At 53.2% G+C, this 57,671-nt stretch carries 37 protein-coding genes and 1 pseudogene (1 of these 38 only partly in view); 36 read left to right on the top strand and 2 right to left on the bottom strand.

Features of this window, described 5'->3' with window-relative positions:
- Positions 1-168: 168 nt before the first annotated feature.
- The 13 genes from KJB30_RS13195 (at position 169) to KJB30_RS13145 (ending at position 16,831) form a co-directional block, all read left to right on the top strand.
- Positions 169-351, top strand: a complete 183-nt coding sequence (locus KJB30_RS13195) for a hypothetical protein (protein WP_214300044.1) — start codon at positions 169-171, stop codon at positions 349-351.
- Between the two features lie 5 nt (positions 352-356).
- Complete coding sequence (locus tag KJB30_RS13190; protein WP_214300042.1) at positions 357-731, top strand: hypothetical protein; 375 nt, start codon at positions 357-359, stop codon at positions 729-731.
- Complete coding sequence (locus KJB30_RS13185) at positions 728-3,427, top strand: DUF2339 domain-containing protein (protein ID WP_214300040.1); 2,700 nt, start codon at positions 728-730, stop codon at positions 3,425-3,427. Before KJB30_RS13190 ends, KJB30_RS13185 begins: the two co-directional genes overlap by 4 nt.
- The gene (locus KJB30_RS18045; RefSeq protein WP_367618986.1) at positions 3,424-4,896 is read left to right on the top strand and encodes a DUF3999 domain-containing protein; all 1,473 of its coding nucleotides are present in this window, start codon (positions 3,424-3,426) and stop codon (positions 4,894-4,896) included. Before KJB30_RS13185 ends, KJB30_RS18045 begins: the two co-directional genes overlap by 4 nt.
- Before the next feature lie 166 nt (positions 4,897-5,062).
- Positions 5,063-5,224 carry a hypothetical protein gene (locus KJB30_RS18660; protein ID WP_496198534.1) on the top strand — a complete coding sequence of 54 codons (162 nt, stop codon included), beginning with the start codon at positions 5,063-5,065 and terminating at the stop codon, positions 5,222-5,224.
- Positions 5,225-5,586: 362 nt separating this feature from the next.
- Positions 5,587-6,207, top strand: coding sequence for a hypothetical protein (locus tag KJB30_RS13180; RefSeq protein WP_214300038.1), 621 nt, complete (start codon positions 5,587-5,589; stop codon positions 6,205-6,207).
- Between the two features lie 97 nt (positions 6,208-6,304).
- Positions 6,305-7,303, top strand: a complete 999-nt coding sequence (locus KJB30_RS13175) for a hypothetical protein (protein WP_214300036.1) — start codon at positions 6,305-6,307, stop codon at positions 7,301-7,303.
- A gap of 603 nt (positions 7,304-7,906) precedes the next feature.
- Positions 7,907-8,908, top strand: coding sequence for a hypothetical protein (locus KJB30_RS13170; protein ID WP_214300034.1), 1,002 nt, complete (start codon positions 7,907-7,909; stop codon positions 8,906-8,908).
- 72 nt (positions 8,909-8,980) lie between these two features.
- Positions 8,981-9,994 (top strand): homocysteine S-methyltransferase family protein, encoded by a 1,014-nt coding sequence (locus KJB30_RS13165; protein WP_214300032.1) that lies wholly within the window; start codon positions 8,981-8,983, stop codon positions 9,992-9,994.
- A 101-nt stretch (positions 9,995-10,095) separates the two neighbouring features.
- Positions 10,096-11,580, top strand: coding sequence for a phospholipase D-like domain-containing protein (locus tag KJB30_RS13160; RefSeq protein WP_214300030.1), 1,485 nt, complete (start codon positions 10,096-10,098; stop codon positions 11,578-11,580).
- Positions 11,581-11,704: 124 nt separating this feature from the next.
- On the top strand, positions 11,705-13,189 hold the full coding sequence (locus KJB30_RS13155) for a YiiX/YebB-like N1pC/P60 family cysteine hydrolase (RefSeq protein ID WP_214300028.1): 1,485 nt from the start codon (positions 11,705-11,707) through the stop codon (positions 13,187-13,189).
- A 279-nt stretch (positions 13,190-13,468) separates the two neighbouring features.
- Positions 13,469-14,830: a type II toxin-antitoxin system HipA family toxin YjjJ gene (gene yjjJ, locus KJB30_RS13150; RefSeq protein WP_214300026.1), complete on the top strand. Its 1,362-nt coding sequence runs from the start codon at positions 13,469-13,471 to the stop codon at positions 14,828-14,830.
- A 273-nt stretch (positions 14,831-15,103) separates the two neighbouring features.
- Positions 15,104-16,831, top strand: coding sequence for an ABC transporter ATP-binding protein (locus KJB30_RS13145; RefSeq protein ID WP_367618985.1), 1,728 nt, complete (start codon positions 15,104-15,106; stop codon positions 16,829-16,831).
- Between the two features lie 213 nt (positions 16,832-17,044).
- Here KJB30_RS13145 and KJB30_RS13140 read toward each other — a convergent pair whose 3' ends face one another.
- On the bottom strand, positions 17,045-18,493 hold the full coding sequence (locus KJB30_RS13140; protein ID WP_367618982.1) for a BamA/TamA family outer membrane protein: 1,449 nt from the start codon (positions 18,491-18,493) through the stop codon (positions 17,045-17,047).
- Between KJB30_RS13140 and KJB30_RS13135 the strand changes: the two genes are divergently transcribed.
- From KJB30_RS13135 to flaF, 23 genes and pseudogenes are all read left to right on the top strand, one after another.
- Positions 18,462-19,880 (top strand): sensor histidine kinase, encoded by a 1,419-nt coding sequence (locus KJB30_RS13135; protein ID WP_214300024.1) that lies wholly within the window; start codon positions 18,462-18,464, stop codon positions 19,878-19,880. The two genes, KJB30_RS13140 and KJB30_RS13135, sit on opposite strands and share 32 nt — an antisense overlap.
- A gap of 255 nt (positions 19,881-20,135) precedes the next feature.
- Positions 20,136-21,533, top strand: coding sequence for a sigma-54-dependent transcriptional regulator (locus KJB30_RS13130; RefSeq protein WP_214300022.1), 1,398 nt, complete (start codon positions 20,136-20,138; stop codon positions 21,531-21,533).
- Between the two features lie 12 nt (positions 21,534-21,545).
- Entirely contained in the window at positions 21,546-22,910 is a 1,365-nt protein-coding gene (locus KJB30_RS13125; RefSeq protein ID WP_214300020.1) for a tetratricopeptide repeat protein, read from the top strand.
- Between the two features lie 201 nt (positions 22,911-23,111).
- The gene (locus tag KJB30_RS13120) at positions 23,112-24,344 is read left to right on the top strand and encodes a tetratricopeptide repeat protein (protein ID WP_214300018.1); all 1,233 of its coding nucleotides are present in this window, start codon (positions 23,112-23,114) and stop codon (positions 24,342-24,344) included.
- 71 nt (positions 24,345-24,415) lie between these two features.
- The gene (locus tag KJB30_RS13115; RefSeq protein ID WP_214300016.1) at positions 24,416-25,558 is read left to right on the top strand and encodes a tetratricopeptide repeat protein; all 1,143 of its coding nucleotides are present in this window, start codon (positions 24,416-24,418) and stop codon (positions 25,556-25,558) included.
- A 2-nt stretch (positions 25,559-25,560) separates the two neighbouring features.
- On the top strand, positions 25,561-26,598 hold the full coding sequence (locus tag KJB30_RS13110; protein ID WP_214300014.1) for a glycosyltransferase family 4 protein: 1,038 nt from the start codon (positions 25,561-25,563) through the stop codon (positions 26,596-26,598).
- A 39-nt stretch (positions 26,599-26,637) separates the two neighbouring features.
- Positions 26,638-27,255, top strand: coding sequence for a class I SAM-dependent methyltransferase (locus KJB30_RS13105; protein ID WP_214300012.1), 618 nt, complete (start codon positions 26,638-26,640; stop codon positions 27,253-27,255).
- A 34-nt stretch (positions 27,256-27,289) separates the two neighbouring features.
- Positions 27,290-29,236, top strand: a complete 1,947-nt coding sequence (locus KJB30_RS13100) for a glycosyltransferase family protein (RefSeq protein WP_214300010.1) — start codon at positions 27,290-27,292, stop codon at positions 29,234-29,236.
- 27 nt (positions 29,237-29,263) lie between these two features.
- On the top strand, positions 29,264-30,397 hold the full coding sequence (locus tag KJB30_RS13095) for a class I SAM-dependent methyltransferase (RefSeq protein WP_214300008.1): 1,134 nt from the start codon (positions 29,264-29,266) through the stop codon (positions 30,395-30,397).
- 361 nt (positions 30,398-30,758) lie between these two features.
- Positions 30,759-30,839: pseudogene (locus KJB30_RS18655) on the top strand (WbqC family protein); the annotation flags it as partial.
- Between the two features lie 61 nt (positions 30,840-30,900).
- Entirely contained in the window at positions 30,901-34,215 is a 3,315-nt protein-coding gene (locus tag KJB30_RS13085; protein WP_214300006.1) for a methyltransferase domain-containing protein, read from the top strand.
- A gap of 16 nt (positions 34,216-34,231) precedes the next feature.
- The gene (locus tag KJB30_RS13080) at positions 34,232-35,917 is read left to right on the top strand and encodes an SPASM domain-containing protein (RefSeq protein WP_214300003.1); all 1,686 of its coding nucleotides are present in this window, start codon (positions 34,232-34,234) and stop codon (positions 35,915-35,917) included.
- A complete protein-coding gene (locus tag KJB30_RS13075; RefSeq protein WP_214300001.1) occupies positions 35,914-36,912 on the top strand; it encodes an NAD-dependent epimerase/dehydratase family protein in 999 nt (332 codons plus the stop codon). Before KJB30_RS13080 ends, KJB30_RS13075 begins: the two co-directional genes overlap by 4 nt.
- Positions 36,878-38,032 carry a DegT/DnrJ/EryC1/StrS family aminotransferase gene (locus KJB30_RS13070; RefSeq protein ID WP_246545676.1) on the top strand — a complete coding sequence of 385 codons (1,155 nt, stop codon included), beginning with the start codon at positions 36,878-36,880 and terminating at the stop codon, positions 38,030-38,032. The genes KJB30_RS13075 and KJB30_RS13070 overlap by 35 nt, the downstream gene beginning before the upstream one ends.
- Positions 38,029-42,486, top strand: coding sequence for a glycosyltransferase (locus tag KJB30_RS13065; protein ID WP_214299999.1), 4,458 nt, complete (start codon positions 38,029-38,031; stop codon positions 42,484-42,486). The genes KJB30_RS13070 and KJB30_RS13065 overlap by 4 nt, the downstream gene beginning before the upstream one ends.
- A 33-nt stretch (positions 42,487-42,519) precedes the next feature.
- A complete protein-coding gene (locus tag KJB30_RS13060) occupies positions 42,520-44,379 on the top strand; it encodes an O-linked N-acetylglucosamine transferase, SPINDLY family protein (protein ID WP_214299997.1) in 1,860 nt (619 codons plus the stop codon).
- Positions 44,380-44,437: 58 nt separating this feature from the next.
- Entirely contained in the window at positions 44,438-45,085 is a 648-nt protein-coding gene (locus KJB30_RS13055) for an FkbM family methyltransferase (protein ID WP_214299995.1), read from the top strand.
- Entirely contained in the window at positions 45,075-49,304 is a 4,230-nt protein-coding gene (locus KJB30_RS13050; RefSeq protein ID WP_214299993.1) for an FkbM family methyltransferase, read from the top strand. Before KJB30_RS13055 ends, KJB30_RS13050 begins: the two co-directional genes overlap by 11 nt.
- Positions 49,305-54,860 carry a tetratricopeptide repeat protein gene (locus KJB30_RS13045; protein WP_214299991.1) on the top strand — a complete coding sequence of 1,852 codons (5,556 nt, stop codon included), beginning with the start codon at positions 49,305-49,307 and terminating at the stop codon, positions 54,858-54,860. It abuts the gene before it with no gap.
- A 99-nt stretch (positions 54,861-54,959) separates the two neighbouring features.
- Positions 54,960-55,775: a flagellin N-terminal helical domain-containing protein gene (locus tag KJB30_RS13040; RefSeq protein ID WP_214299989.1), complete on the top strand. Its 816-nt coding sequence runs from the start codon at positions 54,960-54,962 to the stop codon at positions 55,773-55,775.
- A 76-nt stretch (positions 55,776-55,851) separates the two neighbouring features.
- On the top strand, positions 55,852-56,460 hold the full coding sequence (locus KJB30_RS13035) for a hypothetical protein (protein ID WP_214299987.1): 609 nt from the start codon (positions 55,852-55,854) through the stop codon (positions 56,458-56,460).
- A gap of 1 nt (position 56,461) precedes the next feature.
- Positions 56,462-56,860, top strand: a complete 399-nt coding sequence (locus KJB30_RS13030) for a flagellar biosynthesis repressor FlbT (protein WP_214299985.1) — start codon at positions 56,462-56,464, stop codon at positions 56,858-56,860.
- On the top strand, positions 56,841-57,218 hold the full coding sequence (flaF, locus tag KJB30_RS13025) for a flagellar biosynthesis regulator FlaF (protein WP_214299983.1): 378 nt from the start codon (positions 56,841-56,843) through the stop codon (positions 57,216-57,218). The genes KJB30_RS13030 and flaF overlap by 20 nt, the downstream gene beginning before the upstream one ends.
- Positions 57,219-57,304: 86 nt before the next feature.
- Here the strand turns inward: flaF and ilvA are convergent, their stop codons facing one another.
- Positions 57,305-57,671: the end of a threonine ammonia-lyase gene (gene ilvA / locus KJB30_RS13020; RefSeq protein ID WP_214299981.1), read on the bottom strand. 836 nt of this gene lie beyond the right edge of the window; 367 of the gene's 1,203 nt are visible here — the last part of the coding sequence; its start codon lies off the right edge, out of view; the stop codon is at positions 57,305-57,307.

Below are 57,671 nucleotides of genomic sequence, written 5' to 3'. Positions count from 1 at the left end.
TGCTAAGCATACATTTAATGTACATTTTTCCTAAATAAAACTTTCCTTCCAACGTTCTTTTCCTGAACTGACTCTTTTGAAAACAAACACTTACATTCCTCGCTAACCTCTGGCACGCTCCCTGTAATACGTTCAATGAAACATTAACGAACGCTTCAGGAGGCTGTCATGAAAATCTCATCCGTTAAACTGCCCACCGTTGTCATCTGCCTCGCCATGCTGGCCATGCTGGTCACCCTTTCCAACAACGTTGCCCACAAGAATCAGCACAACGCCCTTGTACAGTCAGACTCCGATCTCCCCGGCAGTTATTCCACTGCAGTAAACACTCTTTACACCAGCGGGAGGTGATCCTGATGCTCTGCACCAGCCTGCAGGCAAACTTCAAAACCATCGCCTTCACCGGACTCTGCTCGGCCGGGGCCGTATCGGTGACCCTGCTGGTCGCCCACCCGGTCGATATTTATGGGGGTCTCTCGGGCATATCGGCCGGGCTCCTGTCCTTTGCAGCACTACGTTTAATCAGCCAGGGCTCTCCGCTAAGCGGGATTGCCATGCTTGGCGGCATGCTCATCAAAGTCTGCTTGGAGCGCCACGGCCTGTCGCTGTCAGGGGTGGGGCCGGTCTGGCAGGCGCACTGCGCCGGGGCTGCCGCGGGGGCGATGGTTGTTGCAGTTTCGAGGGGACACTATTTGCTCATATTCGGAAAATCCGCCGGGAGGACACCATGACACTTCTATTTACAGCCATCGGCATCATTGTGGGCGGCATGTTGTTTCACTTCGCCGGCGCCCTCTCCGGCGGCATCATCGGGTTTTTGTCCGCATACCTGCACGACCTGCGGCAGCGGCAGGAGGCGGTGGAAAAAGAACTGGCCCGCCTGGCTAGGCGCCTGGGTGAGCTGACGAAGGAGGCAAAGCGGGAGAACTTTGCTCCTGCTTACAGTGAAAAAATGCCCGATGAGGTGGTCCGCGTCCAGGCTGATATGCCTGTTGACGACGAAACACTCTCATTTACCTTCATTGCCGCTGAGCCGGCGAAGGAAGAACGTATATGGAGGAGGCCGCAGGACATGCCGGTCAAACCGGAACAGCCCTCGCCCCTGGAAAAATGGCTCAGCAGCCTCTTCAATGGTGAAAACTTGCTGGTCAAAATGGGTGTAGTGATCCTCTTCTTCGGAGTTTCCTTCCTGCTGAAGTACGCGGCCCAGCACGGGCTCTTCCCCCTTGAACTGCGCCTGGCTGCGGCCGCTCTGGGGGGCTGTGCCCTGCTAGCCATCGGCTGGCAGTTGCGGGATGATCGCCCGGTCTACGCCCAGGTGCTTCAGGGGGGCGGCAGCGGCATCCTCTACCTGACCGTTTATGCGACCATGCATCTTTATCAACTGATTCCGGTCGGTTTCGGCTTTGCGCTGCTGGTGGCCATCTGCGCCCTGTCCGCAATTCTGGCGGTTGCGCAGGACTCCCGTTCTCTGGCTCTGATGGGTAGTGCCGGCGGCTTTCTGGCGCCGCAACTGGCCGGCATCGCCAGCAGCAGTCCGGCCATGCTGTTGGGCTATTATGCCATTTTGAATGGCGGCATCCTGGCCATTGCCCTTCGCCGGGCCTGGCGCGAGCTGAACCTGCTCGGTTTTGTCGGCACCTTCATCGTCAGTGCCCTGTGGGGCAGCCAATTTTACCGCCCTGAGCACTTTTTCAGTGTGGAACCGTTCCTGGTGCTATTCTTCCTGGTCTATGCCACTTTGCCGGTACTGTATGCCCGGCAAGAGCCGACGCTGCTGGATGGCTACATTGACTGCACGCTGGTTTTCGGCACACCGATCGTGGTCTTTGCCCTCCAGTCGGCTCTGATGCGGACCTTTGAGTATGGCATGGCCTGGAGCGCTCTGGGGGTCGCCGGCTTCTACATCACCCTGGCAGCCCGAATGTTCCGCAGCGAGCCGGGCCGCCTGCGCAGCCTTGTGGAGGCCTTCCTGGCACTGGGCACTGTTTTTGGAACCCTGACCATCCCGCTGGCGTTTGATGGCCGCTGGACCTCGGCCGCCTGGAGCATAGAAGGGGCGGCACTGGTCTGGGTCGGCCTGCGCCAGCAGCGTAATCTGGCACGCGCCTTCGGCTATCTGCTGCTGATCGGTTCGGGGGTGGTGTTCCTGGCCCATGGCGGGCTCACCAGCGGAGTCTGGCCGGTGTTGAACGGCTCCTACATCGGCAGCCTGCTGGTCAGTGGCGCGGCGCTCTTCAGTGCCTTCATGATCAGCCGCAATGAAGAGACTCTTTCGTCATACGAAGGCCTTGCGGAGCCGGCCCTTTTCGCCTGGGGAATCATGTGGTGGTACGTCAGCGGACTGTGCGAAGTGGGCGCGCACACCTCGAGCGACCTGACATTCGGCGCTTCCTTAAGCTTTGTAGTCATCTCCTGCCTTGCCTACAATTTTTTGCGCCCCCGCCTCGATTGGCACCTGCTGGAATGGCCGGCAATCGGCCTCCTGCCTGCAATGATCTGTTTCGCACTGCTGCAGGCATTCGCTGGAAGCCGTTACCCCTCCCTCCATGGCGGCTGGTTCGGTTGGCCTTTGGCCCTGGCTGCCTGGTACTTCATCCTGCACGGCAACCGGCAGCGTCAGCCGCAGCTTCCCATCCTGGTCCACATCACACCATGGTGGCTGATATCGGTGCTGGCTGCCTGGGAGCTCCATGGCCGGATCGCGGCCCATCTACCGGGGATGGAGACGTGGGCTCTCTGCGCCTGGGGCGCTGTTCCTGCTCTGATGGTACTGCTGATCTCCCGCCGCGGGGCAATACTCCCCTGGCCGATAAAAGACAACCTGAGCATCTACACGGGAGCCGGATCGGCACCACTGGCCATGGCAGCCTGGCTGTGGTTGCTGTTCGCCAACCTGACCCAGGCCGGCAACCCCTGGCCGCTCCCCTACCTGCCGCTGATAAACCCATTGGATGGCACCTCGCTGCTGGTACTGGTCAGCCTGATTGGCTGCTATCGCGCTATTCACAGGACCGTACCGGAGCTGTCCCAGTGGTTGCCGCAGCGGGAAAGCGGCATGGTTCTGGCCGGGACCGGCTTCATCTGGCTGAATACGATCCTGCTGCGCTCAGTCCATCATTGGTGTGGTGTCCCCTTCACCGCCCATGCCCTGTTCGCCTCCCTGACGGTCCAGGCCACCCTTTCCATCTGCTGGTGTCTGCTTGCCCTGACGGTCATGACCTTCGCGACCCGGCGGGGTTTACGCCCGGCCTGGCTGGCGGGAGCCGCACTTTTGGGCGCGGTACTGATCAAGCTCTTCCTGGTGGATCTGTCAGGACATGGCAGCGTGGCCCGTATCGTATCGTTCATCGTGGTCGGTATCGTCATGCTGCTGATCGGCTGGTTATCACCGGTGCCGCCCCGGGAGGCAGGAGGCGTGTCATGAAAGACATTACTCGCAAGCAGTCGAGGGAAGCTCTCTTAACGCTTTTGGGTTTTACCTTTGCGTACTTAGCGAACTTTGCGCGAGTCCGCTTTTCGGGGTTACGTCTCACTGAATGCCTGTTGATGCTCCTGCTTGCCACAGGCACCCCGGCTCTGGCTGACAATCCGCTTCAGTTGAATGATTTTGCCCGGATGATTCCGCTGACGCTCTCCGGCAGGGGGGCTCTGCACGAACTCCCGCTGCCGGCCGAGGTCTATGCCCGGAGCGAACGGAGTGACCTGGGCGACCTGGCCGTATTCAACGGCGCCGGGGAGATCGTGCCCTTCACGCTGCTGCGGCCGATTTCCGCCAAAGCGACCCTGGTCCAGCAGGAACTACCGCTCTTCCCGCTCAGTGGTGCGGCGCTCCGGCAGCCGGGCAGCGTCGCCCTGCTACTGCGGACAGACCAGCATGGCAGCGTTGTCAATCTCAACACGGCGGCAGGCACAGCGCAGGAGGCGACGATCACCGGCTATATCGTGGATGCCAGCGGGTTGGATCAGGCCATCGCCGGTTTTGACATCGCTCTCGCACCCGGATCAAAGAGCTACATGGGCACACTGCGGGTGGAGACCAGCGACGATCTGCAGCAGTGGCGACAGCAGGCCAGCGGGGCGCTGGCAGCCCTCTCGGCGGGAGAACGGCAGCTCAGCAGGGACCGGATCGAATTTCCGGCGGTGAAGTCCCGCTACTTCCGGCTCACCCTCGGCCCGGAGCCGGGAGCGCCGCGTCTCGCATCGGTAACTGCCCGGCTGGAAACGCCGCAGATGACAGCGCAACGTGAAAGTGTGAGTTACCGGATCGTGCCGGTCAAAGGCAAAAGCGGCGAGTACCTGGTCCGGAGCAGCGGTCACATGCCGGTTGACCGTCTACGCCTGGTCTTTCCGGATGAGAACAGTCTGGCCAGCGTCACCCTGCTGTCGAGGCCGGACGACAAGTGTCCCTGGATCGAGCGTGGCAGTGGCACATTCTACCGCCTGCGTCGCGACTCCGGTGTTGTGGAAAGCAGTGCGCTGGAGATCGCCCCGACCTCGGACCGACAATGGCTGATCCGGGTCCACCAGCCCAGCGGCGGCCTGGGTGGCAATCTGCCGCAGTTGGAAGTCGGCTGGCAGCCCCACCGGTTGATCTTCGCTGCCCGCGGAGAAGCACCCTTCCGTCTGGCCTACGGCAGCGCCCGCACCGGGCAGGTCAGCTTGGGGGACAGCACTATTGCGGCAGGCCTGGAAAGCTGGGAGAAACAACAGATTAAACCGCTGCCGGCCCAGGCCGGTGGTTCGCTGGAGTCGGGGGGCAGGCAGGCACTGCGGCCACGAATCGCGGACGCTACCTGGCGCAAGGTGCTGCTGTGCGGGACGCTGTTGCTGGGTGTACTTCTGCTGGCCAGGATGGCCTGGAGGTTATTGCAGGAAATGAGATCAGCTGGGTGACAGGAAAGGTTGAGGGAGGGTTTTTGATAATCGAGACGGAGAGGAGGAGGCTGTAGGATCAGGCTTTGAAGATTTGAAGATTGTCTGGAAGTTCAAGTCTTCAAGGCCCGCTCCCAACGACCCCAAGGCTGACCCTTACCAGCAATCGAGTACGACTCTGCTGATCATGTCCGTAAGGTTCAGGAAAAAAGGCGAAATCTTCTTTAAAGGGAAAATCTTCAACGTTCCAAAAGCCTTAAAAGGCCATCCTGTTGCACTGCGACCAACAATTAACGATGGCATTTACTCAGTTTATTTTTGCCATCAGAAACTAAAAGAATTGATCTAAAAAGTGCTACCCATGTCCCCGAACATCAGTAACCCTTGACTCCGGTCCATACAAAGGGAGGGCCGGGGTGGGGATGGGTTTCTTTCGGCTCCGCTCAGAAGAAGCGCGGGGTCAAGTCTTGAAAAGTAAGTTTTTGCAGGAAAGTGATTTTTCAAAACCTGACCCTCAGCCTGAGCTCTTCTGCCTACCATAGCATTTCTGGTTTTTACTTCATGAGTTTGTTATAAAAGGTTGTTGTTAGCGGTGATGGGCGGAATGCCTATAGGCAGCTTTTGCATTGCTGAATTGCACATTGAACACGGGATAAATGTTCCGGTTGGGTGTGAACTGCTCAAATGAGTTGAACAAAAAGGTAAAAGAAGATGATTGCTGACTCAATGACTACCTGCAAGTTTGCTGGAGAACGATTCTTTAGGCTTTATCACAGACATTGTGTTTCGCCGGATGACGACACCTTATTTAGCCTACTTGACGCTATTCATAGTCTGAATGACAAGCTTCAAAAGGCAACTTCTGACAACTTCTTTGAGTGCCACGAGTTCATTGCATTAAAAGCACTGCGAAATCTTTTCCACCACGGAGCTGAGCTAATCAATGAAGTTCGCCCCATCTCGGTAGCAAGCCTGCCGATCAGCACCGATCTCATGTTTTTGTGCTTGGTGCCGAGAAGCCTAGTTTTGCAATCAATCGAGCGTCTTGACAAGAAAAGGAGGGTTCAAGATGAAGCGATCATACGCTCGACACTCAAGTGGTACGGAAACGTAGTGAACATCAATCCTTGCCTATTCAATTTCGCTGTTCATGCGTTTGAAAAATTAAGAGCGATTGGTTTCAAATTTGAGGGTGACGAATATGCGGAGTTCGAGCACAGCTATCAGTTTGAAGAAGAAGGCGGGCATTCTCACTTTGTCACAGGCGACATCAGTTGCCTTGCAGGCAACGTAGAAGAGGTTCTCTCTGTAGCATTCGCGGATATCACCTAAACAGGATTTCAACGCGGATGACCGAAAGCAAAAAATCTCACAAAAAAACTATGCGTCTGAATGATACTATTCGGCCAGAATAAAGGAGAAATACACATTGAAAACTCCGGTCATTTTTCTTGTCATATTTTTTGGTCTGATGAGCATTCAATCGCGTGCGCAGAGCTTTGATACTAAAGACCCGCGTTGGAAGCAGCTGAGTCAGGCCTACGGGTTTGCGTTAGCTCAACAAGACTCATTGGAGAGAATAGAAAAGAAATTTCCGGATCTTGCAAGAGATGTGAAGGAAGCTTGGCTTTCATATTATTCGAGCGCCCTTGGAGAAAGCTCGAAGACTGTAGAAAAGGAACTAATAAAGGAAGCAGGCGAAAAATGGCCTGAAATCAACAAGCAAATGAAAAGCCAGTTGAATGATCTTAATACTCGACAGGAGATCACCCATCCCCAAGCCGTGGAGTTTCTTAATGAAGTTCGTGAACGATCAAAAGGCCAAATACCAAAAACATTGCTCAAAACTCTTTTGTCGTCAAACCCAAGGTATTTGAAGAACCCGTCGAGCGAATTAACAGAAGGGTGGAAGCAAACTTTTCGGACTAAGGGGCTTGCTGATGCTAAAGGGGTTGATTGTTCTATCTCATTGCCTGAGAGTTGGAGCAGAAAGGCCGGAAATAGACCAAACATGGTTCAAATGTTTCAAAGTGGAGCTGGCCATGGTCCTATTCTCAGCTCGTTGATGGTGATGTCTATTCCCCCACCCAAACTTTCAAAAAATGAGCAGAAGGACTTTTTCACACCGTCAGAACTGAAAAGCTCCATTCCTGATGGTGGAAAATTTATTATGTCAAAAAACATAACTCTTGATGGTGCACCAGGTGCAATGGTTGTTTACGACCTTACGCAACAAGGTTTAGAAACAACTACTAAGTCAAGAGTTACTCATTTCGTGACTATTCATAATGACAACAAGATGATCCTTCTTCAGTTTATGGCGATCAAGTTTTCCGACAATTTCAGCACACTCGATCAAATTCAAAAACTGTATCTTCCTACTTTCAAACTTATTGCAAGCAGTCTTGTGTTCAATGACCGATTGTAAATAGAAAATCAGCAGGAGTACAATGTCCAACTTGCGGCTAGATCAGGGTCAGCCTATGGCGTTAGGCAAATCGAGAAAACCCAATTTACCCCAAAAATCTGAAACTGCTCCTGAGTGAGCGGGAATTGCCCAAAAAGGAGATACAACATGTTTAGCGTTTCTAGTTGCCCCAGGTGTAATGGAGGAATGTTTAAACTCGTAACACAGGAACCACAAGGATCAAGATTTAAAATCAACTTTATACAGTGCTCATCCTGTAATACTCCGGTCGGAGTGACTGATTTTTTCGACACCAGCACCCAATTAGAAAAACAAGAAGAGTCAATTAAGAAACTTGATTCTCGCTTGTCGAACATTGCGCACACACTGTCTCAGATTGTTCATTTTCTGAATCAACGAAGATAGCAGTACGACAATCAAGAAGGATTGATTTTTCCACGGTTATCAAGTCTTTTGCCTCTTGAGTTATGGATTCGTTTATCATTTTGTTTTTCTCCTTCGGGGGTGGAGGAAAGGCGAATGCCTAACCCTTATAAGGCCCCCGTTGGGTGAAAAGATCGCAAAAACAGCTTTCTCTATAAGAATAGCAACGAGGAACATCTCATGAACATACAGGTTAAAAGCGATCTCCCTACAATCTATGCCGATATGAGCGTGTTTCGTTATCTGGCTTATGGCGAGATTGCAATAGAGCAGCCTGAGCGGTTTAGGTGGGTATATTCACATGTGCATCTCAATGAAATGGCACGAGGTGGAAATACGGACGCTCTTGATGGTATGCGACTCTTAAAAGCAGTAGAAATCTGTAATGTGTTAAATGGAAAGTTTGAGTCGGTGGGTAACATTGTATTGAAACAGTATCTTGATCCGAGCGAACGCTACCGGCAACATCTTGATGCCATTGCAGGACACGAAAACTCAGATGATTTCTTGGTAGAGCATCTGCTGCGGATATTTGGTGCAGATAACTTCGTGGAATTATCCATGACCCCAGAAATGCTTCGCAATCAGATCGACCATCTAGCGAGTAGACTGGACACAGCTACAAGAGGTGAATTAGTGGCACGTGCAGAAGTCGTGTCTGCCGATATGAAACAATGCATCGACCTACATTTACAGAAGAGGCGCCCCATAGATCAAACACGTCTGCAAATGGGGTTGACAAGTAGTGTTAGAAAAGAAACTGAAAGCTCAGATTCTCCGATCGATGCAATTTGGGAGATTATTGGTCCATCTATGGGAGGCATTCCAAAGGATCAGTTTTTTGGATTTGAGCGAAACCCGTGTATCGAGGGGTTAGAGCACACACAAGAAGGGGCTTTGGCTGGTGCACATATGGTGTTGAATCTGTTAGGATTTAGCCCAGACAAGGGGTTGTCTAAGCGCGACCGAATTAGAAATATTATATCAGATGGCCAACATGTAGGCATGGCATCGTATTGCAATGCATTGTTGTCAGGTGACAAACGATTTTGTGACAAAGCAAATGCCATATACACCCATGCTGGTTCGCAAACAGCCGCGCTTTGGTTTCCATACAACTCCAACGGATGCCTAATTCGCCTAGATGTCCCAAATCCCAACCAAGAAGAAGCACCGGCCTAAAACGCCGGTGTTCTCCTCTGGCGTTTTCGCAGGAAAAACTTGCTTGTGTCGTTGTAAGAGCAGGAGTTAAAAATGAACCATACTTCTTTTACTGAACTTCTTCAAAGTTCTCGGTGCATCCTCGGGGAGGGTGCGGTAATCGAGCGTCTTCGGCGTAACATCGACTTGGAGCTCGACCCTGCCTTAGTTAATTCAGCCTTTATCTACGAGGATGCGAAACGTGCGGCGCTTGAGATTATCTACCGGCAGTATCTGGACATAGGTTGCAGTTTCGACTTGCCGATTCTCATATCCACCCCAACCTGGCGGGCTAATCGGGAACGAATTGAAGCGGCCGGTTATGCCGGAATTGATGTTAATGGAGATAATGCGCGATTTTTCGCCGGGCTTCGGAGCAGCTATGGAGACTACGCTGAGAAGATTATTATCTGCGGATTGATGAGTTGCCGCGGGGATGCATATGACCCTGCTGCCGCGTTGGCTGTCGGCGAGGCGCGGGAGTTTCACGCCTGGCAGGCCGAAAGGTTGGCTGGTACAGATGTTGATTTTCTGCTCGCCGCCACTCTTCCGGCTCTCAGCGAGGCAACCGGTCTTGCATATGCCCTGGCCGCAACCGGCAGGCCGTACCTGCTCAGTTTTGTTGTGCGGCCTGAAGGAACACTGCTGGATGGCACTCCACTTAAAGACGCAATTGCTGCCATTGATGCCGCCGTAACTCCTGGGCCTTTGGCATACATGATCAACTGCACTCATGCCTCTTTTACCAGAGCAGCGCTGATGCACGAAGTCAACTCATCCCCCTTGGTTCGGCAGCGGATGATCGGCCTGCTGGCGAATACTGCGGCGTTAAGTCCCGAGGAGTTGAATGAGAGCGCCTGTCTTGTGGAGGAAGATCCGGCTGTCTTCGCCAAATCCGTTGCCGAACTACATTCGGAACTGGCCTTGAAAATTCTGGGCGGGTGCTGCGGAACCGACAACCGGCATATCCGGTCTCTGGCCGCTCTGCTTGCAGGAGGTCGCTCTGGCGACAACTGTTGGGATGAACAGTCCGAAGAGAAGAAAACTATCGATCATGCTTCAGAATAAGTAGATTTGCATTTTTTCGTGTTAATACATTGACCAACTCCCACAGAACTTCTTTCTGAGCCTCTTTGGTCAAAAAAATATCAGACTGGAATATCCCCATAATGCATAAATATCTTATTGTCCTTCTCTCTCTCCTACTCCTGCTGTCATTTACAGTCCCTGTATCCGCCGCTGCGCCGGCCTCACTTGCTCAGGTCGTCACGCCGCTGATCGACTCCCATCCCGGCAAATCGGGCGCTTATGTGCTGGAAAAGGGAGAAGAGGCCCTGCGGGCCAGGGCCTGGCTGACAGACCATGCCGCTCGGAGTATCGATGTCCAGTACTTCATCTGGAGCTCCGACAACATCGGCATCCTGGCCAGCGAGGCGCTGCTCAGGGCGGCCGAGCGGGGGGTGAAGGTGCGCGTGCTGGTGGATGACCTGCTGATCGATGCCCCGCCCGACTCCATGCTGGCCCTGGCGCTGCACCCCAACATCGATATCCGCATCTACAATCCCCGTTTGAACGTAGGCACGTCCAAAGTCAAAAAGATCGGCAACGTGGTCACCGGCTTGCGCACCATTAATCAGCGCATGCACGACAAGACCGCCCTGTTTGACGGTCAGGCCGGCATCACCGGCGGCCGCAATATGGCCGATGAGTATTTCGATTACAACCACAGCTATAATTTCCGCGACCGCGACATGCTGGTGCTGGGACCGGTGGTGGCTGACATGCAGGCCAGTTTTGCCCGCTTTTGGGAAAGCCCCCAGGCGGTGCCGGTGGAAAAACTGCTGGCAAAAGCGATGAAGCAGATGACTTCTGAACGGGCGACAGCAGTGTACGCCGGTCTGCACGCTTATGCGGCCAAGGGTGAGAACTTCGCGCCTGAGGTGCGGCAAGCGCTGGAGGAACTGCCCGCCAAGTTCAGCCGCCTGGCGCAGGGCATTGTGTGGGATGAGGTGCGGTTCCTGTGCGATCTGCCCGGCAAGAACAGCGCCCGGCGACGCTTTGACGGGGGCGGCCGGACCACGGCAGCCCTGGTGGATGAGCTGAAAAAGGCCACCAGAAGCGTTACGATCCAGTCGCCTTATCTGGTCATGCCCAGCGGGGCGCTGGAGATCTTCCGCGATCTGATCAAACGCGGGGTCGAGGTGCGCATCGTGACCAACTCTCTGGCCTCAACCGACAACCTGCAGGCCTTCAGCGGATATCACAAACAGCGCAGGGCGATCCTGAAGAGCGGCATCAAAGTCTTCGAATTCAAACCCGACCCGGCCATCAGGCGTGAGCTGATCGAACGCTTTCCCAAGCTGGAAAAAACCGCACCGATCTTTGCCATCCATGCCAAAAGCATGGTTATCGACGGCACGACGCTCTTCGTCGGCACCTTCAACTTCGACCCCCGTTCGGCCAATCTCAATACTGAAGTGGGGGTGCTGATCCGCAACCCCGTTCTGGCTGAACAGGTGGAACTGAACATCATCCGCGACATGGCGCCGGAAAACAGCTGGAGCGCCGCCGACAACGCCGATCGCTTCGCGCCGCCGGAAAAGCGCCGCAAGCTCAGGTTGTGGAAAACATTACCGCTGGAGCCGTTTTTGTAGCAGGTCGTTTAAAGACAGCCATCTCGCTGCCGTCCTCGAAACCCCCTTGTGAAGGATACGCAGCGGAACTGGACTATGGAAATTTTTGTACATTCCTGGAGAGGTTTAACAAGGAGCCCTGCCCATGAGACTTCCCTCACTGATGCTTGCCATACTGCTACTCATCCTTGTGGCCTGCCCCGCCTGGGGTGCCGATGCCTGCCGTGGGCACCTCACGGCTGTCCACGGCCAGGCGGCGAACAATGCGCTGCAGAACGAGCTGGCAGATTTCCGCATCCTGGCAGAAAAGACCCTGACTCTGCGGGCCGAAACCATCAAGGTCGGCATGGCCATCAAGGAAAAGCTGGACAGGGGTAAGCCGCTCTCCGGCGATGACATCGCCCTGATCAATACCGGCATTAACGAGCATCTCTCCTTGCGTCAGGAATTGCTGGCAGTGGCCGAGGCCCACGAATGCTGGCTGGATGGCTCGGAAAAAGAGTTGTCCAAGCAGGGAATTTCCCCTGAGATGCGCCTGAATGGAATCATGCTGTCGCTCTCGTCAGCCATGCTGCTGTATGACAACTACCTGTTGTCGGTTTCGCTCTTCGAGGGGGACAGCAAGCTGCGTCGCATCCTCAACGAGCGCGACTCGGGCTATGCGGTCACCAGCGCGGCCCTGGCCAAGGTGACCCTTAATTACAATTCCATCGCCAACCGCGCCCGGGCGCGCAAGGCGATCAATTTCTACGAGAAGGAGTCGGCGCGCTTCAAGACCGCCCTGGAACGCAATCCGGACAGCGCCTACCTCAGCCTGCTGATCAACCAGAGCCCTTCCTACACGATGGTCAAGAAGTGGTCCCCCCTGTATGTGGTCAGCCGCAAACTGGGTTTCCTCTCCGGGGTCACCACCGATACCCTGACCGGCATCGAGCGGGAGGGGGTTAGCCTGTTCAGCATGGTCTTCGGCAACGCGGTTGGACTGGTGGAGACCAGGAAGGGCAAGCTCTACAAGAAGAAAGAGGTGCTGGCCAGCGTGCGCGGCAGCCTCCAGGCAGGGGACATCCTGCTGGAGAAGACCCCATTCCGGCTGACCGACAAGCTGATCCCCGGCTACTGGGGGCACGCGGCCATCTGGATCGGTAGCGAAGCGGAACTGAAGGAGCTGGGCATCTGGGACCATCCGCTGGTGGCCCGCTACCGGGATGAGATCCGTGGAGGACGCCTGGTGGTGGAGGCGCTGCGCTCGGGGGTGGAGATGAACACCCTGCAGCACTTCCTCAACATCGACAGCATCGGCGTGCTGCGCAAGGCCAACCAGAGCCGCGAGGGGCGCGCCGGCACCATCATCCAGGCCCTGCGCCAGGTGGGTAAACCCTATGATTTCAACTTCGACGTGGAATCAAAGGAGCGGGTCTACTGCTCCAAACTGGTCTACCTTACCTACAGCGGCATTGAGTGGCCGACCAAGAAGTCACTGGGGCGCACCACTTTTACCCCCGATGATGTGGCGATCAAGGCTGCCCGTGACAAATCCCTGCAGCTGGTGACTTTTTACCATGACGGCAAACGGGTGGAAGATGGACCTGTGTTGCGCATGGCGGAGCTAATGGGAGTGGCTGGGAAATAAACTGATGATTGTCCTGTATCTGGCCAGGACCGGCGATGCTCTCACAAGTAAGCTTGGAAGCCTGGTCCTGCCGCCAGTGGTCGGAACTGGCAAATAACTGCGTTGCCCCCGAACATTGTTGCGTCCCCCGCATCTTACGCCTTTTAAACAAGAACTCCTCTTCCAGTATCAATTCAATTTTCTATTCAATTAAATTTGTTGTCACATAATAATATATTGAAAATAAAGCATTATTATCTTATTTTATCTATTCATTATCTATTCAAAAAGGCACCACCTATGCGAGTCAGTGATCCTGACAATCCAGACCGGTTACTATCATTCCTGGGTACGGGAATATATTCCGCGCCGGAAATCCAGCAGCGCTTTCGTTGCAGCCAACCCACGGTTTCTCGTTTACTCGCGCAACTGGGCGACAAGATAACTATTATTGGGAACTCACGGGCACGGCGCTACACAAAAACACGTGACGTACGGGGTCTTGGTGGAGCATTTCCAATTTTTAAAATTGACACCGAAGGCAATGCCCACCTGATCGGGACGCTCTACGCCGTTGCACATGATCATTTCCTCTGGAACCCTCTCAATGCTCGTGAACAACTGTTCCGGAGCCTTCCCTGGTTTATTGCCGACCTCCACCCCGAAGGTTTTGTCGGCTGCGCTTTCGTACGCCAGTTACATGAGCAATTGGGGCTTCCTCCGCGCAGCGTTGACTGGAATGAAGATCACGTTTTGTGTGCATTGGCGCGTAGGGGCGAGGACCCCATGGGGAGCCTGGTCATTGGCCGGGAATCCATTGAGAGATACTTTCGCTTGGTCCGCGAGTTACCCGCGCCAATCCGGGAAAATGAAATTGCCGATACCTATATGCGCTTTGCCCAAGAGGCCATGGACGGCCAGCCGGTAGGATCATCAGCGGGTGGAGAGCAGCCCAAATTCACCGCCACTATCGAGCGCTCGGGAGAAGTTCGGAACGTCCTGGTTAAATTTTCTCCGCCTGTCAGCACAGATGAAGGAAGACGCTGGGCCGACCTCCTTATCTGCGAGCATCATGCTCTGCAGGTGGTACAAAACTCGGGCATCAATGCAGTCCGCAGCAACATAATCGAAGCAGGTGGCCGGGTATTTCTGGAGGTGATTCGCTTTGACAGGACCGGACTGCTGGGGCGCCTGCCGATTATTTCAATGCGAGCGATAGACAATGAATTCTATGGTTTTCAGGATAACTGGGTTAATGCCGCAAACAGAATGGCAAACGATGGAAGGCTGTCAGCCCAGGATGCTGCTTCTCTCAGGTGGCTCTCGGTTTTTGGCAGCTTGATCGGCAACAACGATCAGCACTTTGGCAATGTCTCTTTGGTTATGCTTGATGGCAGCAGCCTGTTCAGGCTTGCTCCCGCCTATGATGTGCTTCCTATGGTCTATAGGCCGATTGACGGGGCTGTTCCCTCACGCCCTTTCACTGTACCTGCGGTTGCTCCCGGCGCTCCTAACGAATGGTCTTCCGCACTTGAAAGTGCCGGCCAATTCTGGAGCCAAGCCGAATCCGATATCCGCATTTCCAAAAAATTTCGGAAGATCTGTTCAGAAAACTTCAAAATAGTTAAAAGATTACATGCCGGGCCCCGGTTATTTGCATAAAGAGCTGGCCTATCCCTTTTTGGAATTGTAATGTTTCGCTTGATTCTGCTTGGCGTGTATCGATGTGTTGCGCATGGCGGAGTTGACGGGAGTGGCTGAGAAGTAAGCAGGGGATTGTCCTGTATCTGGCTCTCCAGTAAGGACAGTTTGCCGAACTCACAATATTTCAATTCGACAAAGCAAGTTACGATTGTTATGCTGTTTTTACCATTTATTGAAAAAAGCCTGTCAGACCTTTGCTGGCAGGCTTTTGTATAAGACAGAGGTTCTGTTATCAGCGACCTGTCCCGTCTCATTCCGCATATTTGTGCCCTGGCCTGGCGTTATGCCGGTGGAGCTTTTTTTCTGCTGGCCACCAATGCCTTTGCCCTGCTGATTCCCTGGTTTCTCAAGCTCGCGGTGGAGGGGTTGCAGCATCCGGAGTCGAGCCGGTTTTCTCCCGGCGCCTGTGCCGTGGTAATCGTCTTTCTTGCAATTGGTCATTGCGTTACCCGTATCTTCTCACGAACCCTTATTCTTAACGCAGCCCGTTTCATCGAATTCCGCATCCGGGAAGAGCTCTTCCAGCGCCTGCTGCTACTGGATCTCTCCTTCTTTTCCTCCACCAGGACCGGTGATGTCCTGTCACGTTTTTCCAATGATCTGACCAATGTGCGCATGTTGACCGGCTTCGGCATCATGAGCGCCCTGAATACCTTCATTCTTTATATTTCAGCAGTGACGCTGCTCTGGCGCATTCATCCCTGGCTGACTGTTTGTGCGGTGGCGCCCTTTCCGGTGATGGTGCTGGTGGTGAAAAAGGTCAGTCAGAGGATGTACCAGCGTTCGCTGGGAGCCCAGGAAGAACTGGCGCGGCTGAGCAGCCTAGCGGAAGAATCGGTGTCATCAGTACGCCTGATCAGGTCCTATTGCCGCGAGGAGCATTTTCAGGCGCTGTTCGAGGATGTGGCCAGAAGCTATCTGGAGCAGAATCTGGGTATGGCGCGGCTGCGAGGGCTGATCATACCGGTCATGGCACTGGCAACCGGAGCGGGGACGTTGGTGGTGCTGTTCCTTGGAGGCCGCCTCGTCATACAGGGCGCCATCACTCTTGGAGATTTCGTGGCGTTCAGCGGTTATCTGGCGATGCTGGTCTGGCCAACGGCCATGCTGGGATGGATCCTGACCCTGTCGCAGCGCGGTGCGGCTTCTCTTTCGCGTTTGTCTGAAATTCTGGCAGCTGATTCAAAAGTAACGGATGCCCCGGATGCGCTGGACTTGAAGGAAGTACGCGATTCAATCGAGCTGAACCAGGTTTCCTTCTCTTATGGAGATACCGTGGTGCTGGCTGATATTTCCTGCACAATAAAAGCGGGAGAGCGTGTCGGCATTACGGGTCCGGTTGGCAGTGGCAAAACAACTCTGCTCAGATTGATTCCGCGCCTTTTGCCGATCAATGACGGCATGATTGTTATTGACGGACATGACATTAATCGCATCTCTCTGGCAAGCCTGCGCAGCAGGATCGGCTACGTCCCCCAGGAGGCATTTCTCTTCTCGCGCAGTATTCGTGAGAACGTTGCCTATGGCGACCATCAACAAGCGGGAGATGTGGCGGAAGCTGTTCGTCAGGCCGGTTTCACCGAGGATGTGGAGAAGTTTCATGAAGGGCTGGAAACGATGGTGGGGGAGAAGGGGGTGGCCTTGTCAGGAGGGCAGAAACAGCGCCTTTCCATTGCGCGCGCTCTTTTGTCCGAACCTGATATTCTGCTGCTGGATGATCCACTCTCTGCTGTTGATGCGGCTCGGGAAGAGGATATTCTGGAAGAGCTCGGCCGTTTCTACGGCAATCGGACAGTGTTGATAGTTTCCCACCGCCTGTCCGCGTTCAGGGATTGCCATCGGGTACTGGTGCTGAAGGAGGGAAGGATCATTGAACAGGGAAGCCCGGTGGAGCTTCTGGCTCAGGAGGGAGTTTTTGCTGGAATGCATCGTGAACAATTTGAAAGCGGAGACCGGTAACTGGGGACTAGTGAGCTGTAACATCTAACCCCCTCCCTAACCCTCCCCCTCCTGGGGAGGGAACGCGCTCCTCCCTCCAGCGGGGGGAGGTTGGGAGGGGGGAAGCCATGGTGTGAAAAAATAAGAGGTAACATGATGCCAGGGACCCAGGACGGGGAAAAGCAGTGAAGCGGTAAAGAGCATTGCCTGGTCCCCGATCCCAAGTCCCTGTCTTTAAAAAGGATATCCAAGACCTACAAAAATGGCTGGACCGCTACGCCCGATCCCCATATCGACTCTTCCTACGATATTTGGACGAACAATGGCGCGGAAACCGATGCCGGGATTGAATTCGAAATTATCCAGGTTAGCCTTGTCCAGTGATTCCATCACCGCCCCCAGATCCACGAAGGGGGCAATTTCCCAGTCGGCAGTAACATTGAATATCTCCCACCGAAATAGTCTGATGCGCTCCTCCAGGTTGCAGAGAAAAAAGCTGTTGTCTATGAACCGGTTGCGCCCGTAGCCACGCAAGCTGCTTTCGCCCCCCAGAATACTCTGCTCCAGGAAAGGGACATTGCCCCCCAGGGTCTGATTGTACATCAAGCGAAAAATGCTGATGTAACGGGCATTATCCAGGGGGATGTAGCCTTTGAATTCTGCTTCATAATGCCGGTACTCTGAAACGCCACCCAATTCCTTGAAGCTCGGTTCTACGGATAATTTTGCATAGCCGCCTCTGGTGGGGGTGTCACGGTTGTCAAGGGTGCTGTAGATAAGGGATAGACGCAGGGTATGGGCAGTAAAACCTTTTAGACCCGGTACCTGTGCTACGGTAAACTCGTCTCCGGTATAAGGAAGTTTTTTCACCGCACCCCGGCGAATTTCCACATCACGCAACCGGTCTCCGATCACAACCTGGAAATGCTCTCCAATAGGAAATCCGGCTGCCAGGTTGTAGCCGATTTCCTGGTCGGTATAGTTTGTCTCCTCCTGTTGCGGGCTTTTGGCATTGAATCCATAGAACCGCGCCGAGCCATCTGCAAAGGCAAATGCAAAGAGGTTCAGGTCGAGTTTCTTCTTCAGCAAGGTCATGTCCTTGAACCTGGCCTCGTAATCGTAGTTTATTTTTGTTGAATGGGAGAGGTTGAACTCAAGGTTCCGGTTGGGCGCCGGATAAAAAGCTCCATAAAGCGATGTAGTGATGCCGAAGTTAGTATTCTGGTTTATCTGGGGGGCCAGCAGCGTGTTGATCTCGTCCTTTTTATCATGAATCAGAAAGGCAGCCAGAGCGCCGGTGGTGATCCCTTCATTGGGGCTGGAGGCGATTACCGGTAGTGGAACTGTGACGACCTTTACGGTTTCTGCACAGTCTTCGCAATCCAATATCGGTAAAGTATCACGCTGAAGATAGCTGGTGCAGCCGCAGATCTGGCTGGCGCAGAGCAGCATTCCAAGAACAATAAGCTTTGAAAAGGTGGAGAAATATCTTGTGTTGGGCACTGTAAGCATAGTCGAGATATGTATCACCTGCCTGTAAGAGGTGTCAACAACCTGCTGTGAAATGGGCACTGATAGCGCTTGTTTCCGCAATGCCGCTGGGCTATACTTTTTAATCGATTTTTTCCCGCCACCCTCACTGTAGGTACCCATGAAACTCAATGCCAAGCTCGTCATAATCATGATGTCACTGCTAGTCCTGACCATGCTGACACTCTTTATCCTGAACCAGTTTGCCCAGAATGACCTGGTCAACGAGATCCAGGAAAGTTCGCAGGAAATCTCCAAAGCCGTGCAGATGAGTATTGCGGATCTTACCTCCGAGGCCGAAACATCGCGCCTGACGGAATACCTGCACCTGGCCCGCGAAAAAGGGATCAACGAGATCAATATCATCAACAGTGAAGGTGAAATCATTGACTCCTCAGACCCGGAGAAAATCGGCAAGACCCGTGAATTGAAAAAACTTGAGAAAGGTGTTCATGCGGCACCGCGTACTAATGGAGGGTCAATTCTCTCCCAGAGACGCTACGAAGTGGTGGTGCCGGTCATCGTGGGCGACGAGCACCTGGGTTATGTGCAGATCAACATGCTGCTGGATAATATCCGCGACATCCAGCACGCCAACTTTATCCGCCGCCTGTTTGCCACCTGCATGGTGTTTACTGTGGGTATTGCGTTGATCGTTTTTCTGGCGCGACGCTATACGGAGCCGATACATAATCTGGTGGAGGACTTTAAACGCGTTTCTGCCGGAGACTTGTCGGTCACCATACCGGTAACCAGTGAGGATGAGCTTGGCGAACTGGCGGACGGCTTCAACAATATGGTGGAAAAGCTGCGCGAACGCGAGGTGCTGGAGAAACGGCTCTATGAAGCCGAGCATCTTTCCCGGGTAGGCCAACTGGCTTCCGGAATTGCGCATGAAATTCGCAATCCCCTCAATTATATAAGTCTGGCCATTGACCATATCCGAGCTGAAATGCTGCCCTGTTGCGGTGACAAAGTGGGTGAGCTGACCGAACTGACCGACAAGATCAAGGAAGAAGTGCGCCGGGCCAACTACATGGTGCTTAATTTCATGAATTATGGCCGGCCGCTCAAGTTGCGCCGGACGTTGACCCCTTATAAGGATATCCTCGACAAAGTACTGCCGTTGTTGAATGAACGTCTGGCTGAACAGCGTATTTCCATCGTAATAGAATTGGAGCCGGACCTGCCTTTCCTGTGGGTGGATCAGGAGCTCTTGCGCAACTGCATTCTCAACTTTATCAACAATGCTGCCCAGGCAATGCCTGGAGGGGGCCAGATAACCCTGGGTGCCGTGATGGGCGCGGAGAACAAGAGTGTGCTGTTGACCTTCAGGGACCAGGGGTGTGGTATTGGTGAGGAAGATCTAGGGAAAATATTCCAGCCCTATTTCACCACCAAGGATGTCGGCATTGGACTTGGTCTGGCTATTACTGAGCGGGTCATCAGGGAACATGGCGGTACAATCAATGTAGAGAGCAGCATGGGCCAGGGCACGACGTTCATTGTGCAGCTGCCAATGAAGCCGGAAGAGGTGTAGAGGCCGGTTCTCGCACGGAGGCACAAAGGCACAAAGTAAGCCTTCATGCATGATCCTATACGGATGTATTTTCTTAGTGTCTCCGTGCCTCCGGGTGATCATTGTTTTTGAAGCTAAAATTCACACAAAGGCACAAAATAAGCCTTCATGCATGATCCTATACGGATGTATTTCCTTAGTGTCTCCGTGCCTCCGTGTGATCATTGTTTTTGAAGCTTAAACCTGAACTAATTACTTTTCGCAGCCGAGGAACATATGAACAGTGTCAAAAAGCAGGGCAGTATCCTGATAGTGGACGATGAGAAAGGGCAGCGGGACATTCTCAACATGATCCTCCGCAAGGAGGGATATGACATTGTTGATGTTCCAGGGGTGCGCGAGGCGATGGAGCAGATGGAGCGGCGGGAATTCGACCTGATCCTGACTGATCTGAAAATGCAGGGGCAGAGCGGCCTGGACCTGCTGGAAATCGTTCTGAATGAGGACCCTCAGCAGTGTGTCATAATGATGACAGCCCACGGTACAGTTGACTCGGCCGTGGAAGCCATGAAAAAAGGCGCCTTTGATTATCTGGAAAAACCGCTGGAGCGTGAAAACCTGCTCCTGACCCTGCGGCGTGCCTTCGAGCGTATCCACCTGGTACATGAGAACCGGGTGCTGCAGAAACGGGTTGCGTCCATCCAGACCATCCCCAACATGCTGGGTGAACATCCCAAGATGCGCGAGGTATTTCGGATAGTTACCAAGATCGCGGCGACCACCTCAACGGTACTGATTGTGGGGGAGTCGGGAACCGGCAAGGAACTGGTGGCGCGTGCCATTCACGAAGGCAGTCAGCGCAAGGACAGGCCCTTCATGGCCATCAACTGTGCGGCAATTCCTGACACGCTTATTGAAAGCGAACTGTTTGGTCATGAGAAGGGGAGTTTCACAGGTGCCAACGCACGTGAATTCGGAATTTTCGAAGCTGCCAACGGCGGCACGGTGTTTCTGGACGAGATCGGCGAAATGAACGTAGCAATGCAGGCCAAATTGCTGCGAGCCATACAGGAAAAAGAGATCCGTCGGGTAGGGGGCAAAGTCAATATCCCGTTGGATGTGCGCATCGTATCTGCCACCAACAAGGAACTGGAACAGGAGATCAAGCGGGGAGGCTTCCGTGAAGACCTGTTCTACCGTCTCAACGTGATTCGCATCAACCTGCCTTCTTTGCGAGAGAGGGGTAACGATGTCAAAACTCTGGCAGAATTCTTCGTCAAGAAATACAGCCAGGCCTCAGGAATCGCCATGGATGGCATTTCAAAGCCCGCACTCAAACTGCTGATGAATTATGCCTGGCCCGGCAATGTCCGCCAGTTGGAGTCTGTCATCGAACGTTCGGTGCTCATGGCGGAAAGTAACTATATCGGGCCAGAGGATCTGCCTAGCGAAATTACCGCAACCTCGCTTTTGGCAGGTGGTGTACCCTTTGATCTGCCGCCGGAAGGGATAGATTTTGAAGCCCTTGAAAAAGGTTTGATCATCAAGGCTATGGAACGTGCGGATTGGGTAATCGGCAAGGCAGCACCACTGTTGGGGATGAGTTACAAAACCCTGCAGTACCGCTTGGAGAAATTCGAGATTGAGCGTCCCGAGAAGCGGGGCAGAGCATAAATGGGTGGTGAGATGAGCGAAAACGATCATCAGCTGAGGATGAAGGAAATTGCCGGTGATATTTCTGCTCTTGGAAGGGATCTGCTGCATGCGGGCAGAGTAAATTCTGCTGCTGTTCAATTTAAAAAAGCTCTTGGTCTGGTCAGTGACGATGCCGATGCCACCCTTGGCCTTGGATACTGTTTGCATCAGCAGGGAAGGTATGAGGAGGCTCTTGCCCTGTATGACAGGCTGGTAAAGGTTTCTCCAGGTTGTGCGGCTGGATGGAATAACCGTGGCACAACTCTGCTGGAGATGTGCCATTATGAAGATGCAGCCAGCAGCTTTATCCGAGCCCTGGAAATTACACCAAATCTTCATGATGCCCGTATTGCCCTGGCGACCAGCCAGCAAGCATTGGGGCTGGTGGATGAGGCCCTAAGCTCTTGCGAAATGGTGCTGGCCGCTGTTCCTGAGCATGCTGAAGCCCATTGGAATCGGAGTCTGCTGCTGCTGCTGAAAGGAGAGTATCGGGAAGGCTGGCGGGAATACGAATGGCGCTGGCAGAAGCGTGGCTTTACCTCGCCGCAGCGTAACTTTCTTCAGCCTCGCTGGAACGGTGAGCCGGCTGCCGGAAAAACTATTCTGATTCATGCCGAGCAGGGCTTTGGCGATACACTGCAGTTTTGCCGTTACGTTCCGCTGGTCGCGGCCCGGGGGATGCGGGTAGTTTTTGAGTGTCACCCGCCGTTGGTAACGTTGATGCGATCCCTTGAAGGTGTTGATCAAGTGGTGTCTATGGGCGAACCTTTGCCGGCGTTTGATCTGCATCTACCGCTGATGAGTCTGCCGCTGGTTTTTAAAACCGAGCTTGAAACTGTTCCAGCCACGGTGCCTTATCTGAATTCTCCGACGGGCCAGACATGGCACGGAGGTCAAATTGTTGACAAAAATATCAAAATAGGCCTCTGTTGGGCCGGGAAACGTTATCCTGATCTCCAGCGCAGCTGTCCCGTCGAGTCTTTAGCCCCTCTGGCGGATCTTGATGGCATCACGTGGTACTCATTACAATTGAGCTGGAAAGATAAAATACCTCTGCCCATTAATGATTATACCGTCCTTTTTCAAAATTTTGACGACACAGCAGGCCTGATTTCACAATTGGATCTGGTCATCACCATAGACACAGCAGTTGCGCATTTGGCTGGCGCACTGGGCAAACCTACTTTGCTGATGCTCCCTTTCAGCGCCGACTGGCGCTGGCTGCTGGACAGGGATGACAGTCCCTGGTATCCGACAATAAAAATTTTGCGGCAGAAGAGCCAGAAAGACTGGTCAGAAATAATACTGCGGGTTAAAAACATGCTTTCCGAACTACAGGACGATATTTTAATTTAAATATTCAGCTGCAATTCCCCTGGAAGGTTAGGGTTGTCCGCTATCGCTTCAGCAGGCAAATCGTGATCGTTTGTCTGCGGCAGTACGGATTTGTCTGGTAAAAGGCTTCTGTCACGGTCAAAACAGAGATCTGTTTTAAAGAAACAGGAAAAATGGCCGATATATTATCAGGCAGTAGAAACTGTAGCACGGAGAACTGATATGGCGGATTCATTCGACTCCAATAACGATCCATTTGCAGCGTTTGGGGTAGACACCAGCAGTCAGCGAGCGCAGATGGCACAGTACGCCCTCATGCAGGCTGCCAATTACATGCAGAACAAAAAAAACGACCAGGCAATCGCTTCTTTCAAAAAAGCACTGGTCATGGACCCTCAGAACACTACTGCCTATACCTACATAGGTAAAATTTACCAGTCCCAAGGTAAAAATTCTGAGGCGATCAAGGCGTTCAAAGAGGTCGTTCGAATACAATCCAACCCCTACGTTTCGGATAATTCTTCAAACGCCACCTCGTTGGTAGATGCACATATTAATCTTGGAAATGCCTACCTGCAGGACAAACAGTATGCAGCATCGGAAAAGGAGTTCAAGACTGCCGCCAAGCTCGATCCGACCAATCCGCTGCCCGTGTATACCTTGGGGCTGCAGTATTCCAACACCGACCGTCTGGCTGAGGCAGAGACTCAGTTTCTCAAGGTGAAGAAGATCTCTCCCAGGGACGGCAACGTCTATTACGCCCTAGGGATGCTCTACAACAAGCAGGGACGTTATGATGAGGCGGTAGATAATATTCAAAAGGCCTTGACTCTGAAGAAGAAATTCCCTGCTGCAAATTACGAGCTCGGCGTTGCCTATGACGGGCTGGGTAAAACTGATGATGCCAAGCAACAGCTATCAATCCTGAAGAGCTCCACAGATGCCGGTGCCTATACCTATTACCAGAACCTGAAGACCTTACTGAATAAGCCGGGCATGATCGCGTTGGACACTAAGAACAGCGGCGGTTTCTCCGGATTACTCGGCCCTAACGTTCCGCTCTGGATGCTCGACCCGACCATGCTCACGCAACCTCAATCCGGTAGGACATTCTCGATCAAGATCTCTTTCAATGCCGCCATGGATGTCTCCTCGGTAACCAACACCCAGAACTGGACCATCTCACGTGCCAACAGCGTTAAAGGTGGCTACTACAACAACACCTTGCCTGCATCTGCGAAAGAAGCAGCGCTTCCCCCCAATCCCGAGATGGTAGTTTATGATGCCGTTAACCACGAAGCGACCGTAATATTCCGTCTGAACCAGAATTCAGCCGGTAATGCCGTCATCGACCAGTCCCATGTGGTTTTCAAATTCAGCGGCAAGGATGCCTTGGGCAGGGTTATGGACAAGACCGCCGACGAGGTCGACGGCTTCAGCGTCACCCCCTTCTGATTATTTTGTGGCCATAATGCAGCCGCTATTGTAGCATTACAGCTGAATACCACCAAGGGAGACTTGTTTAGATGATGAATAGCCAAAACCTGATTCTTATAGAAGGCGCCGCCACCTATGAAAGGATCCTGAACGACATCCGTGAAGTCGAAGTAGACGAGGCCATTCGCAATCTCAAGGACTTCCTCAAGATATATCCCGACTTTGCCCGCGCCCATAATGATCTGGCTGTGCTTTACCACAGGGCAGGTGATTCCCTCAAAGCGCTGGCCCATCACGAAAAGGCCCACAAGCTGGATCCGGCCAATATCACCTATCAGAAAAATCTGGCTGATTTCTACTTCGTCGAACTCGAGTGGACCGGCGATGCCATCCACATCTATCTCGGGATACTGAAAGACAACCCGTTTGATATCGAGGCGCTCAATGCATTAGGCTACATCAGCCTGCAGATCGGCCGCAAGGAGCAGGCCCGTCAGTACTTCAACCGGACCCTGCAACTGGATAGCTACAACCAGAGTGCACAGCAAGCCCTGCAGCAGCTGCTTCCGCCAGGAGAGTCAGCCTCTGCTCCGCAGCCTGCAGCACCACCTGTTCAGCCCGCCCAACCTGCACCGACAATCCAGCCTGCTCAACCGGCGCCAGTGGTCCCTTCCTTCCAGGAGCTCTTCAAAGCAGCCCAACCAGCCCCAGTGCCGGCAGCTGCACCGCCCCAGCAGAAACAACAGGGTGAACCACCCCGCTCTGCTGATCAGCTCTACAGGGAAGCGCTCCAGCTGGCTAATTCGGGCAAGACGGATGAGGCGATCCAACTGTTGGAAAAAATTGTCCAGCAGAGTCCGGACCATGCCGTAGGGCACAACGACCTGGGGGTCCTGCATCAGAAAAGCGGGCAACCCGAGAAATCGCGGCTTCACCACGAGGAGGCCGCCAGACTTCAGCCTGCCAACAAGGTTTTCCAGAAGAACCTGGCCGACCTTCTTTACGCCGAATTCGGGGAAGTTGAAGAGGCCCTCAACATCTATGTCCGTCTGCAGGCCAAGGCACCACAGGACATCGAGATCCTCAAAGCCATTGCCTCGATCTGCCTGAGCATCGGGAAGGAGTCGGATGCCCGGTTCTTCCTTGAGAGGATTCTGACACTGCAGCCGTGGGACCGCGAAGCCCAAGAGGCGTTGAAAGAGTTGAAAACAGCTGGTAAGGACAAGATATAGAGATGAAGGTTTCAATGCCCAGCGGCAGGGCCTACGGCTGGGGAATAGCCGGCAATTACCTCACCAGCGAGATAGCCAAACTCCCACCCATTGAAGGTGTTACCTTACATTGCATCAGCGGCCATGATTTCCGGCCGATGAACCCGGCCGACTGGAACAGAATCAACATCGGCTACTGCTTTTTCGAGAACGACATCGAAGCACTCCGCCACACCCGCCGCGCCGCCCGCGAATGGGATTTCATCGTGGCCGGCTCCTCATGGTGCGAGTACCAGCTCAGGATCGGCGGTGTCAAAAACACCACCACCATCCTTCAAGGTATTGACCCCGCCAATTTTCATTACCTTCCTCAGCGGCCTGAAGATGGCCGCTTCATTGTCTATTCCGGTGGCAAATTCGAATACCGCAAAGGCCAGGACCTGGTGATCGCAGCAATGCGCGTTTTCATGCAGCGCCATGATGATGTCTATCTGGCCTGTTCCTGGATGAACATGTGGCCCTTTTCTGTAGCCACGATGGGGCAGTCGCGCTACATCCAGTTCAGTGCGACCGAAGAGGAGTGCATGACCATACTGCAGTGCACCCTTGACCAGAACGGGATTCCTGCCGATCGGGTCTACCTGGCACCGTTGATCGACAACACCCTGATCCGCCAGATCTACCAGCAGACCGACATCGGTATCTTCCCCAACCGCTGTGAAGGTGGCAACAACATGGTCATGTGCGAATACATGGCTTGCGGCCGAACGGTCATCGCCAGCGATGCAACCGGCCACGCCGATGTCATCACCGGCAATAATGCCTTTTCCCTGACCAGCTACACCCCGATTCTGGCCCACGATCTGTCCGGGCAACCTGCTGGGATCTGGCACGAACCCTCTGTCGAGGAGCTGATCGAAAAGCTGGAGTTGGCCTACCAGAACCGTGACCTCTGTCAGCAGAAAGGCAAGATAGCTGCTGAGGACATGGAAAACCTCTCCTGGGAAAAAGCAGCCCGTGATTTTCACACAATTGGTGCGAGACTTGCTTCCGAACAATAGCCGCCAGTATCTATCAGGACCTCAAGGAGACTGCTGTTAATGGATATAACCTTCAACCAGCTTGCCAAGCTGGTATCTTTTATTGATGACATCGAAAGTCAGACTTACCCTGAAGCCCCCTCTTTCATTCATTCAGACATCACCGGCAAAGTTCTGGATATTCTGCTTCCCAAACTTCCTTTGAATTCAAAAATTTTAGATGTCGGCTGTGGCCAAGGCCCTGCCCTCGACATCTTCAAAACAAAGGGATACCAATCAGCTGTGGGCATAGCCCTTAATAACGAAGATGTCTGCATCTGCCGAAAAAACGGGCATAACGTAAGTAAGATGGACCAATCATTCCTTGAATTTTCCGATGCTTCATTTGACTTTGTCTGGGCCAGACATGTTATCGAACATAGCGTCTTTCCGTATTTTACTTTGTCGGAATTTGCCCGGGTGCTGGCATCTGGAGGCATGCTCTACCTGGAAGTGCCTGCACCTGAGACATCATGCCATCATGAAACAAATCCCAACCATTACAGTGTTCTCGGCCGCGGCGCCTGGCTTTCCCTGCTCAATCGCTGTGGTTTTAATGTGAATGACGATGTGCGCTTCGGCTTTACAACCCCAATGGGGCCGGATGAATACTGGGGTTTTATCTGCACAAAATCATGATTCACGAAGAATTCACGGGTTAAGGGATCATTACATGAGCACCACTCCTCACGTCTGGCTTGCCTACGCCGCCTATCCAATAACCACAGCCATATATTTTGAACGTGCACTCAGACGGTTTTGTCGCGTTACCACTATTGGCCCTTCACTGTCTGATGAGGTGATAGAGAAATATCGGCTCCAGAAGATGAAGCAGCCCCTCAAAGAGCAGGACATTGCCACGGAGCCAGCTCCAGACATGGCAATGATCCTTGCTGCCACAGACCCCGCCAACCAACCAGATCTGTATTTCTGGATCGAATCGGTAAAGGGCTGTTATCCGTCAAATCTCAATGCTCTGCGCTGTCCCAAAGTCTGCTACCTCGTTGATAGCCATCTCAATTTGGCAACCCATCTGGAATGGGCGAAACAGTTTGACATGGTTTTTATTGCGCAGAGGGAGTATCTGGACGAGTTTCGCAAACTGGGCATGAAGGCATACTGGTTGCCTTTGGGATGTGATCCCGAGGTGCATCGTCGTGTCGAAACAACAAAGATCCACCAAATCGGTTTTGTGGGAGGAGTGCCAGCCGGATCGCGCCGGGAAGCCTTGCTGAAGAGTCTTGCCAGCCAGATACCTGTCTATTACGAGCGCTGCTTCTTGGAGGATATGGCCCGTGTTTTTTCCGAGTCACGTGTCGTTTTCAATGAGGCGATCAGGAATGATCTGAATATGCGGGTGTTTGAAGCCATGTCCACCGGTACGCTTCTATTGACCGATATGGCACGCAACAGCGGTCAGGATGAACTGTTTCATGACGGCGAAGATTATGCCGTATATAAGGACGGCAATATATGCGATACAGCATGCTTCTATCTGGATAACGAAGAGTTGCGCGAGCAGATTGCCTCACGCGGGCAGCGTCTGGTTCACAATGCCCATACATATGCCCATCGGATGGAAGATCTGCTGGCTGTGGCCCTGGGTGGCAAGCCTGATACCTTTTCAGCAGCAGAACTGCGCCAACGTTCTTTAGCAGGTGTGCCGGATATCGACGCCGAACTTCCCGCACGGGTGAACATAAGCAGCGCCAGACGCAGTTTCATTATCCCGGTGCTGGATATGTCACCGGCCAGTGAATATAACATCCTGACCCTGCTCAAAGATCTGGAAGGAGTTGAGGGTGACGTGATCGTTGTCTTCAACGGGCAGGAGGTGGGAGAACAACTCAAAGATCATCCTCGCATCGATCGCTATGCCATCATGAAGCATAATATAGGTGTGGCCCGTGCCTGGAACCTCGGACTTGAAATCGCTGCCACTCCTGTCGTCTTCATCCTTAATGCAGACCTTCACGTCGAAAGAATGGCCATAGACACCATAGAGCAAGCCTTGCTCTCTCTGCCTGATGCGGCCTGCGTAGGACCTCAGGGTTCGTTTTTCGATTTTGCCCTTGCCAAGGATTATACATATTTTGATAAAGGGACCTTCAACCAACCGCTGGAGGTGGATGCGGTCTCCGGCTTCTTCTTTGCCATCAAGCTTCAGCATTTCAACGAAAAAATTATCCGGTTCGAGAACGCCTTTACCCCATGTTATTTAGAGGAATGGGATCTTGGGTTACAGATCAAACGGGCCGGTCTTAAAAACTATATAGTACCTACCAGTGCCTATGACCACCACTGGAGCGGCACCATCCGAGCCCTGAGAGAAATCAATTTTTACGAAAAAGCCGAGACAGCCGGAGAGATCCTGCTGCGCAACCGGAGGTTGTTTCTCACCAAGTGGCGCAGCATCACCAGCCGGGAAAACAGCCGGCACTTACTGGAAAGCGGGTTTTTAAATTATGCATCGAGACTCGCTCACAACCTGATGGTTCAAGGAAGATTCGATGCCGCTCGCCAATTGATCGAATCCGTCGATCAGCGTTGTCCTGGCGCCCCTGAAATGGCTGCGTTGGGAAGATTAATCGGCGTGATGGCCAGCAAAGCCGGAGATTAGGACGAGATTAGGCTTGAAGGGAATAATATGATCGATTATATGCTGTCCAAACTCGAAGATCAGATGCGCCAGTCGCTTAATGTTCAGCAAAAAGGGAAGCTTTCTGAGGCCTTGGGTGAGTATGAGCTTATCCTTGAGGCGCTTCGTTATTACGAGGAGCTGGGATACAGCCAGAGAGTGGAGGATATCCACTCTCTACTGCTAAAAGCCCAGCAGGATCCTGCCTTGACGCTTTACTGCCATGCCCTGGTTCTGTACTACCGTCGGCGTTATTCCAGCGCACTCGAGGCCATAAAGTCTGCTGTGGCTGTAGCCCCTGAATTGATAATCCTGCACGTACTGAAAGGCAGAATTCTCACTGCTCTGGAAGATCTGCCGGCCGCTTACGCAACGTACCAGCAGATTCAGGAGTTGGCCCCCGCCTGGAATGGGGCGAACGACAGTTTCTTCATGCTTTCTGCAGAAAATGAAATGCCAGGTCCGGATTATTACGACTGGCTGCAACGTTTTCATCACTGGCTTCAGCCCTCCACCTATGTTGAAATTGGTCTGGGACATGGCCGCTCACTAGCACTGGCCGGAGCAGAGACAAAGGCAATCGGCATTGATCCCTATCAGGGTTTCTGGGAGAGGCTGAACTATGTCTCTCCACATGTCCCGGCAACACTCTTCCCACTGACCAGCGATGACTTTTTCGAAAAACATGACCTGACGGTGGTCCTCGAAGCCGACACCTTTGACCTCGGCTTTATTGACGGTCTTCACCTTTTTGAACAGGCGCTGAAAGACTTTATCAACCTGGAGCGGTATTCCAGAAAGGATTCGGTGATCCTGATCCATGATTGCCTGCCGATCGCACCGATCGTCGCCGAGCGGGAACGATGCACCGGGTTCTGGACCGGTGATGTCTGGCGCATCATCCCGTGCCTGAAGACCTTCAGGCCGGATCTGAAAATATTCACCATCCCCACCAAACCATCGGGGTTGGGGGTGGTGACCAACCTTGATGCAACGTCCACCGCCTTGGCTGATAATTACGACGAGATTGTGCGTTATTACCTTTCATTGAGCTGCCCGGAAATCTTTGCTCAGCGACGTGCCGTATGCAATGTAGTATCGTATGATGAGAACTCCATAAAAGAGCTACTGAAATGCCACTGAGTAATCGGGGGCCTCAATCTGAAAGAAGCCTTAGCCCGGCAATATTGAAACCATTGTAAGCTCAATGAGGGATGTCAGCAGTGACGCTGAAGAGTCCTACCGAAAGTACTGGAGTGAGACAGGGGTATTATCGAAAAACACATATTAGACACTTTGTTAAGAAAACGGTTGGTGGAGTAAATACACTGTTTCCCGATTTCAACTCCCAGCCTCAACATTGAGCTACTTCAACACAAATGTATCACGCCTGGAAGTCCGACAACCTCCTAGAGATTATTCACTATGACAAATATAACCACACCGCCCAGGAAAAATTGCCATTTTGCAATCTAATTATATTCCTTGAAAAGAATATTTTGATCTAATTGGAATGGTTGATGAATTCATTCTTTACGATGATGTGCAATATACACGGCAAAATTGGCGAAATAGAAACTTATAAAGTTCTCTGTGAAAATTTGTTCCAAAGGGACGAAGGTCGCTATTTACTGAAAGGACATTTAATGGAAAATCCGAACAAACCCGAATTTTACAACAAACTATATAATGGCATATGGGAAATCAATGGCTACTCGCAGCCTTATGAATATGAAGAAGCTAGCAGGATTAGTTTCTATGACAATTTGTTGCGGTTGCCTTTCTTCGATGGGGAGGGAAAAATACTTGATGTCGGTTGTGGTATGGGAGGAATCTTCAGTGCCCTCCCTCCAGGTAATAAGTTTATAAAATTTGGGATCGATTTTTCACATGTAGCAATAGAAAAGTTAAAGCGCCGAATTCCGGATGGCACTTTTGTAGTCGGTGATGTACACGCTCTCCCGTTTGAAAATGATTGTTTTCTGAAAGTGATATGCACTGAAACCTTAGAACACGTTGATAAGCCATTTACTGTCATTGCGGAAATGTTTCGTATCTTGCAAGGTAATGGCAAATTACTCATCACCGTTCCTGAAAAAAGCCTGGACCTTCCGTCTGAAAGCTGGCCGGGCGGTATCAGTGTTCATATTAACCAATTCACAGTTGAATCTTTGTCTGCAATGGTTTGTGATAATGGCTTTGTAATTGATTCGACTGAAATCATTGACAGAGAAATTTGGCTGATTGCATCGAAACCGAAAATCAATGATAAATGCAGGCGTACAAAGACACAGTATAGTCTTTATGACGTTAACTCCGACATTCAGATGGCCAGAAAGCTTTTTGGACAAGGAAGCTATTTAGATGCTTTCGATCGGTATGAGCAGCTTGCAGATGCATATCCAGAGCATACGATTGAGATCCTTGCCGAAGCATTCGACAAATATGAAACCCTTCCTGATAAACACAACAGATACCATCTTTATCAAGCAAGGCATTTTGATTTTGGCATACAATCCTCTGATAAGGTGCTGGACATCGGCAGCGGCCATCTTCCGTTCCCGTTCGCCACACACCTTGCAGACCTGGCACTGGAAGATGGCAATGTGGGTCGTGCGGGGATTCCCTTCAAGTACCTCGACGGAAAACCGGTCTACGAGTGCAACATCGAGAAGCTTCCCTTTGCAGATAAGGAATTCGACTTCGTCTACTGCTCTCATGTCCTCGAACATACCGACAGTCCTGAGAACGCCTGTCGGGAGCTGATGCGCGTAGCAAAACGGGGCTACATCGAAACACCTACGCGCGGAAAGGATCTCTGGCTGAATACGGCCGAAATTAGCAATCACCGCTGGGCCGTCGAGTGTGTTCACCAAAAGCTGGTCTTCACCGAATACATTCCCCATGAGATTCAAGGACTCAATTGCAACATTTTGATGAGCATGCACTGTTCTCCACAGACCTTGCGGGAAAAGGCCTTTTCCGCGCTTGTCTACCTCAAGGCGGATCTTGTCAACACAATGGTCTACTGGGAGGGCCAGTTCGAGTTCGAGGTGAGACGGCTTGCATCGGAAGAAAAGCCGGCTGCGCCGGTTTCTTTTGCCGCTTCGACTCCTCCGGGTGGGCCTGTAGACACTCTGGGTGTAGCTGTCCCCTTTTCGTGCATCTTCCTCAATACCTATTACGACGGTTTTCTCAGCGAGCATTACCTCAGAAACTCTGTCCTTGCACAATGCACATATCAAGAACAGAAATTGTCTCTACAGGATAGCTGTTTTGGCGACAGCGACTTCTATTCCGAAGGGATGAAAAAAGCCGGGTGGCAGGCTGAAGACCTGATTCTCAACTGCCGGCACCTACAGGACGCTTGGGCGCGGGAGAACGGAAAACCCAGTGAAGGCCTAGCCGTCGCCGTCGAACAGATACGGTTAATCAAACCACGGGTAGTTTACCTCCAGAATCTCGGTTTGGCGACCAAGCAGTTTCTTGCCGAAATCAGACCGCATACCGACCTGATTGTCGGTCAGATTGCCTGTCCTATACCGTCACAGACTGACATTTCAGGACTTGATATAATCTTTTCGTCTTTTCCCCATTTTGTAGAAAGATTTCGCGCGGCAGGAATTACCTCCTACTATCAACCCCTGGCCTTCGAGCCTCGGGTACTGAAATCACTGACTCATTTCGCATATCAGAAGCGCCCTGTTGAATGTTCATTCATAGGAGGAATTTCTCCCATGCATGGCAAGGGTTACCAACTTTTGGAACAGCTTGCGGTCAGTGTTCCGATACATTTCTGGGGATATGGCGCTGAAACATTGCCCCCGGGATCTGCCATCAGGAACAGTCATCATGGCGAGGTGTGGGGCCAGGAGATGTTCTACCTCCTGGGGGCATCGCGGATTACGATTAACAGGCATATCGATGTGGCTGAAAACCATGCCAACAACATGCGCCTCTTTGAGGCTACCGGCTGTGGAGCCCTTTTGATAACGGATTACAAGGATAATCTGAACGAGCTGTTCGAAATCGGGCAAGAGGTTGTGGCATACCGCTCACCAGAGGAATGCGCAGAACTCATCAAATATTACCTGGCTCACCCGGTCGAGGCCGAAAGAATCGCCAGCGCGGGCCAGGCTCGTACCCTGCGTGACCACACCTATGATAATCGCATGAAACAGACCGCCGAAATCCTTGAGCGCCATCTTCGTTATCGCCGGGAAAAGGATCGTTTTCCGGCGCCCGACTTGGCGAAGATATCCTATGGGCATGCCGCGATTGCGGAATCGGACATCACGCCGAAACTGACCTCGGCATGGCAGGACGCGAGTATTCCCGACTTGCAGAGGGCACTGGTGCAGAAGGAGCTTGCGGAGATGTATCAGGGGAGAGTTCCAGTGGTGTTCCAAGTGGTTGCCGATGCCCTGATGCCCCATGTGGCCCCCGGCAGTTCGGTTCTGGAGATCGGCTGTGCCAGTGGCTATTACTACGAAATCCTTGAATATCTCCTAGGCAAACGGATCGACTACACCGGTGTGGATTACTCGGAGCCGCTCATCACCATGGCACGGGACTACTACCCCACTGCTAAGTTCTTTATTGCGGACGGGGCCTCCCTCTTCTTCGCCGACCGTCAGTTCCACATGGTAGTTTCCTCCAGCGTCCTGCTCCATGTACCTAACTGGCGTCAGCACATCTTCGAGACGGCACGGGTGGCTGCCCGGTTCGTCGTGGCGCACCGGACCCCGATTTGCCGGCGAAAGCCGACCCAGTACCTGAAGAAATTCGCCTACGGTGTCGAAACCGTCCAGTTCATTTTCAATGAAGAGGAATTTATCAGAGAGTTCACCGTCAACGGTCTGAGCCTCATTCGAACCCTTGAATACCATTCTAACCTCGCCGACGATTCGTACGAAGTGACCTACCTGTTCAGGAAAGACGGAATCCGTTCCATTCTCTGACCAAAAGGATGATCGAATGACTCTCGATGCTGAAATAGAACTTACCTCCTTCTGTCAGCTAAACTGTCCCTTCTGTAGGACCGGTGGTGCCCTGAGGGACAAGTACCAGCACGTTTCAAGGGGAATGATGAGCCGAGAGTCTTTTCAGAACATCGTCACCAAGATCCATGGTCTCCGTAATGTTCTCCTCTACAACTGGGGCGAACCGTTTCTGCACCCTGATCTTCTCTGGTTCGTGCAGCAGACCAAACGCGCCGCCGTTACGTGCCAGCTCAGCACGAATATGCATATCATGGACGAAGCGCTGGCCGATGGACTCGTTAAGGCTCAGCTCAACCGCCTACTCGTCTCGTGCGACGGGATGACCCAGCAGTCTTACGAGCAATACCGCCGGGGTGGGAATCTGAAAAAGGTCCTGGACAACACCCGAATTCTTGCTGAGGCGAAGAAACAGCTCGGCTCGTCTTTTCCAGAGATTACTTTCCAGTTTGTGGTGAACAGATTTAACGAGCATGAGGTTCCCTCCTTCGAGCGCTTCGCTAAGGAACACGGCGCCGACAGCGTCTTGTTCGTAAATCTGTGCGCTTGTACGCCTGAAGGCTACGAACAGTTTCCTAGCTTCGAGCCGGAAGATTCCCGCTGGGCACGGTGCTGGGTCATCGGTTCGGTCACCGCCTGTCGCCAACCCTGGAACCACGTCTCGTTCGACTGGAATGGTGACGTGTACCCTTGCTGCAATCCCTCTGGCATATCCGATTACCGCATGGGGAACATCAACGAATCCTCCTTCGATATAATCTGGAACGGCCCCAAGTATCAATACGCACGGAGGTTCTGCACAACGGGGATTGCCGAGGACAACGGCTTCACGATCATGTGCCACGCTTGCTACAACAGGTTCCCCAACCGGCGCATGCGGGAGAACGACATGTACGGCCCGTGCCTTCCGCCGCCCGAGGAAGGCGCTCCGGATTGCACGATCGAAAAGCTGGCGGATGCGCCGGTTCAATTACAACCAAGGACGGGAGAAAGCATGTTTTGGGATGACATCCTGCTGGTTACTGAACAGATAGAGAAATACGGCCTGCGCAAGCCTTTTGCTGACTTGGGTGGAATGGAGCGGCCATGCATCGCCGACTACGGCCTCACGATCGCGACCGGTGATCAGAATGCGCGCTACGTTTCCCTGACGCAGCGCCCTTTCGATCACATTGACCGGGAGTATATGATCCTCAACCCCGACAAGGGAGATCCCTTCATTGAGGATCTTCCCTACGCCTATGCCAATGCCTTCGGCACGGCGGTTTGTCTGAATGTACTCGAGCATGTGCAGAACCCCTTTCGGGTTTTTGCCGCTCTTTACCAGGTTATGCAGCAGAATAGTCTGTTGATAGTAGAGACGGTCTTCTCTTTTCCATACCATCCCTCGCCCAACGACTACTGGCGCTTCACCCCCGACTGTCTCCGTTATCTGGGCGAAAACGCTGGATTCAAGGTGCTAGAGTGTGGCTGGCGGATGACGATTTCTGCTGACAAGGGGATTCTCAACATCGCAAACAGCGAACCTCAGGATATTCGGTCGGTCTATGCAACCTTCACAAAGGGGGATTTGAGCCCCCTACCGGGGGGGACGTTCCCGCTCCCCGCCAGGCACTCGTCGAACCCGGCTGCACTGAATATTATCAACGGAAGGCAACCATGAGCTTCACCGGCAAAAACGTTCTGATAACTGGCGGTCTCGGCTTCATTGGTTCGAACCTCGCCACGCGTTTGGTGAAACTCGGAGCCGAGGTCACCCTGGTTGACAGCCTTATCCCCGAGTACGGCGGCAACCTCTGGAATATAGAGCCAGTTAAGGACAATGTGCGCGTCAATATTTCCGACGTTCGCGACGAGCACGCCATGAAGTACCTGGTACAGGGACAGGATTACCTGTTCAACCTGGCAGGCCAGACCAGCCATGTTGACTCCATGAATAACCCTTATCCGGATCTCGAGATCAATGCCCGCGCGCAACTCTCGATACTGGAGGCATGCCGCCGGCATAATCCGACGATCAAACTCGTTTTTGCAAGTACCCGCCAGATGTACGGCAGACCCCAGTACCTACCGGTAGACGAAAAACATCCTCTTGCACCGGTCGATATCAATGGTATCAACAAGATGGCCGGCGAGTGGTACCATCTGCTGTACAACAACGTCTACGGCATCCGTGCAGCAGTGTTAAGGTTGACCAATACCTATGGTCCGCGAATGCGGGTTAAGGATGCCCGCCAGACTTTTCTGGGTGTCTGGATAAGACGGATTATTGAAGGGAATCCGATTCTGGTTTTTGGCGACGGGCAGCAACTGCGCGATTTTTCATATGTTGACGATACGGTTGACGCCATGTTGTTGGCCGCCCTGTCGGATCAGGCAAATGGCGAAATTTTTAATGTTGGCTCAGATATTCCGGTTTCTTTGAAGGAGACCGCGGAACTTCTCATCAAGGTTGCTAATTGCGGAAATTATGACCTGGTGCCGTTCCCCGATGATCGCAAGGCAATCGATATTGGTGATTATTACGCCGACGACAGAAAACTGCGCGGAATGCTAGGCTGGCAACCAAGCGTAAACCTTGAGGAAGGATTGCGACGCACTGCCGACTACTATAGGGAGCATCATGGCCATTACTGGGAGGAAAATCATGGTGCCTGATCTGATTCCGGTCGCCAATCCAGGCGCTCAGTTTCGTATTCATGCAGATGAAATCCGTAAGGCAATCAATTCTGTCCTGGATGGCGGTTATTATATCCTCGGTCCGCAGGTCCGGGCTTTTGAAGGTGAGTTTGCATCGTTTTGCGGTGCACGGTTTTGTATAGGTGTTGCCAGCGGTACCGATGCGCTGGTGCTTGCTCTGCTCACGGCTGGTATTGGGTATGGAGATGAAGTTATCACCGTGTCGCACACTGCTGTTGCAACGGTAGCAGCAATAGAGCAGGTTGGCGCTGTTCCGGTCTTTGCCGACATTGACGCGGTTAGTCGCTGCATGAATCCTGAAGCCATTACCTCCCTGATCAGCTCCCGTACCAAGGCAATCATTCCGGTGCATATCTTCGGCCAGCCGGCTGACATGCCTGCAATCATGGCTCTGGCGGCAATGCACAAACTGTTTGTCATCGAAGACTGTGCCCAGGCTCACGGCGCTGAGATCGATGGGAAAAGGGTCGGTACATTTGGTCATGCCGCCACGTTCAGTTTTTATCCCACCAAAAACCTGGGAGCTATTGGAGACGGCGGCGCGGTAGTGACTAACTCGCCTGAATTCGCCGATACCTGTCAGGCTTTACGGGAATATGGCTGGAGAGAACGCTATATCAGCTCGATCTGTGGGCTCAACTCCCGACTTGATGAGATACAGGCCGCCATACTTCGTGTAAAGCTTCCTCATCTCGCAGCCGGTAATGCCCGAAGGCGCCATATTGCAGCTGCCTATCGGCAAGCGCTGGATGAAAGCCGGATTGTTCCCCCGTCGCATATAGATGGCACGCTTCATGCTATGCATCTGTTTGTAGTTAAATGCGAGGAGCGGGAAGATCTGGCACGGCATCTCGCCGGGCACGGGATCTCAACTGGCAGGCATTATCCGCTGGCGGTTCATCAGCAACCGGCATATTCGGGGCGCATTCGTGGTGCCGAGTCGTTGCCGGTTACCGAGCGGCTTTACGAGCGATTACTGAGTCTGCCGCTCTTCCCTGAACTGACAGATACTGAAATCGAGCGGGTTTGTACCGCTTTGAAAAGCTGGACAGGCACAAGGAGTCAAAGAATTATATGACCCGCACGTATTGCACCTACTTTGATAGTAACTATCTGATGAAGGGGCTTGCTCTGATTGAGTCGCTCAATCAGCGGGAAACGTCGCCGTTCCGCCTTTTCGTGGTCTGTCTTGATGGACAGACCCAGTCTATCCTTGAAAAACTTGACCATCCCAATGTGGTGCCCGTCCCTTTGCAACGTATCGAGCAGGGTGATGAGGCGTTGTGCTCGGCTCGGGGCAACCGTTCCCTTGTTGAGTACTATTGGACACTTACCCCGACCGTGATTCTAAGGTTTTTGGAAGAGGTTCCGCCAGGTGATTCGGTCACCTATCTCGATGCGGATCTATTCTTTTATTCCTCCCCAGAACCTATTTTTTCGGAGTTTGTCGGCCATTCGGTCCTGATACACGGTCATCGATTTCCTCCTTCACTCAAGCATTTGGATGAATATGGAAAGTATAATGTTGGACTTCTTTGCTTCCGGCGTGATGAGAGTAGTCTTGAAGTCTTGAGTTGGTGGCGTGATCGCTGTAACGAGTGGTGTTACGCCCGTGCAGAAGATGGAAAGTTCGGAGACCAGCTTTATTTGGACGATTGGCCCGAGCGCTTTAGCGGCGTCCATGTGCTTGAGCATGTCGGTGCGGGTGTGGCTCCCTGGAATCATGAGCAATACGCTTATGGAGTGGATGCATTCGGAACGGCGCTGGTGGATGGTTGGCCGTTGATATTCTACCACTTCCACTCGTTCTTTTTTGTTACTGAGGGAATCGTTGTTCCCGCCAAGATTCCTGCGTATCCCATGCGGGAAGAGGTAGTCCGATTGTGTGTTGCGCCTTACCTCGATAGCCTTATCCGTGGCATGGCGGCAATACGAAAGATTGTGCCGGATTTTTGTTCGGGACTTGAGAACAAGAACGTCCTTGGCCCTGACCTGACCTTTGTGGCACGCAACGAACTGGCTCCGGCGATCCGAAATATAGGGATCAATCACCCCACATTCGACCTGGGTAATGGCTGGGAATGCCACGCTTCCAGGCAGATGACCTACCCGGGAGTCCAGCCAAGGACAACGTACCTATTTCCTGAAAGTGCCTTGGCGCACAAGTGGCTCGACGGCTTGAAGGGGTTGGAAATCGGCCCGTCGGCGCACAATCCTTTCGGGCTCAATACCCGCAATGTTGGGATACGTGACGAGATCTATGAAAATGAGCAGCTCTCGCTCGTAGGAGAGGCAGCCAGACTGGATATCGTAGCCCGCGCCGACGATATCCCTCTGCCGGACGAATCAGAAGACTTCATCCTTTCCTCTCACGTTATCGAACACTGCCCGGATTTGATCAAGACTCTTGTCGAGTGGTATCGGATCGTGAAGTGTGGAGGGTATATCTTCATGATCGTACCCCACCGCTACGCGGCGCCATCCGACAGGGGGCGTTCGCTGACTGACTGGCCGCATATTCTCGTCGATTTCCAAAAGAGCACAACTGACTTAACGGAACCTGAAGCAGGAAAGTTCGGCCATTGTCACTACCATGTGTTCAGCCCGGAAACCATGAGGGATTTCATTGGCAGAATATTCGGCAGCCGCTTGGTGCTGGTGGATTTTCAGGAGTTTGATGACAAGCTGGGCAACGGCTTCACGTTGGTATATCGCAAAGAAATCCCCAACTCAGCGTCACTGCCGTGGGATTATGTGTCTCACTGGAAGGTACCGATTTTGAATGCTTCCCACGGCATCGTGGTTTCGGCCATCGTTTCCACCTACAATGCCGAACACTTCATGCGTGGCTGCCTGGAAGACCTTACCGGCCAGACCCTGTTTGCCAATGGCGGCATGGAGATAGTCGTAGTTGATAGCGCCTCGCCCCAGAACGAAGCAGCCATAGTTCGCGAGTTTCAGGCACTTCATGGTGACAGGATTATCTATATTCGCACCGATGTCCGTGAATCCATCTACCAGGCATGGAATCGGGCTATACGGGCCGCACGGGGACGCTATATCACCAATGCCAATACCGATGACCGCCACCGGTCGGATGCATTGGAAATCCTGGCACAAGAACTGGACAGTCATCCGGATGTAGCCCTGGCCTATGCCGATGTTTTTGTAACCAACTTGGACAATCAGGCCTTCGACAGCCACATCCGGTGCGGCTATCACCTCCGTCCAGACTACATGCCGGAGATCATGCTCTCCGGGTGCCACATGGGACCTCAACCTATGTGGCGTAAGAGCATCCATGATGAGATAGGCTATTTTTCTGAAGATCTTCGATCTGCGGCTGATTACGAATTCTGGTGTCGTACGGCTTTGAGGCACCAATTACTGCATATCCCTGAATTTTTGGGGCTTTATTACGAAAACCCTGCCGGATTCTGCAATGCGGATATGGGCCTGAGCCGAAAAGAAACCGCTGCCATACTAAACACTTACGCCGGGCACTTTTCGCCACCGTTACGAAATTATACCAATAACCTCCAGTATCGCGGCAATGCTTCCACAAGGCACTACGTCAATATCTGCATGGTGACCTATAACCGCCTGGAGTTTACTAGCCAAGCCATTAACGCTCTGGTGCTTCATACGGATTTCCCCTATGTACTTACTGTCATCGATAACGCCAGTTCGGATGGCACCCGTGAATACCTGTTGGAACAAAAACGGATGGGTGTCATCAAAAATTTGGTGTTGCTGAATGAAAATGTGGGGGTTGCCAAGGCATCAAACCTGGCCTGGAGCCTTGAGCCTGAAGCAGCCTATTATCTGAAGCTGGATAACGATATCGTCATCCAGAAGCCGGGGTGGCTGTGGGAGATGATCAGGGTTGTCGAGGCGGTAACCGAGGCCGGTGCGGTAGGGTACAACTTTGAAACAACCAGCTATGAAGCGGCAACTGCCTATGGAGTTCAGTTCCGTCCGAAATCGAACGGCAATCTGGGTGGTGCTTGCATATTGATCCCAAGACGGACGCACGATCTTCTCGGCTACTGGTGCGAAGACTATGGCCTTTATGGAGAAGAGGATGCAGACTACGGCGCACGAATAAGAACGGCAGGACTGTACAACCTCTACATGGAGGATGAACTGATTGGTTTGCACCTGCCGGCAGGGCGGGCGGCAATCATTGATCATACATTCACTGCCCGCGATGGGTATGAAGAGAATATGCATGCCGAATATCGAGCCTGGAAAGACGAGGCAAGAAGGTTAAACGTGCTTTCCGGCAGATATATTCGCAATGTCGAAGGCTATGCGCAAAAAGGAAGTGCCGTTTATCTCGATTCAGCTTTTGTAAGGGCATGGCATGATAAGCAGAGCATGCAGGCTGATGAGAACTGCCATATTATTGGTGATATTCAGTCCGACTCAACTAAACAAGCAGGCTGCGGGACTGGTGGCGCGCCGGTAACGATGCACTCTGCAAAAACAAAAATTGGAATTTTCGGCAGCGCCCCGTTGGTCTGTGCCTGCCCGGCATTGCGCCTGGTTTCTCCCCTTACATATCTGCACGAAACGGAGGGGTTGGAAGCTGTCAATATTGCAACGCTTCTTGAGACAGCGCCAGAAAGTCTCGAGGATGAACTTAAAAGCATGAGTGCCTTGGTTTTGCAGCGCTCCAAAATTGCTTTTTGGCCGTACCGCGATTTCGGCCCGTTCCTGGAAAGGACACGCACCAGGCTCATCCTGGAAGTCGATGATGCTATGATGCACGCTCCGGAAACGAACCCGCAATATGCATTTTTTCAATCCATGCAGCACGAGTTCGAGGAGTATTTCCGGCATGCCGATCTTATAACAGTTTCCACGCCGTATCTGAAGGAGCTGTATTCACACTACAATCCGAATGTAGTTGTGCTGCCCAACTGCATCGACACAACAATCTGGCCGTGCGAGCCGCCCGCGCAGTCAACAACTGAGGGACTGCCCATAAAGATCCTTTTCAGTGGAACGCCTTCACATGTTGAAGATTTCAGGGTCCTGTCCACTGCGATCAAGCGGATTCTTGAGGAATTTCCACAGGCGGTTGAACTGATCATCTGGGGAAACATGATACCTGAGTTCGCAGGTCACCCGAGTGTCCGCTTGATCGAACAGTATGTAGATAATTATGCGAGCTATGCCGCAACCCTTGTGACCCTGAAGGCTGACATCGGCATTATCCCCTTGCAGGACACGGTCTTTAATCGTGCAAAATCTGCCATAAAATGGCTCGAATATTCTGCGTGCGGCATTGCGGGGATTTTCAGTAATGTCGGCGAGTACGGAGATGTTATGAGGCATGGCAAAACGGGGCTTATGGTGGAAAACAACGATGCTGATTGGTATGCCGCGATAAAGGAGTTGATAGTGAACCGGCAGCTTCGGTCCAGTATTGCCAGGGAAGCATACAACGATGTGATGTCCGGATATACGGTGGCACATAATGCCCACAAATGGCTTGAGGCGTATAAAGTGTCTGGATGCATCTAATGGATAGGCACCTCTGCCGGGGCTGTTAGTGATATGAGTTCATGTGAAATAAAAATTAGCTCGGCCATCCGCCTGCACCAGGCCGGACAGTATGAAAAGGCCGAAGCGATATATCGTGATGTCCTCGTTGCTGAACCGGATAATTTCGATGCTCTTCATTTGTTAGGTGTACTCGCTTCTCAAGTCGGCAGGCCGGATGAGGCGTTAGAACTGCTCGGTAGAGCGGTCCAGAAGCACAAGGCACAACCAACGGCACTGATAAGCCTTGGAAACACGTTGACATCTCTGGGGCGCTATGACGAGGCTGTGAAAAATTACCGCCACGCCCTGGACATTGAACCGAACTGTGCCGGCACCCATTATAATCTGGGCAATGTGTTGCACTTTCTCGATCGCAACGATGAGGCCGTGGCGTGCTACCGGAAGGCGCTGAACATCAAGCCTGACTACACGGACGTATACAATCATTTAGGCAACGTATTCAGGAAGCTCGGGCGTCTGCTTGAAGCAGAGGAGAACTTCCGCCGGGCCTTGGAGTTGAATCCCAATGCGCCGGGAGTCCATAACAACCTCGGCAATATCCTGATGGATCTTGGCCGATTGGACGAGGCAGAGTCAAGCTTCCGTCGGGCGCTTGAACTCAGGCCGGATTATTATGACGCCCATAGCAATCTTTTGCTCCTCCAGACCTACTCTGTGCACCATGATGGAGATAGCCATCTGGAGCTTGCTCGCAGCTATGGGTGCATGGTTGGGAGGCGCGCAGCTGAGAAATTCACTTCCTGGACCTGCGAACAACCGCCGGAACGTCTTCGTGTGGGGCTCGTATCCGGGGATTTAAATAATCATCCCGTCGGATACTTCCTGGAGAATGTCCTGGCGCAGCTAAATACATCCCGCATCGAGTTGTTGGCCTATGCCACCCAGCGCACATGCGATGACCTTACTGCCCGCATCATGCCGTCCTTCACCGAATGGCGACAACTTCAAGGCCTTGACGATCGGGCCGCCGCACATCTGATACACGGCGATGGCGTGCATATACTGATTGATCTTGCCGGACACACCGCCCATAACCGGTTGCCGGTGTTTGCCTGGAAGCCGGCGCCTATCCAGGTCTGCTGGCTGGGATATGGCTCGACCACCGGAGTAGCTGAAATCGACTATATCTTGGGAAATCCATACAGCACACCCACAAAAGACGCACATCGCTTCACCGAAACCATCTGGCAGATGCCCGAAACCTCACTCTGCTTTTCTCTTCCAAACGTCAATCTGGAGGTGGCGCCGCTCCCGGCACTGTCGAACGGCTTCGTTACCTTTGGCTGTTTCAACAATTTGGCAAAGTTGAACGACGAGGTAGTGGGGGTATGGGCAAGGATCTTGAAAGCAGTGCCTAATTCCCGTCTTTTCCTAAAAAACAAGCAGTTGGGAGAGTCTGCCGTCTGCAGGAGCGTCATCGAGCGATTTGCGGCGCGTGGAGTATCAGGGGAGCGTCTGCTTCTGGAAGGACGTTCTCCCCGTGCTGAATATCTGAAAGCATATAGCCGCGTAGATATTGTTCTCGATCCCTTTCCGTTTCCTGGGGGAACGACAACCGTTGAAGGCCTGTGGATGGGCGTCCCCTTCATTACCAGGCAGGGAAATCGGCTTATTTCGCACCAGGGAGAAATGATTGCTCACAACTGCGAACTCCTTTCCGGGTGGATTGCCAAAGATGACGATGAGTATGTGGCAAAAGTGCTTAATTTCTCCTCTGATATGGAATATCTTAAAGGATTGAGAGCCATACTGAGACGGCACCTTCTTCTATCGCCGCTTTTCAATGCGTCCCGCTTTGCCCTGAACCTGGATGCTGCATTATGGGAGATGTGGGAGCGTTTTGAAACGTAAGACCTGAGCAGCGACCTGATTCCCTCCCGTCTGCAGCTATTACTTCATAAGGATTTTCATGACACCGCACACAGTCGTAAACACACTTGCTCCGGGAGATCTTGTCTTTGATGTTGGAGCCAACAGGGGTAATATGGCTGAGGCCTTTCTGGCCGCAGGCGCACGGGTTGTCTGCATCGAACCTCAACCCCATCTGGCTGCAGTCCTTCGCCAGCGCTTTGCGGGTAATTCCCGGGTCACCGTGATCGAAAAAGGTCTGGGATCGTTGCGCGGTCGCTCCAGCATGAGCGTATCGAGCCAGGCCGACATTCTGAGCACCTTTGCCGAACACTGGAAGGTTGGCCGGTTCAAGGACATGGTCTGGGACCAGCAGATCGAGGTGCAGATCACCACCCTGGACGATCTCGTGGCCGAGTTCGGTATCCCGCGGTTCTGCAAGATCGACGTCGAGGGCTTCGAGCGCGAGGTGGTAAAGGGACTTTCCTCGAAAATCGGCGTGCTATCCTATGAATTCACGGCGGAGTACCGTGACCACTCGATGGAAGTGCTGGAGATGCTGATCCGTCTGGGGTATCGCCAATTCAATGTATCGCTGGGTGATCAGCCGGATTTCCAGTGGCCGGAATGGGTTCCCTATTACGAGGTGGTCGAGGCGCTGACACTTTCCCAATCCCCCGAATTGTGGGGGGACATCTATGCGCGTTGATAGCGGCAGACTGATTGTCTGGCCCAACAGCGGCTTTGCCAACAGATTGAAAAGCCTTGTCAGCGCTTCGTTGCTGGACGAGGAGTACCGGGTCTACTGGCCATCGGAAAATTTCTGCGGCCTCAGCTTTGGTGATATCTTTGCCGACACCTGGCGGGAGATCGACCATATTCCGGCGGACTCCCCCCTGCTCAATACCTGGCGCTTCGAACTCCCCGCAGAACTTCGCAGTCTGCTCCCCCTGCACTTCTCCGACTGTTCGACCGGCTACAAAGGGATCGATTTTCCCGGCGACAGTGAGTCAAGAACCATCGATTTCGAATACCTGCGGATACCCCAGCCGATTCTGATGGCCATGCGCGCCCGGTTTGCGCAGCTCAGGTTCACCCCGGAGATAACGGAGCGCGTCGAGGCAATTCTGGAGCGGATTCCAGGACCTTTCGTCGGGGTCCACGCCCGGACCTGGGTGGACGAACCGGAGAGACGACAGAAGTGGTTCTGCTTCGATGATTTTGCCAGAGCATGCGTCCCCTTTCAGCAGCAGAACATGGTGGTCTCCAGCGATGATCCCACCTTCATCAGCAGCCTCTCACAGGCACTTGACAGAGAGCTGATAACTATGCCGTCCGGCCAGAGAGCACCCAAGCCATGGCAGCAAAACACCCGTGATGAGATGCTGGACGACATCGCCGAGCTGCTGGTGCTTTCCCGTGCATCGGATCTGGTGCTGACTGCGCTCTCCACCTACTCCGAGGTGGCCTGGTTCTTTGGTGGATGTGCGGCGAACATCCATTTCGCCGATCCCTCGTTCCAGCACAAGGGACATGCCGCCCCTCAGCAGAACCGCGACATCAGCTGGGTCGAAGTGGCCGGAAATCCCTCCTATTTCCTGGCGCTGATTCAGGGAAACCATGCCCACCTGGACCACCTGGGGGCAGGAGTCCACAGGATAGGTGATTACTTTGAGAAATACAGCGGGTTCATGAAGAGAAGCGGACCAAACGATTACATGATCGATGTCGGCGCAAACATCGGGCTGTCAGCGTTTCCCGTTGCATCGCTCAAGCGACGGGTGGTCGCCTTCGAGCCGGTTCCGGGCAATCTGGAGGCCATGAAACAGACCGTTGCCAGGAACGGGTTCGAGACCGTGACCCTGATCGGGAGCGCGGTCTCCTCCCATGTTGGCACAACCCACCTGTATGTCCCGGTGGGGAGGGCTGACAATTCCTCTTTCGGCGAAGAGGTCGCCAACGCCAACGTGATGAGCCCCCATGTATCCCGGCTCCAGGTTCCGACCGAGACCATCGATCACTGGGCGGAAACGGAAGTTCAGCATTTTCCCCCTGGAGATGCCCGCCTGATGAAGGTGGATGTCCAGGGGTACGAGATGGCGGTCTTCACCGGTGCCAGAATGTTCATTGCGGCATGCCGCCCCCACCGGAAACTGATCATTGAGTTCGAGTTCGACCCAAAACTGACCAAGATGGCCGGCTATCAGCCTGTCGATCTGCTGAACCTGATCCATTCCTATGGCATGGAGATCTATTACCACGGCACCCTGATTCCTTCAGAACGTTATGCCGATTTCTGCAGCCATGACATAAATGCTGACCTGGTTGCACTCTTCTCGTCAGGAGGCTCGGGGGAGGGGTGCGATCTTCCGGCCGGCGCTTCCGAAACGTGCGCTATCAACGAGGGGGACGCCATGTACGACCAGGATTTTTACAACAGCCAGATTGTCGGTAGCCTGCAGTCGGCCCAGGTATTTCTGTATCACCTGTTCTCGCTTTGGGGCGTTCCGGGGAGCGCAGTCGACGTCGGGTGCGGACGGGGCACCTGGCTGGCAACCTGCCTTGACATGGGGGTAAAGCGCGCTGTCGGTGTCGACGGTGACTGGAACTCTGCAGAACTGATGATCGACCCGAGGATCGAATTCCACCGTGCCAATCTGGAAAAGCGGCTGGTGCTGAGCGACCGCTTTGATCTGGCCATTTCTCTGGAAGTGGCTGAACACCTGCAGCCGGAATCGTCAGACGATTTCGTGGAATCGCTAACCAGCCTGTCCGATGTGGTGCTGTTCGGCGCAGCTTTCAGCGGTCAGCCCGGGGTCAACCACATCAACACCAGGCCCCACAGTTTCTGGGCAGAGAAGTTTTTTTCCCGCGGGTATGTGCTGTTCGACCTTTTCCGCCCCGTATTCTGGAATGATGACAGGATTGAACCCTGTTATCGGCAGAATACGTTTGTCTACGTGAAACCAGCGCATCCCCTGCATGATGCCCTTGTAAGCCGTGGTTATGTTCCTGATTGCGGCAGCCTGCTGCTTGACTGCGTTCACCCTGCCATTTATCTCGGGCTTCTCAACGAATATATGAAACTGCAACAGACCTTGGGGCTGGGAGTGCAATCCTCCCCTGCAAATACAGCCGACAGTACTCCCGGTACAGGCGAGCCTTTATCTGAACCGTCCCATGGTGTAGGCCAGCTTGTTGAACAGGCTGAGGATCTGGTCAGGCAAAAGAAGCTTGATGACGCGGTCGATGCCTATAGACTGGCCCTCGCGCAAGAGCCTGACAATCCGGAATGTCTGCTCAGGTTGTCACATGTCCTGCTGTTGATGAAGCGTCATGGGGAAGCGGCCAGCCATGTGGAACGCCTCATTCAGGTAACTACTGATTTTGCTTTCGGATACTACCTGATGGGATTTATTTGCCGTGAGTTGGGGCGTTGGAAGGAGGCGCGCTCGTACCTTCTGCGCGCTGTTGAGCTTGACCCATCGCACATATATGCCCGGGTGCTATGCTGCATGTCGTCCTTCACGGTTTGCATGGATGAGGCCGAAGCGCTGTCCATACTGAATGGCTATGCCGATGAGCTTGGCGAACTCATACGCTGCACCCTCCTTGAGACTGCCGACCAGGTCAATAATGCCGTTGATGGCATCGGCGCGCTGGCGCCGTTTTTCCTGCCCTACCTCGGCGGCGATGTCAAGGATCTGCAGCAGAAATACGGGGCCTGGGTCTGCTCCATAATGGCCGCGAAGTATCCGGAACTTACCCGGCCGCTACCAGGGCGACCCGCCGGCGGCAAGATACGGATCGGCATAGTGTCCCATTATTTCCACAACCATTCCAACTGGAAGATCCCCATCAAGGGGTGGCTGGAGCAGCTTGACCGGGAGCTGTTCTCGATCCACTGTTTCCACAGCGGAGAAATCAGCGATACAGCAACTGAATCAGCCCGTTCCCTGGCCGACTCCTTCATCCAGAACAGTGACGTGGAAGCGCTCGCGGCGGCAATTCATGAGCAGTGCTGCGATGCGCTGATCTATCCGGGAATCGGCATGGACACCAATACCTTGAAATTGGCGGCCCTGAGGCTGGCACCGGTGCAGTGCGCCTCATGGGGGCATCCGGTGACCACCGGAATGCCGACCGTTGACTACTATCTCAGCAGCGGCTTGATGGAGCCGGAGGATGGGGAGGGGCACTATTCGGAGAAACTGGTCAGACTTCCCAACCTGTCCATATGGTACGACCCCCCTGAAGCGGTTGCCCGGACTTCATCAAAACTCATCCTCCCGGGGCTCGCACAGGGTGACATTGTTTTCCTCTGCTGCCAGAATCTTCTCAAATATCTCCCCGCATACGACTCGGTTTTCCCGGCAATAGCCGCACAGGTCAAGGCTGCCCGTTTCGTGTTCATTGCCAGCCCAGTCGCCGAGCTGACGGACAAATTCCTGTACCGTCTTGATTTGGCCTTCCAGTCCCGGGGATTGCGCGCCACCGATCACGTCACTGTTGTGCCGCAGCTTGACGAGGCAGCTTTTTCCGCGCTCAATGCCCGGGCAGATATCTTTCTCGACAGCATAGAATGGTCGGGGTGCAACACCGTTTTTGAGTCGTTGCCGTTCAACAAGCCGATAGTTACCTTTCCCGGCCGCTTCATGCGGGGGAGGCACGCCTATGCTGTCCTCAAAATGATGGGTACCGAGGAAACTATTGCCGCAAACCCGGAGGAGTATGTTGCCATTGCGGCAAGGCTGGCCCTGGATCCCCAATGGCGGGCCGAGGTTTCGGATCGGATTTCCCGCAACAAGCACAGGATCTACCGGGACAGAGAGTGCATCAGCGCCCTGGAACGCTTCCTGATCGATTGCCGGAGAATGCTGAGATCCGCTACAACCGGGCCGCACCCCTGCTCACGAGGTGGGATCTAGATGGCGGTCTCATTATCTGAACAGCTCGCAAATCCGGTCGAGGATTGCGGCGATGGACTGGAGCGCCGTTTTCAGGCCGCCTTGAACATGATTGATACCAACCCCAGTGGGGCCGTAGCCCAGTTTGCCGACCTCCTTGTGCAATTCCCCGACGACCCTGCCATCTGGTTCAATCTGGGACGGGCCCATGACGCTGCCGGCCAACATGCCGAAGCGCTGACTGCATACCGGCAGGCCCTGCTGCTGAACCCCGACAATTCAGCCATCCTGTTTATGATCGGAGACCATCTGCTAAAACGAGGGTCATTCCCAGAAGCGGAAGCTTATCTGCAGAAGGCCCACGAGTTGTCCCCCCAGTCCATCGAGATCCTTCTCGATCTCGGCGGTGCCCTGGTTCAGCAGGGAAAGACTGCGATGGCATTTGATTGCTGCCGGAAAATGATCGCCATAGATCCGGAAAATGTAGAGGCGACCTACAACCTCGGCTATTTGCAGCTCCGTACAGGAGACTATCGGGCCGGTTTTGCCAATTTCGAGGCGCGTCTCGGCATGAAAGCCTTAAAGATAGATGAAAGGACATATTCCCAACCGCGCTGGGATGGCTCTCCCCTGCAAGGCAGAAGCATCCTGATCCTTGGCGAACAGGGGATGGGTGATGTGATCCAGTTCTCCCGGTATATTCCGTTGGTGGCCAAGCGGGGCGGCAAGGTGATTTTCGAAGTTGATCCGCCGCTTGTCCCACTGTTCGAAGGTTTCCCGGGAGTGACCCAAATCGTTCCAAAGTCTCTGCATCCGCCTCTGACCGATGTTTATATCCAGTTAATGAGCCTTCCTCATTTTTTTGGAACAACAATAGATTCGATTCCGAGTCAATGTACTTATATCATCCCAAACCAGGCGAAAGTGGAGGAATGGAAGCAAATTCTCTCTCCTTGGACCGGTCACCGCATAGGAATTGTATGGCGAGGTAACCCCAGAAACCCAATAGACAAACTGCGTTCATGTTCGTTGCCTCTATTCTCTCCACTTGCAGATATTTCAGGAGCGCGCTTCTTTAGTCTGCAACTTGGTGCAGGATCAGAAGAAATCGCTTCCTTTGCGGCCGGCAATGAGCTGATTGACGAAACCAGCCGTTTGAAAGATTTGTCCGATACTGCCGCTTTTATCGCCAACCTTGATCTTGTCATCGGCGTTGATACAGCAGTGACTCATCTGGCCGGGGCAATGGGAAAGCAGGTCTGGGTCATCCTGCCTCATGTATATGACTGGCGGTGGCTTGTGGGGAGAAATGATTCCCCATGGTATCCGGGAGTGCGGGTATTTTGGCAAGAGCACCACAATGACTGGACCGGTGCGATATCCCGCGTCAGGAGTGCGCTTGAGCTGTGGCTGAGAGAGAAGGAGATTGGCCAGGGGGACGATGATATCGAATCCCTGTACCTCCTGGGCTGCAGACTCAAGGAAGGTGCTGATTTGGTGGGGGCTGAACGTTGTTTCCGCCGGATTGTCGAACTTGCCCCCGACCTGCCTGATCCCCAGCACAGCCTGGGGGTGGTGTTGCAGATGCAGGGCCGTCCCCAAGAGGCTGTTTTCCACTACAGGGCTGCCGTAACCGAGGATCCCTTTTTTGCCAAGGCCCTCTACAATCTGGCCAATGCGCTGTTTCAATCCGGCAATTCCCGGGAGGCGGTGGAAACTGCTCGTGCACTTGTCCGGTGCGATTCGGCCCATGCCGATGCCCACTGGCTGCTCGGCATGCTCCTGCTTCTGCACGGGGAATACCCCGAAGGATGGGCGGAGTATGAATGGCGCTGGCAAGCCAAGGCATTCCTTGCCAAGATTCCGGACCTGGGGCGTCCGTTATGGGATGGCTCACCATTGGAAGGCAGGACCCTGCTGATCCAGATGGAGCAGGGACGGGGCGATATGATCCAGTTCGCCAGGTTCGCCTCCATGGCGGCAGCCAGGGGGGGAAGGATAATTGTCCGCGCAGTGCCGGAACTACTGTCACTGCTTGCAACCGTCGAGGGTGTGAGCCAGGTGGTTGACCAAAACGGGCCGCTGCCTGCTTTTGACCTCCAGATTCCTGCCATGAGCCTGCCACATGTGCTGGGGACAACTCTGGAAACGATCCCCCCGACCCCCTATCTGCGGCCCGATCCTCACAAGGTTGCGCTGTGGCGCCGGGAGTTGCCTGTCGACGGTAATTTCCGCATCGGACTTGCCTGGCAGGGGTCATCGGAAAACAGGGATAATCCGAACCGGTCATGCCCCCTGGCGGGTTTTCAGCCATTGGCGGAACTGGAGGGGGTAACCCTCTATAGCCTTCAGATCGGCGAAGGTTCGGAGCAGATCGCACTCCTGCCCGATAGCATGAAGGTGATCGAACTCACCGATCGCATTCATGATTTTGCCGACACAGCAGCTTTTATCGAGAATCTCGACCTGGTCATCAGCGTCTGCACCTCTGTAACCCATCTGGCCGGGGCCATCGGGAAGCCTGTATGGACCCTGCTTTACTTTGCAGCGGACTGGCGCTGGCTTCTGGAGAGGGACGATTCTCCCTGGTATCCATCGATGAGGCTTTTCCGTCAGACAGCTCCGGATGACTGGGCCGGGGTGATCGCCAGGGTGCGGCAGGAGCTTGCACAGCAGCTCGAAAATCCCGCCTTCCATAACCAGCTTGGGATCTCGATGATGGGAAAAGGTGAGCCTGCCAGGGCAGAATTGGTATTTTCCCATGCTGCGGCACTGGAGCCGGGATATGTGGATGCTTACTGCAACCGGGGTGCGGCCCTTGATGCCCTGTCCAGATTCGATGAAGCCATTGAGTGTTATCGTCTAGCGCTGCTGCACCAGCCAGATTTTCTTCAAGCCCTGTTCAATATGGGCAATGCTTACCGCTCATGGGGTAAGCTCGATCAGGCAAGTGCCTGTTACAAACGCTCGCTTGAGCTTAAGCCTGACTTTCTACCCGCCCTTCTCTGCCAAGGGGAGATCGCCAGAGAAAAGAAGATGTACGATGAAGCACGCAGGTACTTTGAGCAGGCCCTGGCGATCGATGGCTTGTGCCTGGAAGCGATTCAGGGAATTGCCGAAACGTATCAGGCTGAGGAGAAGTTCGAGGAAGCCATCACCGCCTATAGCGTTGCTCTGGACCGAGACAAGGATTGGGTGACCGGCTGGAACCTGCTCGGGACCGCATTCCACAGCCTGGACAGACTGGAGGAAGCGGAGTCGTGCTATCGCCAGGCATTGGCGTTGCTTCCAGACCAGTCCACCATGCTCAACAACCTTGGCGTGGCATTGATTGCGCAGGGGGAGCTGAGCAAAGCAACGGCCACGCTTCGCCACCTAGTTGATTTACAGCCCGATTATGCTGAAGGACATTGGAATCTGGCTGCCGCGCTTCTCGCCGGCGGCTACTATGGCGAAGGTTGGAAGGAGTTCGAGTGGCGCTTCAGGAAGACAAACCCGGTGCCGGAGCGGGGATTCGAGCAGCCCCGTTGGGATGGCTCGGAACTGAATGGTAGGACGATCCTGCTGCACGCTGAGCAGGGTTTCGGCGATAGCATTCAGTTTGTGCGCTATGTCCCGCTGGTTGCACAACGTGGCGGCAAGGTCATTGTCGAATGCCAGGTGCCGGCTTTGAAACGGCTGCTGGAATCTGTCTCCGGTGTAGCTGCTGTAATTGTTGCCGGTGAACCGCTTCCGCATTTTGATTGCCACCTGCCAATGATGTCTCTGCCGCTGGTTTTCGGAACAATCGTGGAGACCATTCCCGCCCAGTCTTCCTACCTGTCCCCATCGTCGGCGGATGTTGAAGCCTGGCGCCAGCGTATCGGGCAATCCCGCAAATTCAGGATCGGATTGGTCTGGTTTGCAAAACAGAGCCAAGTCCTTAATCGGAAACGTTCCTGCCCGTTACATATGTTTGCGCCGCTATGGGATGTTCCCGGAGTAGAGTTCCACACTCTGCAGATTGGGCTGGGTGCAGATCAGATCAATAGTTTCAGTTCTGATCATCCAATCGTTGATCTGACGACGCATATTCAAGACTTTGCCGATACAGCCGCCTACATGGCGAACCTTGACCTGATCATTACAATCGATACTGTCACTGCTCATCTGGCCGGCGCTCTTGGCATTCAAACGTGGGTTGTGCTGCCCCATGTGGCTGAGTGGCGTTGGCTGGAATACCGCCATGACAGCCCTTGGTATCCCAGCATGCGACTGTTCCGTCAACCCTGCAGGGGGGATTGGTCTTCACTGATGGCCTCGGTGGCCGAGGCTCTGAGCAACCGAGTGCTAAACTTGGGGAACAGTGGTGTCACGACAGAGGCAAAACCTTATCAGGAGGGCATTACCCATCAGACAGCCCTGCTTCGGGATGAGGGTTTGCTTGTTGGCCTGGCGTGGACCGGGCGGCTTGACAACCCGTTGAATCGCAAGCGCAGCTGTCCCTTCAGCGCACTGCGGCCCCTGTTGGACGTGCCGAATGTCACCTTCGTGAGTCTGCAGCTGGAAGCACCGGAGTCGGGGAGTGCCCGTTTATTGGATCTCACGGCACAAATTCGCGATTTCGAGGATACAGCGGCCCTGATGGCAAAACTTGATCTGATAATTACAATCGACACATCGGTTGCACATCTTGCTGCGGCCACAGGCCGCCCCACCTGGGTGCTACTTTCTCACGTTGCTGACTGGCGCTGGTCAATAGATCGAAGTGACTGCCCCTGGTATCCGAGCGTAAGGCTTTTCCGGCAACCGGACCACGGTGATTGGGGCAGTGTCATTCGTGAGGTGACTAGTCGGCTGGCGAAGCTTTCAGCCAATCCGGTTGATCTGCACGGCAAAAACCTAACCGCTCCCCGTGCCCATGGCGGGCTTTCCCGGGAACGTCAATTTCTGGAACAGCAACTGGAAAACCATCAGGCGACGATGCGTATGAATACCAACTCTCCTGATGCGCACCTGGATGTGGGTGCCTCGCTGGCGCTTCTTGGCAGATATGCCGAAGCAGTTGCTGCCTTCAGTCGAGTGCTGACGCTGCAGCCAGACCATGTTGCGGGACATCTGAATCTGGCATACTCCCTTTTGGCATTGGGCAGATACCGAGAAGGGTGGGAGCACCTTGAATGGCGCCTGCAGAGGCTTTCGCCAGGCCAGATTCCGCCATGGCCTATGATTCGACAGGGACAACTCGGCACACATCCAAAAGGCACCTCGGTTTTAGTCCACTGCGAGCAGGGCTACGGAGACACGATCCAGTTTGTCCGTTATCTGCCAATGCTGGCCGAGGCAGGTTACCGTGTTGTGGTAAGCTGCCAATCGCCTCTGGCATCTTTGGTAACCTCAGTATGCGGCGTCAGCGAGGTTGTCTCCCACGGTGAGATGCTGCCGACATGCGACCTGCAGGTACTGATGCTGAGTCTTCCAGGGCTGTTTTCCACTACGTTGAAAACTGTCCCGGCTGAAACGCCCTACTTTCGGCCCAGCCAGCTACGCCTAGAGACTTGGAATAACAGGCTAAATACTGTCTTACGCAATAGGTGAAAAAAAATGCTAAAGTAATAATCAGCGAGGACGATACGAGTTGTAAGCGCAGAAAGCGCAACCGGTAAGAATACCGGCAAACCAGAAAGGAGCATTACCATGGCAATTTCAGACATCTCCCTCACAGCAGGTATGAGAAACAACCTCCTCGGCCTCCAGCAGACAGCTAGACAAGTTTCTCTTACCCAAGAGCGTCTGGGCAGCGGCAAGAAGGTTAACACCGCCCTCGACAACCCGACCAACTTCTTTGCTGCACAGGCAGCCAACAACCGCGCCAGCGACCTCGCTGACCGCAAAGACAGCATGAGCGAAGCAGTTCAGACCATCAAAGGCGCTGACAACGGCATCTCCGCCATCACTGCCCTGATCCAGTCCGCTAAAGGTCTTGCCAGTGCCGCCCAGTCAACCAACGATACCTTGTCACAGGCAACCTATGAGAGCCAGTTCGTCGCCATTAAGACCCAGATCACCACACTGGCAAGCGACGCCGGCTACCGCGGTACCAATCTGCTCACCGACGGTACCCTCTCAATCGAGTTCAGCCAGAAGACCGGCGATGCAAACCTGACCGTCAACGGTTTCAAAGCAGATGCTGCATCTCTGGGCGTCACCTCCGCTGCAAACTGGGCCGTTGTTGGCAACGTAACGCAGGCACTGTCAAACATGGACGGCGCTCTGTCCGTTCTGCGCACCAAGTCTTCCACACTGGCCAGTAACCTGTCCGTCATCACCACCCGTCAGGACTTCACCGCCAACATGATCAACACCCTGCAGCAAGGTGCTGATGGCCTTACCCTCGCCGACATGAACACAGAAGGGGCGAACATGTTGATGCTGCAGACCCGTCAGTCTCTGGGTACTACAGCTCTGAGCATGTCTTCTCAGGCAGCTCAGTCAGTACTCCGTTTGTTCTAATTATCATCAGCAACCTCTTAACGGGGAGGGGGAAACCCCTTCCCGTTTTTTTTGAAGGTCCTTCAGGAGGCGTTGTATGGAAATTAATACCGCCGATCAAAGAATTACTGCCATTGCTTCTCAAAATCTGCTTCCGAATTCACTCTTCCCCAAACAGCCGCAGCCCCAGCTATATTCCTCCAAAACAGACGGTGTGACTGGAAATGATAAAGTCACCATTCAGCTGGAAATTTCCAGAAATACATTGGACACACTTCAAAAATTTGGTAGTGTCGATGATCTTCTTGTCTCAACTGCAAGAAATGTTAGGCAGACAAATGAGACGCTGAGTGAAGGGGCAAAGCTGATAGATGAAATGAAAGTTAAGCTAGAGACTATTGTTAAGCAATATCCCCCTTTCCTGCAGGGAAGTACGGAGAGAATCGATCTTCTTGCGGGTTACAGTGGTTTGCAGAAAGAAATTACCAGCCTCATGATTCCTCCACCGCCGCCCCCCATATATGAAAAGGTCCAGCACTTGTGGGATAATTTATTTTCAGGACAATCCCACAGTATCCAGTTGCCCCAGCTTCCCAACAATGTTCCTGATTCGCATGTAAAGGTTGTTGTGGAACAACTTGACAGTCTTAAAAGTCAGGTAAGCCTTGTCCAAGAAGCAATGGGAAACAGCATTAAAGGGATTTGACATGTCACTGAAAGTTGTTCTTAAGCCGCACGAGAAAGTGATTATTGGAGGGGCCGTTTTGCGGAACGGCTCTATTGCATCCCATCTTCATGTGGAAAACAAAGTTCCTGTTCTTCGCCAAAAAGACATAATGGTGGAGGGAGAGGCCAATACACCATGCAAGCGTATCTACCTGATAGTTCAGCTCATGTACATAGGTGATGGCCTGACCCCTGAACTCTCTCAAATTTATTGGACTTTGGTGGAAGATATTGTAAAGGCAGCACCCAGTATGAAAGACTTGCTTTCCTCAATTAGTCAGTTTATTGTTAATGGTGAATTTTATAAGGCCCTGAGAAAATCAAAAGAGTTGATTTCATACGAAGAGGAGTTGCTAAGACATGTATCAGAACGCAGCTAATGCTTATATTAATATGCAAAAAGAGAGCTTAAGCGGCAGGGAACTGGAAGCTTCTGTACTTTCACGTGCTGGAATTATGCTGAAGCAGGTACAAGAAAATTGGGCGGAATCAGATCGAGATCAGAAACTATTAGAAGCAGTAAAGTTTAATCAAAAGGTATGGAGTTTTTTTCAGGCTGAACTCTCTGACCCAGAGAATCCATTGCCGAAGAAATTGCGTGAGGATATTCTTAACTTAAGTATTTTCATTGACAAACGATTGTTTGAGATAATGGCGTATCCGGATCCTGAAAAGTTGTCCATAGTAATCGATATCGACTTCAACATCGCTGCAGGACTCCGCACTAATCCAGAGTAGAAACAGGAACTGGTACAAGGGATCAGGGGACTAGGGACCGGTAGACACCTCTCACACCTCCCACGTCCCCGATCCAGTTTGCTGCCTCATCCCACCGTAAGACTGTATCCTTTGTTCTCCAGATACCCCACAACCTCCTTGATGTGCTCATAGCCCCTTGTTTCAAGTTCAAGAGATACATCTGTCCGCCCCAAGGCAAGTGATTTTGAACGACGGTCATGGTTGATCAGGAAGATATTGGCTCGAGTGGCGGCGATATCAGCAGAAAGAGTAGCAAGAGCTCCGGGAAGATCATCCAGTTCGATGGTCAGTCTGAGGTAACGCCCAGCTGCCAGCATGCCACGTTCAACTACCGTAGCAATGGTTTTGACATCGATATTCCCGCCTGAGAGCAGACAGACTGTCTTGCCGCTTATTCCCTTGATTCTGCCGTGCAGCAGTGCCGCGAGGGGT

Source organism: Pelotalea chapellei, assembly GCF_018531195.1.
In the GTDB taxonomy this organism is placed as follows: Bacteria; Desulfobacterota; Desulfuromonadia; order Geobacterales; family Pseudopelobacteraceae; genus Pelotalea; species Pelotalea chapellei.
The sequence above is the reverse complement of the archived record's forward strand: the minus strand, read 5'-3'. Positions and strand labels throughout refer to the sequence as shown.

Bases quoted from the DNA above. Each gene is read 5' to 3' on its own strand.
- KJB30_RS13195 (WP_214300044.1), top strand. From the start codon at position 169: ATGAAAATCTCATCCGTTAAACTGCCCACCGTTGTCATCTGCCTCGCC.
- KJB30_RS13190 (WP_214300042.1), top strand. From the start codon at position 357: ATGCTCTGCACCAGCCTGCAGGCAAACTTCAAAACCATCGCCTTCACC.
- KJB30_RS13185 (WP_214300040.1), top strand. From the start codon at position 728: ATGACACTTCTATTTACAGCCATCGGCATCATTGTGGGCGGCATGTTG.
- KJB30_RS18045 (WP_367618986.1), top strand. From the start codon at position 3,424: ATGAAAGACATTACTCGCAAGCAGTCGAGGGAAGCTCTCTTAACGCTT.
- KJB30_RS18660 (WP_496198534.1), top strand. From the start codon at position 5,063: ATGTCCGTAAGGTTCAGGAAAAAAGGCGAAATCTTCTTTAAAGGGAAA.
- KJB30_RS13180 (WP_214300038.1), top strand. From the start codon at position 5,587: ATGATTGCTGACTCAATGACTACCTGCAAGTTTGCTGGAGAACGATTC.
- KJB30_RS13170 (WP_214300034.1), top strand. From the start codon at position 7,907: ATGAACATACAGGTTAAAAGCGATCTCCCTACAATCTATGCCGATATG.
- KJB30_RS13165 (WP_214300032.1), top strand. From the start codon at position 8,981: ATGAACCATACTTCTTTTACTGAACTTCTTCAAAGTTCTCGGTGCATC.
- KJB30_RS13160 (WP_214300030.1), top strand. From the start codon at position 10,096: ATGCATAAATATCTTATTGTCCTTCTCTCTCTCCTACTCCTGCTGTCA.
- KJB30_RS13155 (WP_214300028.1), top strand. From the start codon at position 11,705: ATGAGACTTCCCTCACTGATGCTTGCCATACTGCTACTCATCCTTGTG.
- yjjJ (WP_214300026.1), top strand. From the start codon at position 13,469: ATGCGAGTCAGTGATCCTGACAATCCAGACCGGTTACTATCATTCCTG.
- KJB30_RS13135 (WP_214300024.1), top strand. From the start codon at position 18,462: ATGAAACTCAATGCCAAGCTCGTCATAATCATGATGTCACTGCTAGTC.
- KJB30_RS13140 (WP_367618982.1), bottom strand. From the start codon at position 18,493: ATGATTATGACGAGCTTGGCATTGAGTTTCATGGGTACCTACAGTGAG.
- KJB30_RS13130 (WP_214300022.1), top strand. From the start codon at position 20,136: ATGAACAGTGTCAAAAAGCAGGGCAGTATCCTGATAGTGGACGATGAG.
- KJB30_RS13125 (WP_214300020.1), top strand. From the start codon at position 21,546: ATGAGCGAAAACGATCATCAGCTGAGGATGAAGGAAATTGCCGGTGAT.
- KJB30_RS13120 (WP_214300018.1), top strand. From the start codon at position 23,112: ATGGCGGATTCATTCGACTCCAATAACGATCCATTTGCAGCGTTTGGG.
- KJB30_RS13115 (WP_214300016.1), top strand. From the start codon at position 24,416: ATGATGAATAGCCAAAACCTGATTCTTATAGAAGGCGCCGCCACCTAT.
- KJB30_RS13110 (WP_214300014.1), top strand. From the start codon at position 25,561: ATGAAGGTTTCAATGCCCAGCGGCAGGGCCTACGGCTGGGGAATAGCC.
- KJB30_RS13105 (WP_214300012.1), top strand. From the start codon at position 26,638: ATGGATATAACCTTCAACCAGCTTGCCAAGCTGGTATCTTTTATTGAT.
- KJB30_RS13100 (WP_214300010.1), top strand. From the start codon at position 27,290: ATGAGCACCACTCCTCACGTCTGGCTTGCCTACGCCGCCTATCCAATA.
- KJB30_RS13095 (WP_214300008.1), top strand. From the start codon at position 29,264: ATGATCGATTATATGCTGTCCAAACTCGAAGATCAGATGCGCCAGTCG.
- KJB30_RS13085 (WP_214300006.1), top strand. From the start codon at position 30,901: ATGGAAAATCCGAACAAACCCGAATTTTACAACAAACTATATAATGGC.
- KJB30_RS13080 (WP_214300003.1), top strand. From the start codon at position 34,232: ATGACTCTCGATGCTGAAATAGAACTTACCTCCTTCTGTCAGCTAAAC.
- KJB30_RS13075 (WP_214300001.1), top strand. From the start codon at position 35,914: ATGAGCTTCACCGGCAAAAACGTTCTGATAACTGGCGGTCTCGGCTTC.
- KJB30_RS13070 (WP_246545676.1), top strand. From the start codon at position 36,878: ATGGCCATTACTGGGAGGAAAATCATGGTGCCTGATCTGATTCCGGTC.
- KJB30_RS13065 (WP_214299999.1), top strand. From the start codon at position 38,029: ATGACCCGCACGTATTGCACCTACTTTGATAGTAACTATCTGATGAAG.
- KJB30_RS13060 (WP_214299997.1), top strand. From the start codon at position 42,520: ATGAGTTCATGTGAAATAAAAATTAGCTCGGCCATCCGCCTGCACCAG.
- KJB30_RS13055 (WP_214299995.1), top strand. From the start codon at position 44,438: ATGACACCGCACACAGTCGTAAACACACTTGCTCCGGGAGATCTTGTC.
- KJB30_RS13050 (WP_214299993.1), top strand. From the start codon at position 45,075: ATGCGCGTTGATAGCGGCAGACTGATTGTCTGGCCCAACAGCGGCTTT.
- KJB30_RS13045 (WP_214299991.1), top strand. From the start codon at position 49,305: ATGGCGGTCTCATTATCTGAACAGCTCGCAAATCCGGTCGAGGATTGC.
- KJB30_RS13040 (WP_214299989.1), top strand. From the start codon at position 54,960: ATGGCAATTTCAGACATCTCCCTCACAGCAGGTATGAGAAACAACCTC.
- KJB30_RS13035 (WP_214299987.1), top strand. From the start codon at position 55,852: ATGGAAATTAATACCGCCGATCAAAGAATTACTGCCATTGCTTCTCAA.
- KJB30_RS13030 (WP_214299985.1), top strand. From the start codon at position 56,462: ATGTCACTGAAAGTTGTTCTTAAGCCGCACGAGAAAGTGATTATTGGA.
- flaF (WP_214299983.1), top strand. From the start codon at position 56,841: ATGTATCAGAACGCAGCTAATGCTTATATTAATATGCAAAAAGAGAGC.